The 56967-nt window shown below is 70.8% G+C and carries 51 protein-coding genes (2 of these 51 running past the window's edge); 29 read left to right on the plus strand and 22 right to left on the minus strand.

The features are described 5' to 3' along the window. Positions 1 to 154: the 3' portion of a hypothetical protein gene (locus tag ACSQ2D_RS00975; RefSeq protein ID WP_435984152.1), read on the plus strand. It extends 947 nt beyond the left edge of the window; the window shows 154 of its 1101 coding nt (coding positions 948-1101); its start codon lies beyond the left edge, outside the window; the stop codon is at positions 152 to 154. Positions 155 to 246: 92 nt separating this feature from the next. Here the strand turns inward: ACSQ2D_RS00975 and ACSQ2D_RS00980 are convergent, their stop codons facing one another. Then, positions 247 to 1038: a hypothetical protein gene (locus tag ACSQ2D_RS00980; protein WP_435984153.1), complete on the minus strand. Its 792-nt coding sequence runs from the start codon at positions 1036 to 1038 to the stop codon at positions 247 to 249. 314 nt (positions 1039 to 1352) lie between these two features. Here ACSQ2D_RS00980 and ACSQ2D_RS00985 point away from each other — a divergent pair, with 314 nt between their 5' ends. The 3 genes from ACSQ2D_RS00985 (at position 1353) to ACSQ2D_RS00995 (ending at position 6618) form a co-directional block, all read left to right on the plus strand. Beyond that, positions 1353 to 2372, plus strand: a complete 1020-nt coding sequence (locus tag ACSQ2D_RS00985) for a transposase (protein ID WP_435984154.1) — start codon at positions 1353 to 1355, stop codon at positions 2370 to 2372. A 48-nt stretch (positions 2373 to 2420) separates the two neighbouring features. After that, entirely contained in the window at positions 2421 to 4631 is a 2211-nt protein-coding gene (locus ACSQ2D_RS00990; protein WP_435984155.1) for a cytochrome c oxidase assembly protein, read from the plus strand. 376 nt (positions 4632 to 5007) lie between these two features. After that, entirely contained in the window at positions 5008 to 6618 is a 1611-nt protein-coding gene (locus ACSQ2D_RS00995) for a hypothetical protein (protein WP_435984156.1), read from the plus strand. A gap of 10 nt (positions 6619 to 6628) precedes the next feature. On the opposite strand, the gene ACSQ2D_RS01000 is transcribed toward ACSQ2D_RS00995, so the two are convergent. Together ACSQ2D_RS01000 and ACSQ2D_RS01005 are read right to left on the minus strand one after the other, a co-directional pair. Beyond that, positions 6629 to 7018 (minus strand): SRPBCC family protein, encoded by a 390-nt coding sequence (locus ACSQ2D_RS01000; protein WP_435984157.1) that lies wholly within the window; start codon positions 7016 to 7018, stop codon positions 6629 to 6631. 33 nt (positions 7019 to 7051) lie between these two features. Continuing rightward, complete coding sequence (locus ACSQ2D_RS01005; protein ID WP_435984158.1) at positions 7052 to 7477, minus strand: cupin domain-containing protein; 426 nt, start codon at positions 7475 to 7477, stop codon at positions 7052 to 7054. Between the two features lie 95 nt (positions 7478 to 7572). On the opposite strand from ACSQ2D_RS01005, the gene ACSQ2D_RS01010 reads away from it, so the two are divergent. From ACSQ2D_RS01010 to ACSQ2D_RS01055, 10 genes are all read left to right on the plus strand, one after another. Further along, on the plus strand, positions 7573 to 8937 hold the full coding sequence (locus ACSQ2D_RS01010) for an FAD-dependent oxidoreductase (RefSeq protein WP_435984159.1): 1365 nt from the start codon (positions 7573 to 7575) through the stop codon (positions 8935 to 8937). Between the two features lie 248 nt (positions 8938 to 9185). Further along, positions 9186 to 10397 (plus strand): ROK family protein, encoded by a 1212-nt coding sequence (locus tag ACSQ2D_RS01015; protein ID WP_435984160.1) that lies wholly within the window; start codon positions 9186 to 9188, stop codon positions 10395 to 10397. Then, positions 10394 to 11362, plus strand: coding sequence for a carbohydrate ABC transporter permease (locus ACSQ2D_RS01020; protein WP_435984161.1), 969 nt, complete (start codon positions 10394 to 10396; stop codon positions 11360 to 11362). Before ACSQ2D_RS01015 ends, ACSQ2D_RS01020 begins: the two co-directional genes overlap by 4 nt. Further along, a complete protein-coding gene (locus ACSQ2D_RS01025) occupies positions 11355 to 12287 on the plus strand; it encodes a carbohydrate ABC transporter permease (protein WP_435984162.1) in 933 nt (310 codons plus the stop codon). Before ACSQ2D_RS01020 ends, ACSQ2D_RS01025 begins: the two co-directional genes overlap by 8 nt. Before the next feature lie 46 nt (positions 12288 to 12333). After that, complete coding sequence (locus ACSQ2D_RS01030) at positions 12334 to 13596, plus strand: ABC transporter substrate-binding protein (RefSeq protein WP_435984163.1); 1263 nt, start codon at positions 12334 to 12336, stop codon at positions 13594 to 13596. Positions 13597 to 13693: 97 nt separating this feature from the next. Then, a complete protein-coding gene (locus tag ACSQ2D_RS01035; protein WP_435984164.1) occupies positions 13694 to 16000 on the plus strand; it encodes a TIM-barrel domain-containing protein in 2307 nt (768 codons plus the stop codon). Beyond that, positions 15997 to 18318, plus strand: coding sequence for a TIM-barrel domain-containing protein (locus ACSQ2D_RS01040; RefSeq protein WP_435984165.1), 2322 nt, complete (start codon positions 15997 to 15999; stop codon positions 18316 to 18318). Before ACSQ2D_RS01035 ends, ACSQ2D_RS01040 begins: the two co-directional genes overlap by 4 nt. A gap of 155 nt (positions 18319 to 18473) precedes the next feature. Further along, positions 18474 to 19442 carry a cation diffusion facilitator family transporter gene (locus ACSQ2D_RS01045; RefSeq protein ID WP_435984166.1) on the plus strand — a complete coding sequence of 323 codons (969 nt, stop codon included), beginning with the start codon at positions 18474 to 18476 and terminating at the stop codon, positions 19440 to 19442. Positions 19443 to 19549: 107 nt separating this feature from the next. Then, the gene (locus ACSQ2D_RS01050) at positions 19550 to 19858 is read left to right on the plus strand and encodes a PadR family transcriptional regulator (RefSeq protein WP_435984167.1); all 309 of its coding nucleotides are present in this window, start codon (positions 19550 to 19552) and stop codon (positions 19856 to 19858) included. Next, entirely contained in the window at positions 19855 to 20235 is a 381-nt protein-coding gene (locus ACSQ2D_RS01055) for a hypothetical protein (RefSeq protein ID WP_435984168.1), read from the plus strand. The genes ACSQ2D_RS01050 and ACSQ2D_RS01055 overlap by 4 nt, the downstream gene beginning before the upstream one ends. A gap of 65 nt (positions 20236 to 20300) precedes the next feature. Here the strand turns inward: ACSQ2D_RS01055 and ACSQ2D_RS01060 are convergent, their stop codons facing one another. Then, the gene (locus ACSQ2D_RS01060) at positions 20301 to 21932 is read right to left on the minus strand and encodes a DUF222 domain-containing protein (RefSeq protein WP_435984169.1); all 1632 of its coding nucleotides are present in this window, start codon (positions 21930 to 21932) and stop codon (positions 20301 to 20303) included. A gap of 187 nt (positions 21933 to 22119) precedes the next feature. On the opposite strand from ACSQ2D_RS01060, the gene ACSQ2D_RS01065 reads away from it, so the two are divergent. Further along, positions 22120 to 25704 carry a hypothetical protein gene (locus ACSQ2D_RS01065; protein ID WP_435984170.1) on the plus strand — a complete coding sequence of 1195 codons (3585 nt, stop codon included), beginning with the start codon at positions 22120 to 22122 and terminating at the stop codon, positions 25702 to 25704. 13 nt (positions 25705 to 25717) lie between these two features. Here ACSQ2D_RS01065 and ACSQ2D_RS01070 read toward each other — a convergent pair whose 3' ends face one another. After that, positions 25718 to 26749 (minus strand): LacI family DNA-binding transcriptional regulator, encoded by a 1032-nt coding sequence (locus tag ACSQ2D_RS01070; RefSeq protein WP_435984171.1) that lies wholly within the window; start codon positions 26747 to 26749, stop codon positions 25718 to 25720. Positions 26750 to 26989: 240 nt separating this feature from the next. On the opposite strand from ACSQ2D_RS01070, the gene ACSQ2D_RS01075 reads away from it, so the two are divergent. The 6 genes from ACSQ2D_RS01075 (at position 26990) to ACSQ2D_RS01100 (ending at position 33310) form a co-directional block, all read left to right on the plus strand. Next, positions 26990 to 28285: an ABC transporter substrate-binding protein gene (locus tag ACSQ2D_RS01075; RefSeq protein WP_435984172.1), complete on the plus strand. Its 1296-nt coding sequence runs from the start codon at positions 26990 to 26992 to the stop codon at positions 28283 to 28285. 9 nt (positions 28286 to 28294) lie between these two features. Continuing rightward, on the plus strand, positions 28295 to 29233 hold the full coding sequence (locus ACSQ2D_RS01080; RefSeq protein ID WP_028785260.1) for a carbohydrate ABC transporter permease: 939 nt from the start codon (positions 28295 to 28297) through the stop codon (positions 29231 to 29233). Continuing rightward, complete coding sequence (locus ACSQ2D_RS01085; RefSeq protein WP_435984173.1) at positions 29230 to 30174, plus strand: carbohydrate ABC transporter permease; 945 nt, start codon at positions 29230 to 29232, stop codon at positions 30172 to 30174. Before ACSQ2D_RS01080 ends, ACSQ2D_RS01085 begins: the two co-directional genes overlap by 4 nt. 27 nt (positions 30175 to 30201) lie before the next feature. After that, complete coding sequence (locus ACSQ2D_RS01090) at positions 30202 to 31179, plus strand: glycosyl hydrolase family 32 (protein WP_435984174.1); 978 nt, start codon at positions 30202 to 30204, stop codon at positions 31177 to 31179. A gap of 155 nt (positions 31180 to 31334) precedes the next feature. Beyond that, the gene (locus tag ACSQ2D_RS01095) at positions 31335 to 31637 is read left to right on the plus strand and encodes a nucleotide pyrophosphohydrolase (protein WP_435984175.1); all 303 of its coding nucleotides are present in this window, start codon (positions 31335 to 31337) and stop codon (positions 31635 to 31637) included. 263 nt (positions 31638 to 31900) lie between these two features. Beyond that, positions 31901 to 33310 (plus strand): DNA cytosine methyltransferase, encoded by a 1410-nt coding sequence (locus ACSQ2D_RS01100; protein ID WP_435984176.1) that lies wholly within the window; start codon positions 31901 to 31903, stop codon positions 33308 to 33310. On the opposite strand, the gene ACSQ2D_RS01105 is transcribed toward ACSQ2D_RS01100, so the two are convergent. The 10 genes from ACSQ2D_RS01105 to ACSQ2D_RS01150 all read right to left on the minus strand — a co-directional run bounded on the left by ACSQ2D_RS01105 (position 33297) and on the right by ACSQ2D_RS01150 (position 43360). After that, positions 33297 to 33920, minus strand: a complete 624-nt coding sequence (locus ACSQ2D_RS01105) for a protein NO VEIN domain-containing protein (protein ID WP_435984177.1) — start codon at positions 33918 to 33920, stop codon at positions 33297 to 33299. The genes ACSQ2D_RS01100 and ACSQ2D_RS01105 overlap by 14 nt on opposite strands. Positions 33921 to 34079: 159 nt before the next feature. Continuing rightward, positions 34080 to 34835, minus strand: coding sequence for a hypothetical protein (locus ACSQ2D_RS01110; protein ID WP_435984178.1), 756 nt, complete (start codon positions 34833 to 34835; stop codon positions 34080 to 34082). A 60-nt stretch (positions 34836 to 34895) separates the two neighbouring features. Then, positions 34896 to 35333, minus strand: a complete 438-nt coding sequence (locus tag ACSQ2D_RS01115; protein WP_435984179.1) for a very short patch repair endonuclease — start codon at positions 35331 to 35333, stop codon at positions 34896 to 34898. Between the two features lie 467 nt (positions 35334 to 35800). After that, complete coding sequence (locus tag ACSQ2D_RS01120; RefSeq protein WP_435984180.1) at positions 35801 to 36277, minus strand: HEPN domain-containing protein; 477 nt, start codon at positions 36275 to 36277, stop codon at positions 35801 to 35803. Continuing rightward, positions 36277 to 37407 (minus strand): DUF262 domain-containing protein, encoded by a 1131-nt coding sequence (locus ACSQ2D_RS01125; protein ID WP_435984181.1) that lies wholly within the window; start codon positions 37405 to 37407, stop codon positions 36277 to 36279. Before ACSQ2D_RS01125 ends, ACSQ2D_RS01120 begins: the two co-directional genes overlap by 1 nt. 776 nt (positions 37408 to 38183) lie before the next feature. Then, the gene (locus tag ACSQ2D_RS01130) at positions 38184 to 38747 is read right to left on the minus strand and encodes a hypothetical protein (protein WP_435984182.1); all 564 of its coding nucleotides are present in this window, start codon (positions 38745 to 38747) and stop codon (positions 38184 to 38186) included. 116 nt (positions 38748 to 38863) lie between these two features. Continuing rightward, positions 38864 to 40762, minus strand: coding sequence for a glycoside hydrolase family 15 protein (locus tag ACSQ2D_RS01135; protein ID WP_435984183.1), 1899 nt, complete (start codon positions 40760 to 40762; stop codon positions 38864 to 38866). Positions 40763 to 41124: 362 nt separating this feature from the next. Continuing rightward, a complete protein-coding gene (locus ACSQ2D_RS01140; protein WP_435984184.1) occupies positions 41125 to 41643 on the minus strand; it encodes a glycine cleavage system protein R in 519 nt (172 codons plus the stop codon). Positions 41644 to 41826: 183 nt separating this feature from the next. Further along, positions 41827 to 42783: an oxygenase MpaB family protein gene (locus ACSQ2D_RS01145; protein ID WP_435984185.1), complete on the minus strand. Its 957-nt coding sequence runs from the start codon at positions 42781 to 42783 to the stop codon at positions 41827 to 41829. Positions 42784 to 42964: 181 nt separating this feature from the next. Continuing rightward, entirely contained in the window at positions 42965 to 43360 is a 396-nt protein-coding gene (locus ACSQ2D_RS01150; RefSeq protein ID WP_435987800.1) for a PPOX class F420-dependent oxidoreductase, read from the minus strand. A 49-nt stretch (positions 43361 to 43409) separates the two neighbouring features. Here ACSQ2D_RS01150 and ACSQ2D_RS01155 point away from each other — a divergent pair, with 49 nt between their 5' ends. Beyond that, a complete protein-coding gene (locus ACSQ2D_RS01155) occupies positions 43410 to 43934 on the plus strand; it encodes a 2'-5' RNA ligase family protein (RefSeq protein ID WP_435984186.1) in 525 nt (174 codons plus the stop codon). A 23-nt stretch (positions 43935 to 43957) separates the two neighbouring features. On the opposite strand, the gene ACSQ2D_RS01160 is transcribed toward ACSQ2D_RS01155, so the two are convergent. After that, a complete protein-coding gene (locus ACSQ2D_RS01160; RefSeq protein ID WP_435984187.1) occupies positions 43958 to 44860 on the minus strand; it encodes a right-handed parallel beta-helix repeat-containing protein in 903 nt (300 codons plus the stop codon). Between the two features lie 213 nt (positions 44861 to 45073). On the opposite strand from ACSQ2D_RS01160, the gene ACSQ2D_RS01165 reads away from it, so the two are divergent. Continuing rightward, positions 45074 to 46222 carry a hypothetical protein gene (locus tag ACSQ2D_RS01165; protein WP_435984188.1) on the plus strand — a complete coding sequence of 383 codons (1149 nt, stop codon included), beginning with the start codon at positions 45074 to 45076 and terminating at the stop codon, positions 46220 to 46222. Between the two features lie 335 nt (positions 46223 to 46557). Continuing rightward, positions 46558 to 47190, plus strand: a complete 633-nt coding sequence (locus ACSQ2D_RS01170; protein ID WP_435984189.1) for an SRPBCC family protein — start codon at positions 46558 to 46560, stop codon at positions 47188 to 47190. A gap of 32 nt (positions 47191 to 47222) precedes the next feature. On the opposite strand, the gene ACSQ2D_RS01175 is transcribed toward ACSQ2D_RS01170, so the two are convergent. Beyond that, positions 47223 to 47864 carry an Hcp family type VI secretion system effector gene (locus tag ACSQ2D_RS01175; protein WP_435984190.1) on the minus strand — a complete coding sequence of 214 codons (642 nt, stop codon included), beginning with the start codon at positions 47862 to 47864 and terminating at the stop codon, positions 47223 to 47225. A gap of 134 nt (positions 47865 to 47998) precedes the next feature. Continuing rightward, entirely contained in the window at positions 47999 to 48235 is a 237-nt protein-coding gene (locus ACSQ2D_RS01180; protein ID WP_435984191.1) for a hypothetical protein, read from the minus strand. Between the two features lie 162 nt (positions 48236 to 48397). Here ACSQ2D_RS01180 and ACSQ2D_RS01185 point away from each other — a divergent pair, with 162 nt between their 5' ends. After that, on the plus strand, positions 48398 to 49108 hold the full coding sequence (locus ACSQ2D_RS01185) for a hypothetical protein (protein ID WP_435984192.1): 711 nt from the start codon (positions 48398 to 48400) through the stop codon (positions 49106 to 49108). Between the two features lie 137 nt (positions 49109 to 49245). Here the strand turns inward: ACSQ2D_RS01185 and rocD are convergent, their stop codons facing one another. Continuing rightward, on the minus strand, positions 49246 to 50466 hold the full coding sequence (rocD, locus tag ACSQ2D_RS01190) for an ornithine--oxo-acid transaminase (RefSeq protein WP_435984193.1): 1221 nt from the start codon (positions 50464 to 50466) through the stop codon (positions 49246 to 49248). 186 nt (positions 50467 to 50652) lie between these two features. Here rocD and ACSQ2D_RS01195 point away from each other — a divergent pair, with 186 nt between their 5' ends. Together ACSQ2D_RS01195 and ACSQ2D_RS01200 are read left to right on the plus strand one after the other, a co-directional pair. After that, entirely contained in the window at positions 50653 to 52071 is a 1419-nt protein-coding gene (locus ACSQ2D_RS01195; protein WP_435984194.1) for a cyclic 2,3-diphosphoglycerate synthase, read from the plus strand. Next, on the plus strand, positions 52068 to 52553 hold the full coding sequence (locus tag ACSQ2D_RS01200) for a hypothetical protein (RefSeq protein WP_435984195.1): 486 nt from the start codon (positions 52068 to 52070) through the stop codon (positions 52551 to 52553). The genes ACSQ2D_RS01195 and ACSQ2D_RS01200 overlap by 4 nt, the downstream gene beginning before the upstream one ends. Before the next feature lie 196 nt (positions 52554 to 52749). Here the strand turns inward: ACSQ2D_RS01200 and ACSQ2D_RS01205 are convergent, their stop codons facing one another. Then, on the minus strand, positions 52750 to 53241 hold the full coding sequence (locus ACSQ2D_RS01205) for a hypothetical protein (RefSeq protein ID WP_435984196.1): 492 nt from the start codon (positions 53239 to 53241) through the stop codon (positions 52750 to 52752). Between the two features lie 129 nt (positions 53242 to 53370). Between ACSQ2D_RS01205 and ACSQ2D_RS01210 the strand changes: the two genes are divergently transcribed. Then, positions 53371 to 54222, plus strand: a complete 852-nt coding sequence (locus ACSQ2D_RS01210) for a DUF4389 domain-containing protein (RefSeq protein ID WP_435984197.1) — start codon at positions 53371 to 53373, stop codon at positions 54220 to 54222. 27 nt (positions 54223 to 54249) lie between these two features. On the opposite strand, the gene ACSQ2D_RS01215 is transcribed toward ACSQ2D_RS01210, so the two are convergent. Beyond that, on the minus strand, positions 54250 to 54438 hold the full coding sequence (locus ACSQ2D_RS01215) for a hypothetical protein (protein WP_435984198.1): 189 nt from the start codon (positions 54436 to 54438) through the stop codon (positions 54250 to 54252). Positions 54439 to 54812: 374 nt separating this feature from the next. On the opposite strand from ACSQ2D_RS01215, the gene ACSQ2D_RS01220 reads away from it, so the two are divergent. Continuing rightward, a complete protein-coding gene (locus ACSQ2D_RS01220) occupies positions 54813 to 56594 on the plus strand; it encodes an alkaline phosphatase D family protein (protein WP_435984199.1) in 1782 nt (593 codons plus the stop codon). A gap of 87 nt (positions 56595 to 56681) precedes the next feature. Here ACSQ2D_RS01220 and ACSQ2D_RS01225 read toward each other — a convergent pair whose 3' ends face one another. Further along, positions 56682 to 56967 carry the final stretch of a lysophospholipase gene (locus tag ACSQ2D_RS01225; RefSeq protein WP_435984200.1) on the minus strand. Its footprint extends 641 nt past the window's final position, so 286 of the gene's 927 nt are visible here — the last part of the coding sequence; the start codon falls outside the window, past its right edge — the gene reads right to left on this strand; it ends in the stop codon at positions 56682 to 56684.

The raw sequence follows: 56967 nt of genomic DNA on the forward strand, positions 1-56967 counted from the left end.
CGGTTCGGCGGCCCGGCCGATGCAGTTCGACGGGCCGGCGCACGACCTCGTGGCCGTGGCTCCCGACGCCGACGTCATGGACATCGTGCGCGTGTGCGTGGACGCGCTCGGCGACGAGCAGCTCGACGACCTCCTGGAGACCGGCCACGCCTGACGCCGGCCTCGTCGGCCCGGCACCACGTCGAGGGGCAGCAGGTCGTGGCCTCTCGACGGGTGAGAGGCGCCTTGGCCTCTCGACGGGTGGGGTCAGGCGGGGAGGGTGCAGGCGGCCGACTGGCCCTTGGGGGCCACGGCCAGGTAGCCGGGCAGGGTCGCCAGACCCTTCTGCCACAGCGCCCGCCACGCGGCCTCGGCCGCGGCCGGGGTCATCCCGCCGGCCTTGAAGTGCGACTGGTCCTTGAGGTGGGTCTCCCACGGGGCGACGGCGACGCGGGCCTGCGCCAGCACGCCGTCCACGGTCTTCATCGAGGCCGCGCAGCTGCGGACCGCCTCGGCCTGCGCACCTGTGGCCCCGGCTTCGACGGCACACGCGTCCTTCGAGGCGGCCAGGGCCTTGTCGGCGGCGCGGAAGGCGACGATGTTGTCGGCGGCCTTCTCCGTCGTCGCGGGCCATGCCGCCTTCGCCTGGGCCAGTGTCAGCTTCCCGGCCTGGAGGTCGTTCATGATCTTGAGGTGGCGGTCCCACTGGGAGAGCGAGCGGTAGGCGTCGGCGCGCGCGGCTGACTGCAGACCCCACTTGGCGCGGCACGACGCGACGGCCTGGACCATCGGGTCGGGCTCCGGCGTCTCGGTCGCCGTCCCCGTCGCGGTCTCCGAGGGTGTGGGCGTCGAGGTGGGTGTCGAGGTGGCGGATGTCGTCGGGTCCGGTGTCGTCGTCAGCGGTGCCGCGACGCCCGGGATCGCGCTCGGGGAGCCGCTCGGCTCGGCCGAGGTGAACAGTCCCTTCCCGAACCACACGGCCGCGCCCAGCACGGCGACGGCGACCACCCTGATGAGGACGGGCAGGATCCCCCGTCGACCCCGCTCCTGCTCCTTCATCTGCCGTCGTGTCTGCGGCTGCTGCCCCATCCCATCCCCCACTCGCCAGCCGGTCGCGCGGATGCCCCGGCCCCCACCGGCACTTGCGACCTCGGTTGCACGATAACCCGCTACCCGTGCGTACCTGACCCGAAACCCCTTGTCATCTGGTCGAATAGGGCGGAATGGGTCGTTGTCCGGCGTCACCGGAGGCCTGCCCGACTGGTGGCCACGGGGTGATGCTGCATCCCTGATCAGCGCTATCCTCCGAGCGAATCCTGTTGTGTCATGGGTCATCCGGTGCTTCTCGGGGGAGTGGAGCGGGGGTGGTGGTCGTGACCGAGCTTCCGCCCGGCAAGGGTCCGGATGCACCCGGTCAGAGTGTCCAGAGTTCGAAACGTCACTACGACAGTGGATTTCGGGCATATGCCGTCGAACGGGCCAAAGCGCCCGACGCGCGGCTCTCCGTCGTGTCGGCAGAGCTCGGGGTCAGCGCCAGCAGCCTCCGACGATGGGTCAAGGCGTACGACAGCGCGTCGGCCCTCGCCGCGGACGCGCCGCCGGTGCCGGACCCCGCGCCGGCGCTGGCGCAAGCCCGGGCTCCAGCCGTCTCGACCCCCGTGCCGGTCGAGGCCGGGTGGTCCGGGCCCGCTCGACACGAGGACTCGCACGTCATCGCCATGATCGACGCGATCCTCGAGATGTTCCCCGGCCCGGGCGCGCTGCCCGCGGACCACGAGCTCGACGTCGCGGGCCCAGGCGAGCAGCGTGCTGCCGCGGCTCCGGGCGACCGCATCCCGCTGCACCCGGGCGACGACATCTTCCCGGCGCTGTCCAAGCTGCTGCCCGTCTACCGCTTCCCGATCATCCTGGCCGCCCTGCTCGGCGCGATCGTCGTGTCGAGGTTCGTGCCCACCGACTACGCCCTGCGGCCCACGGTCGTGGCCGTCCACGTGCTGGCGCTCGTCGTCTCCTTCGGCGCCGTCCTCGTCATCGACTGGCACGGACTGCTCTGGCTCGCCGGACGTCGCCGCCTCACCGAGTCGACCCGGCTCGCGGCCGGCGCGGGCCCGCTCATCTGGGGCGGGCTGGCGGGGCTCATCGCGTCCGGGGCGCTGCTCCACCCCGACCTCGGCTCGCCGCTGACGGTCACCAAGCTCGTCCTCGTGCTCGCCGTCGCCTGGAACGGCGCCGCCATGTCTGCCCTCCGTCGGCGCATGGCGCAGCTGCCGGCATACGTCACGCCCGGCAACCTGCCCCGCCGCGACTGGCGCCTCATGATGACGGCCACCGTCGTGTCCCAGATCGGGTGGTGGGGCGCCATCCTCATCGGCTTCGTCAACTCGTCGACATGAACGGGCACTCCAGCAGGCAGGGGAAGACATGAGATCGAGCGGGCGGACATGAGCAGCCCGGTGCGACCCGACGCGTCGCGAGCCGCGTCGAGGGCTGCCGCGGACGACCTCCGGCCGGTGCCGCGGCAGCCTGCCGTGCGGCGCTCCGTGCCCCCGGGCCTCGCTCCGGTGGTGGCCGTGGTCGCCGGTCTGGTCGCGTGCGTCGTGGCGGCGAGCTCGACGGGGGCCATGGACCCGCTCGTCTTCGTCGAGGACGCGGGTCCTCTCGTCCGGTGGTCGGTGCCGCTCGTCCGGGTCGTGCACGACGTCGCGGCGGCCGTCACGGTCGCCTCCCTCGTGTTCGCCGCCTCGCTCGTGCCCGCGCCCGCCCGGTCGGGGCCGAGGATCCGGGCCGTCGCGGCGCCCGCACCCATGCGCCTCGCCGTCGGTGCCGGCTTCGTCTGGGTCGTCACCGCGCTGGCCGGGGTGGTGCTCACCTTCGCGGACGCCGCCGGCCTGCCGCTGTCGAGCCCGGCCCTGGTGCAGCAGCTCGGAGCGCTGGTGTGGCAGATCGACGCGACGAGGATCGGGCTCATCAGCGGCGCGTGCGCCTTCGTCGTCGCGACCGGGGCGGCGGTGGCACGTAGCCGGGTCGCGGCCGTCTGGCTCGGGACCCTCGCCGCGGTCGGCATCCTGGTGCTCGGACTCGCGAGCCACACGGGCGCCTCCGACGACCACGAGACGTCGGTCAACGCCATGGGCCTGCACCTGCTCGGGGCGACGACCTGGGTCGGTGGGCTCGTCGTGCTCGTCATGCTCCACCGCTGGCTCGGGGAGGCGCTGGGGGTGACGGCCCGGCGCTACTCGACGGTGGCGCTCGCCGCCTTCGTCGCCGTCGGGCTCTCCGGGGTGCTCGCGGCGACGACGCGCCTCGCTGCGTGGTCCGAGCTCGGCACGCCCTACGGACTGCTCCTCGTCGTGAAGTCCGTCGCCTTCGTCGCGCTGGGCGTGGCCGGCTGGTGGCACCGCCGGACGACGCTCGCCGACCTCGACGCAGGGGTCGGGCACCGGGCGTTCCTGCGGCTCGCACTCGGGGAGGTGGCGGTCATGGGTGCGACCTTCGGCGTCGCCGCGGCACTCTCGCGCAGCGCGCCGCCGGTGCCCGAGGAGCTGCCCGACCCGACGCCCGCGCTCGCCGTGACCGGCTTCCCGGCGCCGCCCGACCCCGCCGCCGTGGCGTGGTGGGCGACCTGGCGCACCGACTGGCTCTGGCTCGCGGTGGCCGTCGTCGTCCTGGGGTTGTATGCCGTCGGCATCGTCGCCGCGCGCGTGGCCTCCGCGCGTGCTCTCGTCGAGTCGCACAGCGACGACAGTCGCGCGGGAGTGCGCGACGACAGTCGCGCGGAAGTGCGGGATGTCAGCCGGGCGGCACTGCGGGACAGTCGCGCGGGGCGTCGTCGCGCGCAGGCCGTGCTGGGTTGGTCGCGCTGGCGCACCGCCGCGTGGGTGCTCGGGTGCCTCCTGCTCGTGTGGACGACGAGTGGCCCGCTCGGGACCTACGGCCGCGTCTCGTTCTCATGGCACACGGCGCTCCTGCTCACGCTCGCGCTCGTCGTCCCGCTGCCGCTCGTGGCCGGGTCACCGCTGACGCTCGCCGAGCGGGCGCTCTCGCCGCGCGACGACGGCACCCTCGGGCCGCGCGAGGTCGTCGTCGGCGTCGGGCGGTCCCGTGCCGTCACGGTGCTGACGCGTCCGGTCGTGGCGACGGTCGTGCTCGTCGCCGGCCTCGTCGTGCTGCACACGGCCCGCCCGCTCGAGCTCGTGCTCACCACCCATCCTGGACACCTCGTGATGGTGGGGTCGGCGCTCACCGTCGGGGTCCTCTGGGCAGCGGCGATGACGGCAGGGACGGTGCGGACGCCGGACACGGAGAGGACGGCAGGCACGGTCCCGCCCGACCGGCAGCCGGACGCCCGGGGTGGCAGCCCGTCACGCACGGTCCTCGGGTGCCTCGGCGCGCTCGTGCTGGGCGCGTTCGCCGCGGCGGCCTGGCTGGCCCGAAGCCCGTCCGTCCTCGCCGCCGAGCAGCTCGGCGGCCTCGAGCTGCCGTGGCTGCGTGACCTCGCCGCCGACCAGGTGCGTGCCGGTGCCGTCGTGCTCTTCGTCGTCGTGCCGGTGTGCGTCCTCCTTGCCGTCGTCGGCATGTCGAGGTCGCAGCCGAGGTCGCAGCCGAGGTCGCAGCCGAGGTCGCAGCGGAGGCCGGACGGGAGGGGGCGCTGAGAGCGGGTGGGGGCGGACGGCATACGCCCTCGTCGCGAGCCGACCACGGCAGGGATTCCGGCGCTACGCTGCGACGACGGGTGCGCGGACTTCTGGACCATCCCTCCACCGCGGGCCCGTCGATGCGCGATGATGCCCGGCGGGGAGGGCCATGAGGGGTGGCCGAGGGGTGGCCGAGGGGGGCCGTGCTGTGACCATTTGCTTCAACCCGCCGCCGGGGTGGCCGACGCCGCCTGCGACGTGGGTGCCGCCTGACGAGTGGCTGCCCGACCCCGAATGGCCCGAGCCTCCGGCCGACTGGAGCTTCTGGTCGGTGACCGCGCAGCCGCCCCGGTCGGAGAGGTCCCGGCGTGCCGGGCGCGGGCGCCTGAGCAAGGTGTCCTTCCCCATCGCCACCGTGGCCGCGCAGTCGACGGTGTCCCTCGCCGCCCTCTTCCCCGAGCGGGGTCGACAGGCTTCCGCGACCTATGGGGGCTACGGCAGCTCGTCGGGCGGCGCCGCGGCTCCAGCGATGAAGGCTGGGCGGGAGTACTACGAACCACGAGGCTGGGGCGGCTCGGCGTCCGGTGGCGTCGCTGACCCGGTCAACGGGTCGGTGCTCAACGGCTCCGCGTCGGCCGTGCCCGGACGCCTTCTCGTGCAGGCCGACCCGGCCACCGACGCCGCCGAGGCCGGCCCTGGCGACGAGCCCGAGGTGACGCCGGGCATCCGGCTGTCACCGATCCTGCGGCTCGTGGCGCACCCGTCCGGTCTGCGCGTGCAGTTCCGGGTCGGCGGTCCGGTGGCCGCGGCGCTCGCCGACGTCATGACGCCGGCGATCGAGGCCGCCACCCCGGGCCTCGGCTCACCACAAGGGGGCTCGTCCGGGCGTTCGGCTCAGGCCTCCGGCCGAGAGGGGCGGGGAGGGCGGCAGGGCCGGCTCAGCCTGCTGCGGCGCGGTCGGCGCGACGCCGGTGGCCTGCCGGTCGATGGGTCGGCAGGCCGAGCGCCGGGAGGTCACGGCGCGCTCTCGATCCGCGAGCTCGCCGGCCGGGCCCTCACGGCCCGCCGCGAGGCCGACCGTGACGAGGCCCTCGCCGTCGACCGCGACCTGTGCTCCCTGCACCGTCAGCCGTTCAGCGCGATCCGCCCGCCGGCGGTGACGCCGCTCGTCCCCGTGACCGCCTCCGAGGTGGCGGCCATCCGGCAGCAGGCCCTCGCCGCGACCGGCGCCACGGCCAAGGGCCTCTCGCGCGCCGAGAGCACGGAGCTCAAGGCGCTCGCCACCGAGCGGGCAGCCGCGTTCGTCAGCGCCAGCAACGTCGCGCGTCGGGTGCTGCACGATCGGCAGGAGGCGCTCGCATCGGGTGCGTGGCAGCTCCTCGAGTCGCACGACCCGGCTGCCGTCGTCGCCGTCGTCGACGAGGCGCTGCGGCTGTCAGGCAGCGACGTCACGTGCCTCGACGCCGGTCTCGACCCGGTGACGCAGCGGGCCTACGTCACCGTCCTCGTGCGCTTCGCGACCATCGGCATCGTCGCCGAGGAGGGCCGCGAGGTCACCGCGTCGGGCCGCACGTCGTGGCGTGCGCGCACGGCCTGGGAGCGCAACGGGGTGTATGCCGCCGGGCTGGCTGCCGTCGTCCTCGCCGCCGCGAAGCAGGTCGACAGCATCGCCCCGGCGACTGACGACGTCAACGTCGTCGTCGTCCGCCCGACCCGCAACGGCCGTGGCGTCGAGCCGGTCTACGTCGGGCGGCTCGACCGGGAGGACGCGTCGCTGCGCCATCCCGAGGCCGACCCGCTGCCGCTCGTCATCAGCTCCGCCGTGCCACACGGCATACGGATCCACGGTCCGGAGCGCGAGGTCACCGCGCTCGAGCACGCGGCCGACGTCGACGGAGCGCTGCGCGAGATCGTCGACGCGTGCCGCGCCGCGGACGCGCAGGCCGCCCGGCTCCGGCACGGGGGTCGGGTGCAGGCCGGCGGGTCCGTCCCTCCCGCAGGCTAGATCGCGCCGGCTAGAGGTCGCGCCGGACGAGGCGCCGCAGCGCGAGGGCCGCGACGGGTCGGTAGCCGACGACGGCGAAGGCCGGCCCGTCGATGACGAGCTCGGTCGTGCAGCCGCCAGGCGCCGGCCGGACGACGTGGTCGAGGGTGGCGTGCACGGGGCCGAGGCGCACGTGCCAGCTCCACTCCATCGCCTCCGCGTCGACCGACAGCACCTCGAAGGGAACGCGCACCCCGAGCGGGCCGACGACGAGCCCGTTGAGCCCGGGCGCGATGCGCGGCGTCGCGGCGATGACCTCCTGGATCTGGGGCGACCAGCTCGACCAGAGGTCGAGGTGCTCGTAGCGGGCCCAGGCGACGGCCGGGTCGGCGCCACCGCTCGCCGTGATCGTCGCGCGCACCGCTCAGCTCCCTTGTCGCTCAAGCACGGTCGATCACGCGCTGTCTGCGGTCGGGGCCGGCGCGGGCCCGTCGACGTTGACCGTCGGCGTGCCGGAGCCGCAGCGCACGATGACGGCCCGCGACGTGCCGTCGCCCGGGTTGGACTCGCGGTGCACGGCTCCGGCCGGCACGCGGAGGAAGTCGCCGGGGCCGGCCTCGACGACGACCTCGCCGCCCGGACCGGACTCGAGCCGCATCCGGCCCGAGACGACGTAGAGCGTCGTGTCGTGCTCGCCGTGGTGGTGCCACCCGGACACGGCGCCGGCCTCGGTGTCGACGGTGCCCGACCACATCGACTCGGTGTGCAGGGCGACCTGCCGGCTCATCCCCGGCGTCGGGTCGGCCGGGCTGAGGGCGTCACCCGCGACGTGGCTGCACGGCTCGGCGGCGGCGGTCGGAAGGTCGGTGTGCTCCGTCATGCCCCCATCAAACCCCCACGGCTCTAGCCTTGTCGTGTCCTTGTTCGTGTCGTGGTTCGTGTCCCGTTCGTGTCGTCGGCGAGGTGAGGTGGCGCGTGGCAGCCGGTCGTGCTGGTCAGGTCGTCGTCGTGGGCGGCAGCATGGCGGGACTGTTCGCGGCCCGGGCGCTCGCCGAGCACGCCGAGTCGGTCGTCGTGCTCGAGCGGGAGCACCTGCCCGAGGCCGTCGGGCCGCGCGGCCGCGTGCCCCAGGGACGGCACCTGCACCTGCTGCTCTCGGCAGGCCTCGACCTGCTGCGTGACTGGTTCCCCGGGATCGAGGACGAGCTGGAGAGCCACGGGGCCGTACGCGTCGACGGCACCGGGGCGTGGGTGCACCAGGGCGGTGCCTACCGCGCCCGCGGCGACTGGGGCCGGCCGGCCGTCTCGCAGACGAGGCCCCTGCTCGAGCACGTCGTGCGCTCACGGGTCGCTGCGCTGCCCGGGGTGAGCGTCGAGGACGGCGTGACCGTCGAGGGCGTCGTCCGGTCCGGGCGTCGCGTGACGGGGGTCGTCGTGGACGGGCAGGAGCGGCCGGTCGACCTCCTCGTCGACTGCTCCGGGCGCAGCTCGCGCCTCGCGCACGACCTGGCGGCATCGCACGTGCTCGACCCGCCCGTGACCCGCGTCGGCATCGACATCGGCTACGCGTCCTTCACGATGCGCCGGTCGCCCGACGACTTCGAGGGCCACTTCGTCGTGTGCATCGAGAACCCGGGTTCCTTCCGTGGAGGTGCGGTGCTGCCCGTCGAGGGGGACCGGTGGCAGGTGACGCTCGCGGGCGTCCACGGTGACGCGCCGCCGGCGACCGACGAGGGCATCGCGGCGTTCGCGGCGAGCCTCCCGACCCCGGCCGTCGCCCAGCTCATCGGCCGGTGCGAGCGGCTCTCCGAGGTGTCGACCTACCGCTTCCCGTCGAGCCAGCGCCGGCACTACGAGAAGGTGCGTGACCTCCTCCCCGGGCTCGTCGTGCTCGGTGACGCGGCGAGCAGCTTCGACCCGATCTACGGCCAGGGCATGACCTCCTCGGCGCTCCAGGCGGCGGCGCTGGGTGAGGTCGCGTCGCGGGTCGGTGTCGCGGCCGATGATCTGCCAAAACGGTTCCATCGCAAGGCCGCTCGCATCATCGACGCGCCGTGGCGCATCGCGGTCGGCGGCGACTTCGGCCACCCTGCGACCGAGGGTCCGCGGCCGCTCGGCACGGCCGAGCTCAACGGCTACCTCCAGCGCGTCGTCCGCGCCTCGCACGCCTCGGTCCCCGTCGCGCGGGCCTTCAACCGGGTGCTCCAGCTCGCCGAGCCACCGACGTCCCTCGTCCACCCGGCGCTCGTCGCGCGTGTGCTGCGCGAGTCGGGCCGCTCACCCGTCGCGACCGGCGCGGCGATCCGCCACCCCCGGGTCGGCCCCGCGCAGACCGGCTGACCGTGCGGGAGTGACCACTCGACGGCGCGGGGGTCGTGAGCGGGGGTGGTGAGCGGGGGTCGTGAGCGGGAGCGGGAGCGCGCGGGGCCCGTGCGGGAGTGACCACTCGACGGGGTGCCCGTCGGGTGGTCATGTCGGTTCGGGTCAGGCTCTTGACGACCCGCATCGACAGGTCTATGTTTCGACCTAAATTAAGTCCTGAACTTAGTCCCCGACCGAGCCAGGACACCCCCTCAGAAGGTGAGTCGATGACGACCAACGGACACGCAGCCGGGCGCGGCGACCTCGTGCGCGCCAGCGTGCTCGGCCTCCTCGGCACCCGGGGCCCGTCGTCCCGCGCCGACATCGCCCGCATCCTCGGCGTCAGCCCCGCGACGGTCACCCAGACGACGAAGGAGCTGCTCGCCCGCCGCCTCGTCACCGAGCTCGAGTCGGTCCCGAGCGCGGGCGGTCGCCCGGCTCGCCTGCTCGGCCTCGACCGCGCGGCCGGCTACGCCATCGGCGCCAAGGTGACGGCCGACCACATCGCCATCGTCGGCGTCGACCTCGACGGCACGGTGCGCTCGTCGGAGTCGGTCCCCTTCGACCCGGCGCCCCGCGACGCCCTCGACGTGCTCTGCTCCGCCCTCGCCGACGCGGTCGCCCGCCAGGAGGGCAACCTCCTCGGGGTCGGCGTCGGCATCCCCGGTGCCGTCGACTCCCAGGCCTCGGGGATCGTCGACGCCCCGACCATCGGCTGGCAGCGTGCAGCCGTCGGCCAGCGCCTGCGCGACCGGCTCGGCGTCCCCGTCCTCGTCGACAACGACGTCAACACCCTCGCCGCCGCCGAGAGCGTCTACGGCATCGGCCGCCGGCACGACTCCTACATCGTCGTCACCATCGGTCGCGGGGTCGGCTGCGGCATCGTCCAGCACGGTCTCGTCGTCCGGGGCGCGCACGGCGGAGCCGGCGAGATCGGCCACGTCCCCGTCACCGAGGACGGCCCGACGTGCGGCTGCGGCAACGTCGGCTGCCTCGAGGCCTACGTCGGCGAACCGGGCCTGGTCGACGAGGCGCGCCGCTGCGGGGCCATCGCCGCCGACGGCTCGCTCGCCGACCTCTCCCGTGCCGCGGCCGACGGCGACGAGCAGGCCCTCGCCGTCTACGAGCAGGCGGGCCGGCTCCTCGGCCGCGCCCTCGCCGGCGTCGTGCACACCCTCGACCCCGAGTGCGTCGTCCTCATGGGCGAGGGCATGGGCGACTGGCAGCACTGGGAGGCCGGCTTCGAGTCCTCCTTCCGCCGCCACCTCATGCCGACCCGCCGTGACGTCCGCTGCGTCAGCGAGCCCTGGACCGAGGACCAGTGGGCCGTCGGGGCCGCCTCGCTCGTGCTCGCGACGCCCTTCGACGCCGTTGCCGGCGGCGAGCAGGGCGAGCTCGTCCGGGCCCGTCTCCAGTCCGCGAACGAGGTCGTCTCGTGACCGCCACGACCGGGTCGGCGACGCCACCGTCCACCCACCCGACGCCGCAGACGGCCGGCAGCACACGGCATACGCCCGCTCCCGGGCTGCGGGCCCGCGCGTGGCGCAACCGCGGCTGGGTCCTCTTCTTCCTCGCGCCGAGCGCGGTCCCGCTCATCCTCTTCACGGCCGTCCCGATGATCAGCTCGATCTGGGTGAGCCTGCACGAGTGGAACCTCATCTCGGCCATGAGGTGGGTCGGGCTCGACAACTACACCGACCTGCTCAGCGACGAGCAGACGCGCGAGGTCTTCACCCACACCCTCATCTACTGCGCGGGCTACCTGCCGCTCGTCTACGTCGGCGGTCTCGGCCTCGCGCTCGCCCTCAACCAGCGGATGCCGGCGCGGTCCTTCTTCCGCGCCGCCTACTTCCTCCCCGTCGTGACGAGCTGGGTCGTCGTGGCCCTCGTGTGGAAGTGGCTGCTCAACCCGAGCAACGGCCTCGTCAACACGATCCTCGGCGCGGTCGGCCTGCCCGAGCCGGGCTGGTGGACCGACCCGAACTGGGCCCTGCCCGCCGTCATCCTCAGCTCGGCGTGGAAGGACCTCGGCTTCGTCATGGTCATCATGCTGGCCGGGCTCCAGGCGATCCCGGGCGACGTCATCGAGGCCGCGACGGTCGACGGCGCCGGTCCGTGGCAGCGCTTCTGGCGGATCACCCTGCCGCTGCTGTCGCCCTCGACGTTCTTCGTCGTCGTCATCTCGCTCATCAACGGCTTCCAGGTCTTCGACCAGGTCTACGTCATGACGGGTGGGGGGCCGCAGGGCTCGAGCCAGGTCGTCGTCGGCCAGGTCTACGACCTCACCTTCCGCTACGGCCGGGCCGGCGAGGCCAGCGCGCTCTCGTGGATCCTCTTCGCCGTCATCCTCCTCATCACGGCCGTGCAGATCCGCGGCCAGAAGCGCTGGGTGCACCATGCCTGACCAGCTGACCCTCCAGCCGCCGACGTCGTCGGGCTCGTCGGGCTCGTCGGGGGCACCGAGCTCGCCGAGCACGTATGCCGCCGGGCCCCCGCCGGTCTCGCCCGCCCGGCGCCGCTTCGGCTGGCTCACGGCCCTGCGGTATGCCGCCGTGCTCGCCGGCGCGGTCGTCATGCTCTTCCCGTTCCTCTGGACCGTCGTCACCAGCATCACGCCGGAGGGGTCGCTCGCCGACGGGCCGAAGCTCTGGGTCGACGACCCCACGACCGCCGCCTACGACACGCTCCTCGCGACGCTGCCGATGTGGCGGATCCTGCTCAACTCGTTCTGGATCGCCGTCGTGTCGACCCTGCTCCAGCTCGTCACCGGCACCATGGCGGCCTACGGCTTCGCGCGCCTCGGCTTCAAGGGCAAGAACGTCGTCTTCGCGCTCTACCTCGCGACGCTCATGGTGCCGATGCAGGTGCTCGTCGTGCCGCTCTTCATCGAGATGAAGGCGCTGGGCCTCCAGGACACCTACATGGCGCTGCTCGCGCCGTCGATCGCGTCGGCGTTCGGGGTGTTCCTGCTCAAGCAGGCCGTCGAGGGCGTCCCCCGCGAGCTCGACGAGGCCGCCACCATCGACGGCGCCGGCCACCTGCGCATCTTCGCGACGATCATCGTGCCGCTCATCCGGCCCGCCCTCGCGACCGTCGCCGTCTTTGCGTTCATGGGCAGCTGGAACAGCTTCCTCTGGCCGCTCGTCGTCATCCGCTCGCCCGAGTTCATGACCCTGCCGCTCGGACTGTCCACGCTCCACGGCCAGTTCACGACCGAGTGGGACGTCGTCATGGCCGGGTCGGTCTTCTCGATCGTGCCCATCGCGATCGTCTACCTGCTGGCCCAGCGCCACATCATCGCCGGCGTCGCGCACTCCGGCCTCAAGTGACCCGCACCACGCTTCTCCATCAACCCGGCATCCGAAAGGCACACCCATGAAGATCACCGCCAGGCGCAGCGCCGCGCCTGTCATCGCCGGCCTCGTGCTGGCGCTCGGCGCCTGCGCCCAGGGCTCCGCGACGACCGGGACGGCGCCGGCCACGGCCGGCGGCCCGGTGACGGTCCGCTACATGAACTTCTCGGCCAACGGCGGCCACGAGAAGGACCTCGACACGATCAAGGCCGCCTTCGAGAAGGCGAACCCGACGATCAAGGTCCAGATCGAGACGACGCCCTACGACGCGTACTTCACCAAGCTGCAGACCGCGGTCGCGGGCGGCACGGCCGGTGACTCCTTCGAGCTGAACTACGAGAACTTCGTGACGTACACGAAGAGCGGCGCCCTCGCCGAGCTGACCGGTGTCGACGGCGCGGCCTACAAGCCGTCGCTGCTCGAGGCGTTCCAGAGCGACGGCAAGCAGTACGGCCTGCCCGAGTCGTTCAGCAACGTCGTCCTCTTCTTCAACAAGGACCTCTTCAAGGCCAAGGGCGTCGCCGAGCCGACCGCCGACTGGACGTGGACCGACGAGCAGGCCGCCGCGGCCAAGCTCACCGACAAGGCCAAGGGCGTCTGGGGCGACTACCAGCCGATCAGCTTCTTCGAGTTCTACAAGACGCTGGCCCAGTCCGGCGGCGAGTTCCTCAACGCCGACAAGACGGCGTCGACGTTCAACTCCGACGCCGGCAAGCAGGCCGCGACCTTCCTCGTCGCCAAGGCCGGCAAGACGATGCCGACCGAGGCCGACGGTGCGGGCACGCCCGACTTCGACTCCAAGCTCTTCAAGAGCGGCAAGCTCGCCATGTGGCACACCGGCATCTGGATGTTCTCCGGCAACGCCGACGCTCCCTTCGCGTGGGACGTCGCCGTCGAGCCGGGCAACACGGCCAAGGCGTCGGCGATGTTCACCAACGGTGCTGTCGTCTCGGCGACGAGCAAGAACAAGGAGGCGGCCCAGAAGTGGGTCAGCTACCTCACGAGCTCGGACGTCATGACCGATCTGCGCCTCAAGACGAGCTGGGAGCTGCCGCCCGTCGCCGACGAGGCCAAGCTCGCGACCTACCTCGAGGCGGGCAAGCCGGAGAACCGTCAGGCCGTCTTCGACTCGCTCGACGCCACGGTCCTGCCACCCGTCATCGAGCGCCAGCAGGAGCTCCAGGACGCCGTCACGAAGGAGCTGACCGCGGCCGCGGCCGGCCGCAAGACGGTCGACCAGGCCCTCGCCGACGCGCAGAAGGCCGTCGACGCGCTCCTCACGTAGGACCCGTCCGACAGCGACGCGGTCACTCGAGCTGTGAGCCCCACACCCTCGAGTGGCCGCGTCGCCGCACCCGTACCCACCTCCACCCGAGAGACCCATGAGCACCCTCATCACGCACCGTCCGCACGGCATCGAGCACCCGTATGCCGTCTCGCCCGACCAGCGCGTCCCCGTCCGGCCGCACGTGGGCCGGACCACGACCCTCGGGGTGCAGTGCGCGCCCGACGTGACCTCGGTGGTCTGCGAGTGGCGCGCCCGCGACGCCGGGGAGGCTGGTGAGGCCGACGTCGTCCGGCTCGAGCTGTCGCCGGTGACGGCCAGCGCGGCCGACGCCGCGGCCCTCGCCGGGGGAGAGGGCCACCTCGCCGAGGCGCAGGCCGCGTCGATCGGCGGCGAGGGGGCGTGGGCCGTCGAGTCGCCCGCGCTGGACTCGGAGGACGGGTACGCCTACCGCTTCGTCGCCACGACTGATGAGGGTCAGGTGGAGGAGACGGACTGGTTCGAGGTCGCCCCGGTGCGCTGGGTCGCCGAGCTGCCCGGGGGCTTCGACGGGTCGGTCGCCGTGGAGGGCGACCGGCTCGTCGAGGGGTCCGTCGAGTGGCTCGTGTCGGTCGACGGCATCCACCGCGCGCGGCTCGCGCTGCGGCTGAACGAGGGCGACCACGTCGTCGGCTTCGGTGAGCGCTTCGACCACCTCGACCAGTCCGGGCGCCGGCTCGACGCCGTCGTCTTCGAGCAGTACAAGTCGCAGGGCGTGCACGGGCGCACCTACCTGCCGATGCCCTTCGCCCACGTCGTCGGGGGCGACGGCGACGCTCCCGGTTGGGGCTTCCACGTGCGCACGTCGCGGCGGACCTGGTTCGACTGCGGCGTCACGGCGCCCGACCGGCTGGTCGTCGAGGTCGCGCTCGGCGGCACGACGTCGGAGTCCGTCGACGTCGCCGTCACCGAGGGCACCCCGACCGAGGTGCTGCGCGCCTTCCTCGACGAGGTCGGTCGCGCCGAGGAGCTGCCGTCGTGGGTCTTCCGGCTCTGGGCCTCGGGCAACGAGTGGAACACCCAGGCCCTCGTCACCGAGCGGATGGACAGCCACCGCGAGCTCGACATCCCCGTCGGCGTCATCGTCATCGAGGCGTGGAGCGACGAGGAGGGCATCATGCTCTTCCGTGACGCAACCTACGACCCGCGCCCGGACGGGTCGCCCTTCGCCCTCTCCGACTTCACCTTCCCGGCCGACGGCGCGTGGCCCGACCCCAAGGCGATGGTCGACGACCTGCACGCCCGCGGCATCAAGGTCATCCTCTGGCAGATCCCACTCCTCAAGACGGCGCTCTCGGAGGATGGACTGCACGAGCAGGTCCTCGCGGAGGGCGAGGCCATGGTCCGCGAGGGTCACGCGGTCCGCGAGGCCGACGGGACGGCATACCTCAACCGCGGCTGGTGGTTCCCGAAGTCGCTCATGCCCGACCTGTCGACCCAGCGCACCCGCGACTGGTGGACCGCGAAGCGGGACTACCTCGTGCGCGACCTCGGCATCGACGGCTTCAAGACCGACGGCGGTGAGCACGCGTGGGGCCACGACCTCGGCTACGCCGACGGCCGCGCCGGCGACGAGGGCAACAACCTCTACCCGGTGCACTACGCCCGGGCCTTCGGTGACCTGCTGCGCAAGCACGGCAAGCCACCGATCACATTCTCCCGCAGTGGTTTCAGCGGCTCGCAGGCGCACGGCGTCTTCTGGGCCGGCGACGAGGACTCGACGTGGGAGGCCTTCCGGCACTCCGTGACCGCGGGTCTGACGGCCGCGTCGTGCGGCATCGTCTACTGGGGGTGGGACCTCGCCGGCTTCTCCGGTCCGGTGCCCGACGCCGAGCTCTACCTCCGGGCGGCGGGCGCGTCGGCGTTCATGCCGGTCATGCAGTACCACTCGGAGTTCAACCACCACCAGCTCCCGCTGCGTGACCGCACGCCGTGGCACGTCGCCGAGCAGACCGGCGACGACCGGGTCGTTCCCGTCTTCCGCGAGCTCGCCTGGCTGCGTGAGCGACTCGTCGACTACCTCGCCGCGTCGGCCGCCACGACGGTCGCGACGGACGTGCCACTCATGCGCCCGCTCTTCTTCGACCACCCCGGCTCCGCGGAGGTCTGGGAGCACCCGCAGCAGTGGATGCTCGGGGCCGACCTGCTCGTCAGTCCGGTGACGGAGCCCGGCGTGACGACGTGGCCGGTGTGGCTGCCGGAGGGCGAGTGGGTCGACGTCTGGACCGGCGATCCCGTCGCGGGCGGACAGGTCGTGGAGCGCGACGTCCCGATCGACGTCGTGCCGGTGTGGTGCCGTGCGGAGGCCTGGCCGTCGCTGGCGGCTGTGTTCGACAAGAGCTTCGATGACAGGGTGGATGCATGAGGACCGACCACTTCATCCGATTCGAGCGCGTCGACTCCGTCGAGGAGACGTCCCGCGGGCTGCTCGCGCGACTGCACGGGGAGGCGCTGCGCATCGACGCGGTGCGACCCGACGTCGTGCGCGTCCAGCTGAGCCGCGGCGGCGTCTTCGACGAGAAGCCGACGTATGCCGTGTGCGTCGACCCGCTGGAGGGTGACGTCACGTGGCGGGCGGAGCAGACGGAGTCGGAGGCGGGCTCCGCGTGGCGGCTCGTCACCGACGACCTCGTCGTGACGCTCTGGCTCGACCCGTTCCGCGTCGACGTGCACCGCACCGACGGGTCGGTCGTCATCGAGTCCACGCCGGACTCGGAGGGCCGCTACTGGACCTACGCCACGCTCAACGACGCGTGGACGACGCGCCGCCGGATCGGGCGCGACGACGCGATCTACGGTCTCGGCGAGAAGGGCGGCCACCACAACCGGCGCGGCCGCGACTTCACGATGTGGAACACCGACGTCCTCAACGAGCACGCGACGGCCGAGTTCCGGGCGGGCCTGTCCGCGGACGACCCGCGCGCCGACATGACGAGCGCCGAGTTCGACCCGTATTACGTGACGATCCCGTTCTTCTACCAGCGCGACGCCGCCTCCGGTGCCGTGGCCGGCTCGTTCGTCGACAACGGCTACCGCGGTGAGTACGAGTTCAGTCGCGAGGACGAGTACCGCGTCACCTTCCACGGCGGTCAGTGGACGGAGTACGTCTTCGCCGGACCGTCGATGGCGAGCATCCTCGAGCGCTACACGTGGCTCACCGGCCGTGCGTCGCTGCCTCCGATCTGGGCGCTCGGCTACCACCACTGCCGCTGGCACGCGTACAAGCAGCAGGACGTCGAGGTCATCGCCAGGCGCTACCGCGACGACGAGTTCCCTTGTGACGGCATCTGGCTCGACATCGACTACATGGACGGCTACCGCGTCTTCACGTGGGACTCGGAGCGCTTCCCGGACCCGGCGGGGATGCTCAAGGGCCTGGCCAACCAGGGCTACCGGGCCATCACCATCGTCGACCCGGGCGTCAAGCACGACCCCGGCTACGCCGTCTACGACGACGGGCTCGAGCAGGACGTCTTCTGCCGCACCGAGGGTGGCGACACCTACATCGGCCAGGTCTGGCCGGGCAACACGGTCTTCCCGGACTTCGCGACCCCGGAGGCCCGGTCGTGGTGGGGCGCGCTTAACGCCAGGCACGTCGAGTCGGGGCTGGCGGGGATCTGGAACGACATGAACGAGCCCGCGACGGGCGAGATCGCCCCGCAGGCGATGCTCTTCGACAAGGGGCGCGCCAAGCACGAGCGCTTCCACAACCAGTACGCGCTGCTCATGGCGATGGGCACGATCGAGGGCCTGCGGGCCGCTCAGCCGGACGCGCGTACCTTCATCCTGTCGCGCGCCGGCTTCGCGGGCATCCAGCGCTACGCCGCGAACTGGATGGGTGACAACCAGGCCCGCTGGGACCACCTGTGGGTGAGCATGCCGATGGCGTGCGGCTTCGGCCTCTCGGGACAGCCCTTCGTCGGCGCCGACATCGGCGGCTTCCAGGGCGACACGAACCCCGAGCTCTTCCTGCGCTGGATGCAGATGGGCGCGCTGACTCCCTTCTGCCGCAACCACTCCGAGACGAACAACATCGACCAGTACCCGTGGTCGTTCGGTCCCGAGATCCACGACCTCGCCCGCGAGGCCGTCCGGTTGCGCTATCGGCTCATGCCCTACATCTACTCGGCGTTCGTGCGGGCGACGGAGACGGGTGAGCCGGTGCAGCGCCCGCTCGTCCTCGACCACCAGTACGATCCGAACGTCGTCGACCTCGACGACCAGTACCTCTTCGGCCGCGACCTGCTCGTCGCGCCGGTGACGGAGCAGGGCCAGACGTCGCGCACCGTCTACCTCCCCGAGGGCGACTGGTACGACTGGCACACCGGCGAGCTGCACCCCGGCGGCCAGCGGATCACCGTCGAGACGCCGCTCGAGCGCCTGCCGCTCTACGCCCGCGCCGGGGCCGCGATCCCCATGTGGGCCGAGGCGCCCGTGTCGACCGACGGCTACCGGCCCGAGTCGGTCGAGCTGCACGTCTTCGACCCGGTCGTCGACGGGCGCTGGGAGTCGGTGCTCGTCGAGGACGACGGCCTCACGGTGGCCGACGGCGAGGCCGAGCGCCTCACGACGACCGTCGTCGTCGAGCGGGCCGCGGGCGAGGTGACCGTCGCGCACGAGACGTCGGGCCCCGGGTATGCCGGTCACGCGCGCACTCGCTTCGACGTCGTGCGCCACAGCTGAGCCGAGCGGGGCGGTGCCGTTCGCCGGGATCGAGGCGAACGGCATACGCCCCCACCGGGTATGCCGCGGGGGACCCGAGCGCCCACAGAGCGCCCACGGAGCGCCCAGCTGGGCGCCCCTTGAGCGGGTGACCCCCGAGCGGAAGACTGGCGAGCATGGCTGACACGGCGGAGCGCGAGCAGGGCCAGAAGAGCGAGAGCCTGCTCACCGTCATCATCGCGCTGGCGATGAACGCCCTGATCGCCGTGGCGAAGTCGGTCGTCGCGATCATCACCGGGTCGGCGTCGATGGTGGCGGAGGCCGCGCACTCGTGGGCCGACGCGGGCAACGAGATCTTCCTGCTCATCGCGGAGCGGCGGGCGGGGCAGCCGCGGGACTCGACGCACCCCTTCGGCTACGGGCGCGAGGCGTACGTCTGGTCGATGTTCGCGGCGTTCGGGCTCTTCGGCGCCGGCGCCGTCGTGTCGGTGTGGCACGGCATCTCGGTGCTCGGCCACGAGGAGCCGGAGACGTCGTACACGTGGGCGTATGCCGTGCTCGCCATCGCCTTCGTGCTCGAGAGCGTCTCGTTCGTCCAGGCGACGCGGCAGACCCGGTCGGAGGCGCGGGCCCGCGGACTGCGGCCGCTCAAGTTCATCGCCAACACGTCGAACCCGACGCTGCGCGCGGTCTTCGCCGAGGACGCAGCGGCTCTCATCGGCCTCGTCATCGCGGGGCTCGGCATCTTCCTGCACCAGGTCACCGGCAACGCCGTCTGGGATGCGATCGGCTCGATCCTCGTCGGGCTGCTGCTCGGCGTCGTCGCGATCTTCCTCATCGGGCGCAACCGCGACTACCTCGTCGGGCAGGCCGTGCGGCCGGAGCTGTGGGAGCGCGCGTTCGACGCGCTGAGCGGCAGCCCCGGGGTCGAGCGCGTGACCTTCCTGCACCTCGAGTTTATCGGTCCGGGGCGCGTCTTCCTCGTCGCGGCCGTCGACCTCACCGGCAACGACACGGAGTCGGAGGTGGCCGACCGGCTCGCGGCGCTCGGGCACGAGGTCGAGAAGCACGACCTCGTCGAGCTCGCGATGATCACGCTGTCGCGCACGGACGCACCGAGCCTCGAGCGGCCGACGGTCTCCTGACGTCGGCAGTGCAGGAGTCGCGGCCGGGTGACGGTGTCGTGACTGCGGGTGCAAGGGGCTTGTCGCCACGGCGTACCCCTAGGTAGAGTACGACTATGCCTCCGCGCATGACCATCGCCACTCGGTTGGTCCTCGGCGTCCTGATGAGCGACCTCGGGGCGGAGTGGTACGGCTCGCAGATCGGCAAGGTCGCGGGCCTGCCGAGCGGGACGGTCCACCCGATCCTGGCGCGCCTCGAGCGCGTGGGTTGGCTGGAGTCCTCCTGGGAGGACATCGATCCCAGCAGGGAGGGACGGCCGGCGCGCAGGTACTACCGCCTGACGGAGTCCGGCGGCAGGCAGGCGCAGCAGGCCCTGACGGCTGCGCGTCGACCGCAGTCCGGTTTTGCCGTGATGCCCAAGGAGGGGTTGTCATGAGAAGGAAGCAGCAGCGGGGATCGATCCGGTTTGCCGTGGCGGCGATGGAACGCGCGACCAACGGCCTCCCCTCCGAGGCGCGCAACCGCTACCACGACGAGCTCGTCGCCGAGATGCACGACCTCGGACGCATCGCCGCGTGGCGCTACGCGGTCGGGGTCGCCGCCTCGGCGTCGTCGATGCACGCGGCCCTCACCGACGGCGGCCCGCAGCCTGAGCCTGCGCCCCGCCGCGTGCTGGGGTGCCGCACCAACACGCACCACGTGTGGAGGACGACCCACACCACGGACGGCCAGCTCTACCGTGCCTGCGCTCGCTGCGGCAAGGAGTACGTGAACACCGGCACCGCTGGCGTCATCGGCGGCGGCGGCGCCTGAGCCTTCGGAGCGCTGCGGACGTGCCGGCGACCCCGCCACGGTCGGCGGGGTGTGGGGCGCGGCCGTCAGGTGTGCCAGGTGACGCCGGTGGCGGTGACCGTCGCCGTGAGGTCGCGCTCGTGGACCTCGGTGTGGTGCCGCTGGCAGAGCAGGGCGGCGTTGCTGACGCACGTGCGGCCGCCGTGTCGCCAGTGGACGACGTGGTGGGCGTCGCACCAGGTCGCGGGGACCGTGCACCCGTCGAAGCTGCAGCCCTGGTCGCGCGCGATGAGGGCGAGGCGCTGACCGCGGGTGAAGAGGCGTTGACTGCGCCCCACGTCGAGCGGCTCGCTCTCGCGACCGAGCACCATGGGGATGATCTCGGCGTCGCAGGCCATCCGGCGCACCACACCCGGCGACAGCACGTCGCCCGTCAGGGTCGTGCCGCAACGGGACGAGCTGCGGCGGCGGAACGACTCGGGGACGTCCGGCTCGAGGTCGGACACGAGGCTCTCGAGGTCGATGAGGACGACGACCTTGGCCTTGTCTGTGGTCGGGACGCCGTCGGCCGAGGCGACCCCGCGCTGCACCATCGTCAGCAGGCCGTCCATCCGGCGTCGCGCGGGAGTGCGGTCGTCGGGGGTGACCGTGTGGCCGTGCTCGTCCTTCTCGGGGCAGGGGATCGAGAGCGGGTCGATCGCAGACCTGAGGACGGCGGCGCCCTCCGGGTCGAGCACGCCACGCAGACCGACCATGCCCGTCGCGTTGGGCGGGGTGAACCAGAGCCCACGCGCCTCGCGCCGCCCCCGGTCGAGGCGGTCCTCGTCGCGCGGCGGGCGGACCTGCTCGGAGTGGTGCCGGACGAGTCGGGCGAGCTCCTCGGGTCGCAGCTGGGGCGCCTGGTCGGTGAGGTCGGCCAGTGCGGTCGTGAGGTCGTCGGGGTCGGCCACGGGGCTCGTGCGCTGGTCGAAGTCGACGATCTGCGCGGCGTTGCCGACCGTGACCTGCTGGGTGGCCACGAGCAGACGCAGTCGCGCCCACCGTGCCTCGGCCAGGGCGGTGCCGACGGTGACGAACGCCCTGGCCTGACCGGCAGTCAGGCTCGGGTCGTGGCTGCGCAGCCAGTCGGTGCGCGACAAGCCATCGGGTGCCTCGATGCCGCGCGACACGAGCTCGGAGACGATGGTGACGAGGGTGACCTCGTGCGTGCGCCGCTGACGTGCAACTCGCTCGGCCGCGGCGGTGAGCTCGGCCTCGGCATGGCGGGTCAGCCCCAGCCCGGCCGCGGCCTCGACGACGATGGCCTCGTCGACGCCCGCCGAGGCGACACCCCCCGCGTCGACGCCCGCCGAGGCGCCCGCGCGAGCCGAGGTCGCCTCGACCCACGCGGGGTCGTCGACCATCTGCTCGTAGTCGCCTGCGTCGAGCCACCTCGGGTGCCGCAGGTCCAGCTGCTCGAGTGAGTCCCCGTCGGCTGCCGCCAGGCCCGACCACGGGCCGGCCGCTCGGCGCTCAGGACGAGCAGCAGGTGCCACGCGTCGCGCTCGACGCCCGGCCCGCGCAGACCGCGCGTCGGGCTCGGACGGAGGAGACGGCATACGCCCCGCGAAGCGCTCCCAGAACCCGCCCTCGGCTGCGCCGCCCGTGGCGCGCTGTCGCGCCTCGAGGTCGGTGAGCCGGCTCCTCAGGAGCTCGAGCATCGTGGGTTCGCCTGCCATGAAACGACTCTAGACGCGACCACCGACAGTGCCGCGACCCTCGCTGTCGCGCTCGTGGCGTGTGCCGGGGGCCGCGTTTCCGTCCCACGCCACGGTTCGTCGGTGAATCGTCCCGTGCAGGGCGCGCCTGCCCCTATCCTGAGCCCGCCGCACCACGGTGGGCGGCTCGACACAGGGGATCCAACGCATGCCCACTCTGCGCGCCGTCGCGGCTGCCTTCGCGGCGTCCTTGACGCTGACCACCATCGTCGCCTCGCCCTCGTCGGCGATGACGTATGCCGTCCCGAACGCGGGCGCGCCCGCTCGCGCGGCGACGGCGTCCTCGACGGCACCTGCCTCGGGAGACGTGTCCCAGGTCCGTCGCGAGCGCGCCGGCTCGGTGGATCGCACGACGGCGACCCGTGCGGCGGCCCTGACCGGCTCGACCGCCACCGCGCCGCAGCGCACCCCGCGAACGACGTCCTCGGACTCGACGTCCGCTGACGACGCCACGGCTGCCCCGGCACCGACCGAGGGAGCCCGCACGGCCACGGCCACCGGCGCGGTCTCGGCGGCATCGCTCCCCGGCGGCATGCACGCGCTGCCGGCGCACCGCCTCCTCGACACCCGCACCGGCCTCGGCGCCACCAAGGCAGCGGTGGCCGCGGGGACGAGCGTCTCGTTCCAGGTGAACGGACGCGAGGGCGTCCCCGCGACCGGGGTCGGCGCCGTGGCGCTGACGCTCACGGTCGTGTCCCCGACCGGCCCGGGGTTCGTGACGGCATACGCCGCTGGTTCGCCGGTGCCGACGGCGTCCTCGCTCAACTACGCGACGGGTGACCTCGCGACCAACCTCGTCGTCACCCGGCTGTCCGCCGACGGTCGCGCGGAGCTGCGCGTCGGCGGCTCCGGGTCGGCGCAGCTGCTCGCTGAGGTCGTCGGCTGGGTCGAGGCCGGCGACGCGACCGAGCCGGGCGCATACTCCCCGCTCGCACCGAAGCGGCTCCTCGACACCCGCGACGGGACGGGCGCCGCCAAGGGCATCCTGACGGGCGGCACCACGGTGACGCTGCCCGTGGCCGGCCGTGGTGGCGTGCCCTCCGCCGGTGCCGGCGCCGTGGTCCTCAACGTCACCGCGGTCGGGGGCACGGCCTCCGGCTTCCTCACGGTCGGGCCGACGCTGAGCGGCACGGTGACGACGTCGAGCCTCAACTACGCCACGGGCCAGGTGCGCGCCAACCTCGTGCTCGTGCCCCTCTCGGACACCGGCTCGGTCGACCTGCGGGTCACGAGCAACGGGTCGGTCCACGCCATCGCCGACGTCGTCGGCTGGGTGCGTGCGGGCACTCCCGCGACCGACGGCGCCATGTCCGCGGTCGCCCCGGCTCGCCTGCTCGACACGCGGACGGACGGCGGCGGCCCCGTCGGGAACGAAGGGTGGGCCGAGATCCAGGTCACCGGCTACGCCGGGGTGCCGTATGCCGGTGTGCACGCAGTCCTGCTCAACGTCACCGCGACGCGGGCCACGGCGCAGGGGCGCGTCAGCGTGCTCCCGGGGGCGAGCAACCTGCCGACCGGATCGCAGATGCAGTTCACCAAGAGCCGCAACGACGCCAACCTCGTGCTCGCTCCGGTGTCGCCCGACGGCTGGGTCGACCTCCTCGTGCAGTCCTCGGGCACGGTCGACCTCGTCGCCGACGTCGTCGGCTACGTGACCGGTCAGCCCGTCGACACGATGGAGCCGTCGTCCGTCACGTCGCTCGTCACGACCAAGCCGACGAAGAACTCGGTGACGCTGACCTGGCAGAACCCGACGGACGCCGACCTCACCGGCGTCACGATCCGTCGCGTCGTCGACGGCGCGACGACGGGCGACCCGTTCGAGGGCACCGTCGTCGCCGAGACCACCGGCACGACGTTCACGGACCAGAACCTGACGCCCGGCACGACCTACGGCTACTCCGTCTGGGCGCACGACTCCTTCCCGAACATCTCCGCCCCGGTCGAGATCACGGCCACCACCACGCCCCTCGTGTGGTCGGCGCCCGTGCGTGTGGCGCCCTACCTCGGCGCCCCTCGGACGGTTGCGTGCGTGACGACCACATGGTGCATGGCCGGCGACAGCTCCGGTCAGGTCCTCACGTGGAACGGCACCGCCTGGAGCGCCCCGAAGCGGGTCGTCACGCCCGCTGACACCGACACGGACGGCGGCATCTCGTCGCTGTCATGCGTGTCGTCGTCGTTCTGCATGGCGGTCGCGGACCACGGCGGGGTCGTCACCTACCGCAGCGGCGTGTGGAGCGCCCTCACCCGGATCAAGAGCTCGACCGGTGCTGAGCTCGTCGCTGCCTCGGTCGACTGCACGTCCGCCACCTTCTGCATGGCCGTGGGCATGGACGAGAGCTGGAAGAGCTGGACGGCACGCTACAACGGCACGTCCTGGACGACCGCCACCACGATCACGGCCTCCGTCGGCCAGGTCGACTGCGTCTCGACGAGCTTCTGCATGGCCGTCGGGCAGGACATGTATGCCGCCGGGTGGGCGGCGCGCTGGAACGGCAGCACGTGGACGTCGACGAAGATCCAGCCGAGCGGCGCGTCGACGTACGACGTGTCGTGCACGAGCGCCACCTTCTGCATGGCCACCTCGAGCGGCGGCCTGTCGGTCCGCTGGGACGGGTCGTCGTGGAAGGTCCTGCCGACCTTCGACTCCACCAATGGTTTCCAGGGCTACGACGTCTCGTGCACCTCGACGGCGTTCTGCATCACCGCCGACTATCAGCGCGGCTACTCGCGGTGGAACGGCACGACCTGGAGCAGGGTCACCGCCTTCGGCTCGCCCCGAGGATTCTCGCTGTCCTGCGTCTCCACGACGTGCATCGGCGTGGAGTCCCAAGGGCGCTACACCCGCTTCAACGGCTCGTCGTGGTCGGCTCTGGCCAGCTTCGACGCGACCCGTGGGGGCATCGTCGACCTCGCGTGCGGCGCGGCGACGAGCTGCCTCGCCACGGACGAGCGCGGCAAGGCCTACCGCTGGAACGGCACGGCGTGGGCGGCGCCGGTCACCATCTCGTACGTCGCCTCGAGCGCGAGCTGCGCCAGCTCGACGTGGTGCCTCACGAACGTCTCCTCGGCGCGCACGTGGCGCACCCTGAGCGGGTCCACCTGGTCGGCCAACGGGACCGCTCCTGCCGATCTCGGCGACCCCGACTGCCTGGTGGCGGGGTGGTGCGTCGCGTTCGACCCGTTCGGCCACGTCAGCACCTTCAACGGCACCTCGTGGAGCGCCTACAAGACGGTCTTCACCTTCAACGGCGGGGCGCCGACCGCGGTCGACTGCCTGAGCAAGACCTTCTGCATCGCCGTCCACGGCGGCAACGGCTACTGGTCGCGGTGGAACGGGTCGACGTGGTCGGCGCCGAAGGATCTGGCGAGCGGCACCGAGCGCAGCGCCGTCGTGTCGTGCGCGTCGACGACGATGTGCCTCGCCGTCGACGAGGGTGGCACGAGCCTGCGGTTCGACGGGACGACGTGGCGCCGCCTCGCCGCCCCCACGGACTTCCAGCTGGAGGGCACCTACGACGTGGCCTGCCCGGCGACGAGCTTCTGCTCGGCACTGCTCACCGGCGGCTCGGTCGCGACGTTCAACGGGACGGCGTGGAACGCGGCCACCCAGGAGACGGGCCTCTACGACGTCTGGGACAAGCCCGCCGACCGTGTCTACGAGCTCGAGTGCCCGTCGACGTACGCGTGCGTCGTGGCCGGCCGCGTCAAGGTCGTGACCTCGCACTGACGCCGGCGGGGCGTCAGGTGAGGTTGCGGATCGAGCCGCGCACCTGGACGGGCATCTCGACGAGGTGCTCCCCACCCGGCTCGTCGGGGCCGAGGACGAGCTCCATCGCCTTGCGGCCCATCTCCTCGTAGGGCAGCTTCGCGGTCGTCAGCGCGGGCCGGAGGTAGGAGGCGATCTCGTCGTCGTCGAAGGAGGCGATCGACACGTCGTCGGGGACGCGCAGGCCGTGCTCGCCCAACGCCTGGTAGGCGCCGAACGCCACGCGGTCGTTGAGGCAGAGCAGCGCGGTCACCGGGGCGCCCGACTCGAGCACCTGCTTGGTCCCGGAGTAGCCGTTCCACGGCTCCCAGGAGCCGACGTCGACGACGGCGACAGGTGTCGCGCCCGCCTCGGCCAGCGCCTCGTCGATGCCGGCGAAGCGCGCGCCGATGGTCACCGAGGAGCGTCTGTCGGCCGGGGCGCTCGGGGCGCTGCCGATGATGCCGATGCCCTCGCCGTGCCCCTGCTCGAGGAGCAGGCGCATCATGGCCCGACCGGCCTCGTGCTCGGCGGGCAGCACGGAGGCGTAGGTGTCGTCGCCGGCGCTGGTCGCGCTGTTGGCCGTGACGACGCGCATCGACTCGGGCAGCGGTGGCAGGTCGAGGAGGCGAGCGGCCATCGACCCGAACACGATGCCGTCGACCTGGCGGTCGACCATGAACTCGAGGGCCTTGGCCAGCTGCTTGGGGTGGTTGCCGGTCTCGGCGATGAGGACGGCGTGGTCACGCTCGTCGGCGACGTCGAGCAGGCCCCGGATCATCGCGGAGGCGAAGCGGGTGATCGTCACCTCGTCGGAGATGAAGCCGATGGTGCCGGTCGTGCCAAGGCGCAGGGAGCGGGCGGCCGGGTTGGGCCGGTAGTTCAGCTCGCGCGCCGCCTCGTGGATGCGGGCCACCGCGTCGGCCGACAGGCGTGAGCCGGGCCGGTCGTTGAGCACGAGGCTGACGGCCGTCTTGGACATCCCGGCCAGAGCGGCGACGTCGGCGAGCGTCGGTCGCTTGGTCACCTGCCACCCCTGTCGGTTCGTCGCATCGTCACATGGTCACATCGTCCGCCGGATCGCGTATGCCGGGTGCTCCCTCCCAGGGCACCCGCGGACAGCGTACCCCACGGTAGGGGCGCCGAGACGGCATACCTGCTGGTGAAAAGGTTTTAGCAACCTCTTGTGGAAGGTTGGACACAGCCGCTACCTTCGGGGCTGAAAGGTTTTAGCACTGACGCTGACCTTCCCACCACGGAGGAACCGATGAAGCTCACCCCCACCACCAAGCGCGTCGCCGTCGGCCTGCTCGCCGCGGCGCTGCCCCTCTCCATGGCCGCCTGCACCAAGGGCGGCAGCTCCAGCACCGGCGGCGCCGGGGGCGAGCTGACGATGTGGACGCACAACGCCGGCAACAAGGCCGAGCTCGCGGCCATCACGGCGATCGTCAACGACTACAACGCGAGCCAGAGCAAGTACAAGGTCAAGATCCAGGCCTTCCCGCAGGACAGCTACAACCAGTCCGTCGTCGCGGCAGCCGCCTCCAAGAAGCTCCCGTGCATCCTCGACATCGACGGCCCCAACGTGCCGAACTGGGCGTGGGCCGGCTACCTCGCCCCGCTCGAGGGCCTCGACGACACGCTCTCGAAGTACCTGCCGACCGTGCTCGGGAAGTACGACAACAAGACGTACTCCTACGGCTACTACGACGTCGCGCTCGTCATGGTCACGCGCAAGACGATCCTCGACAAGTACGGCATCCGCGTCCCGACCACCGACTCCCCGTGGACGAAGGACGAGTTCAGCGCGGCGCTCAAGAAGATCAAGGCGTCCGGCGACTTCCAGAGCCCGCTCGACATCGCGACGAGCTTCACCGGCGAGTGGTGGCCCTACGCGTACTCCCCGATGCTCCAGAGCTTCGGCGGGGACCTCATCAACCGCGACGGCTACAAGACCGCCGAGGGAGCGCTCAACGGCCCCAAGGCCGTCGAGTGGGCGACGTGGTTCCGCAGCCTCGTCACCGAGGGGCTCGTGCCGCTCAAGTCCGGCGCCGACCCGGCCAAGGACTTCATCAACGGCAAGTCCGCGCTCCTCTACAACGGCACGTGGACGGCCGTCGACACCCGCAAGGCCTTCGGCAAGGACACCCTCTTCCTCCCGCCGCCGGACCTCGGCACCGGCCCGAAGATCGGTGGCGGCTCGTGGCAGTGGGGCGTCTCGACGAACTGCTCCGACCAGGCCGGCGCGCTCGACTACATGAAGTTCGCGGCGCAGGACAAGTACGTGGCTTCGGTGGCTCGGGACACGAACAACATCCCGGCGACGGACGCCGCGGCGGCCCAGGTCAAGGGCTACGAGAAGGGCGGGGAGAACGAGATCTTCCTCGACTACGCGAAGAAGTTCGCCGTGCTGCGTCCCGTGACCCCGGGCTACCCCTTCATCGCGACGGAGTTCACGAAGACCGCGCAGGACATCCTCAACGGCGCCGACCCCAAGCAGGCGCTCGACCAGGCCGTCAAGAACATCGACGCCAACCAGAAGTCCAACGGCTACTTCCAGTGAGTGACTGACATGTCCACCATCACCGCTGCCGAGAACGCGTCGGCGACCACGCTTCGGGAGCGCAAGCCGGCCAAGGGCTCTCGCTCATCGACCACGACGGCACTGCTCATGCTGCTGCCGGCGGCGGTCCTGCTCATCACCTTCCTGCTCATCCCGATCGGGCTGACGTTCGGGCTGGCGTTCACCAACGCCCGGCTCATCTCGCCCCGGCCGGCCGAGTTCATCGGCACCGACAACTTCGTCCGCCTCTTCCAGGACGAGACGTTCTGGAAGTCGCTGCGCAACACGATCGTCTTCGCCGTGGTCATCGTGCCGCTGCAGTCGGCGTGCGCGCTCGGGCTGGCGCTGCTCGTCAACGTCAAGATGCGCGGGGTCAACTTCTTCCGGACCGTCTACTTCCTGCCGGTCGTCACCTCGATGGTCGTCGTGTCGATGCTGTGGCTGTTCATGTACCAGAAGAACGGGCTCATCAACGAGGTGCTGCTCAAGTTCGGGATCGTCGGGCCGGACTGGCTCGGCGACCCGAAGACGGCGCTGCTCGCGATCATCCTCATGTCGGCGTGGCAGGCGATGGGCTTCCACATGGTCATCTGGCTCTCCGGGCTGCAGACCATACCCGCCGACCTCTACGAGGCGGCCGACCTCGACGGGGCCGACACGTGGCAGAAGTTCCGCTACGTCACGTGGCCGGGGCTGCGCGCGACCCGCACGTTCATCCTCATCACGATCACGATCTCGGCGTTCGCGCTCTTCACCCAGGTCAACATCATGACCCAGGGCGGACCGCTCGACTCGACGTCGACGCTCGTGCTCATGGCGGTGCGCACCGGCTTCCAGCAGCAGCAGACCGGCTACGCGTCGGCCATCTCGCTCGCCTTCTTCGTGCTCGTGCTCGCCGTCACGCTGCTCAACCGCTACGTCACCCGAGACAAGGACGTCGTCCGATGAGCGCCACCGTCACCACCGGCAGCGAGGGCCTGGCCCACGTCGCCGAGACCGCCGTCCCCGAGCATCACCGCGGTGGCGACCGGCCGCACCCGGCCCGGCACGCCCTCGGCCTCCTGCTGCGGATCGTGCTGTGCCTCGTCTTCGGTCTGCCGCTGGTCTTCATGGTCGTGTCGAGCTTCAAGCCCGACCTGCAGATCTTCGACGACCTCGGCAGCTTCAAGGCCTTCCTGCCGACCGGGGACATCTCGACGGAGAACTACACCGGCGTCTTCGGGCGAGTGCCCTTCGCGCAGTTCATGATGAACTCGGTCGTCATCACGGTCGTCACCGTGGTGCTCGGGATCGTCGTCAACTCGATGGCGGCCTTCGCCCTCTCGCGCATCGGCTTCCGTGGAGCGGGAGCGGTGCTCGGGATCATCCTCGCGACACTCATCGTGCCCTTCGAGACGCTCGCGCTGCCGCTGCTGTGGTGGTCGAACCAGCTGCCCTTCCTCGGGCCCGACGGCATCTCGCAGGGTTGGCTCGACACCTACCAGGTGCAGATCATCCCGTTCATCGCGAACGCCTTCTCGATCTTCCTCTTCTACCAGTACTTCGACAGCATCCCGAAGGAGCTGGACGAGGCGGCGAAGGTCGACGGCGCCGGGTGGTTCCGCATCTACCGGAGCATCGTCATGCCGCTGTCGGGGCCGGCGATCGCGACGGTCGCGATCCTCACCTTCCTGCCGATGTGGAACCAGTACCTCTGGCCGCTCATGGCGGTGCAGACCGAGGAGCTGCGGCCGGTCATGGTCGGCATCGACTACTTCAAGCAGCTCAACACCTCGTGGGGTCAGATCATGGCGTACGCCACGATGATCACCGCGCCGGTGCTCGTCCTGTTCGTGGCTTTCCAGCGCTCGTTCATCAACTCCATCGCCTCATCCGGCGTGAAAGGCTGAATCGTGTTTCGTCTCCCCGAGGCGTGGGTGTGGGACTTCTGGCTCGTCGACGACGGCTCGGACTATCACCTGTTCTTCCTCTACGCGTCGCGTGCGCTGCGCGACCCGCACGCCCGCCACTACCGGGCATCGATCGGGCACGCGGTGTCGTCTGATCTCGTGCACTGGGAGCGCGTGGTCGATGCGCTCGTGCGGTCGGACGCGCCTGCCTTCGACGAGCTCGCGACGTGGACCGGGTCGGTCGTGCGGCACCCGGACGGGCGGTGGTTCATGTTCTACACCGGGGCTCGGCTCAACGAGCACGGCGCGAACGTGCAGTCGATCGGGTATGCCGTGTCGTCCGACCTCTACACCTGGGACAAGGCGCCGGGGCCGGTGCTCGAGGCGGACGGTCGCTGGTACGAGAAGTACGCGCCCCCGCCCGAGGGGAACTGGCACGACGAGGCGTTCCGCGACCCGTGGGTGGTGGCTGACCCGGACGGTGATGGCTGGCACATGCTGATCACGGCTCGCTCGGCGGTCGGGCCTGCTCACGATCCCTCGGACCGAGTGGACCGCGGGGTCGTGGGGCACGCGTGGTCGGCGGATCTGGAGAGCTGGGAGCTGCGGGAGCCGCTGTCTTCGCCGGGGGCCGGGTTCGGGCAGCTCGAGGTCTTTCAGACGCACGTCGTGGATGGTCGACAGGTGCTGCTGTTCAACTGCGCGGTCGGAGACATGCCCGAGGCGGCGCGCGCGGCCGGCATCACGGGTGGAGTCTGGATCGCGTCGGCCGAGTCGGTGCTGGGGCCGTATGACCTGGCCGGCGCTCAGGAGATCGACGACCCGACCCTCTACGTCGGCAAGTTCATCGACGACCGCGAGACGGGCGAGACCAAGTTCCTGGCTTTCCGTAATGAGACCGGAGGCCAGTTCATCGGCGAGATCACGGACCCGCATGTCGTCACGTGGGACGGCGACCGACTGTGCCTGAACCCCTCTGCAGAGGCGTCAATGGTGCACGCCTGATCGCTTCTCGGCTCGGGACCTCGTGATCCTCGGGTCCCGGCATCGACTGGCTAGGCTGCCCGTGTCTTCCAACTGAAGCACCAGGCTCGCGAAGGCTTGGTTGAGAGCGGATCGGGGCCTCAGGTCCCCCTCCATTGGCGCTAGAGGGGTTGTCCATGCCTGGAAACGAAGTGCTAGCGGAACTCCGTGAGTTCGTGGCCGACCGCGACTGGGGACAGTTCCACACCCCAGACAACCTCGCGAAGAGCATCTCGATCGAGGCCGGCGAGCTTCTGGAGTGTTTCCAGTGGGAGAGCGTTGCTGACACGAGTCGAGTGGTCGAGGAACTCGCGGACGTTCTGACCTACTGCTACCTGCTGGCAGACGTTTTAGGGGTCGACCCCGACGACATCGTAGGCAGAAGCTCAAGATCAGCCGGGCCAAGTACCCCATTGATAGCTCCCGTGGCACGTCAGTGAACCGGAGAGCCCGGCCCACTAGCCAGTAGCGCTGTCCCTAAGCTGTAGATCGCCCAATGGGGAATGCATCTTTAGTACCGATCTCTGCTTGATCAGGTGCGCCTGATTGGTTTGTGCCGTCTTGGAATCCACGTAGACGCAAGACCCGCCACCCATGCTGACCTACGCAGACACCGTCTCGACCGCCCGACTGCCTATGAGACCGGCGCGGCGCAAAGGTGTCGCCGTCGTCTGCTGTCCCCAGCGTGGTCTAAGCTTTCCGCATGAGTTCCCACGCGTTTCGGTTCGTCGACCTCTTCGCCGGTGTGGGCGGCTTCCATGCCGCCCTTTCCGCCTACGGTGGCGAGTGCGTCTACGCCGTCGAGATCGACAAGGCTGCCGCCGCGGTCTACAAGCGCAACTGGGGCCTCGATCCCTACGGCGACATCACGGAAGACGCGAACGACGATGTGATGAACGTTCCGCCTCACGACGTACTGGTCGCCGGCTTCCCGTGCCAGCCCTTCTCCAAGTCTGGCGCTCAGAAGGGGATGGACGAGGCGCGCGGCACGCTCTACTGGCACATCTTGAAGATCATTGAGGAGCGCAAGCCGAAGATCGTCCTGCTGGAGAACGTCCGCAATCTCGCCGGCCCTCGGCACATGCACGAGTGGCAGGTCATCATCGAGACACTGCGCGAGCAGGGTTACCGCGTGTCCGAGACTCCCGCCATCTTCTCGCCTCACCTCCTGTCCCCTAAGCGCGGAGGTCGTCCTCAGGTCCGAGAGCGCGTGTTCATCACGGCGACCCACAATCCGTCAGGGCTGGGCGACGGACTGCCCGTGCCCCCTGTTGCGCTGCCGAGCGACCGCATCGACGGCTGGGAGCCCAAGGAGGAGTGGCACCTAGAGGATCTGCTGGACGACTCGCACAACATCCCCGGCTGCGAACTAAGCGCCAGTGAGCGGCTCTGGATCACGGCATGGAATGAGTGGGTCGAGACGTGGTACGAGCAGACCGACAGGAGGCGACCGCCGGGCGTCCCGATCTGGGCGGACTCCTGGACCGACTTTGACCACGTCGTTTCCCACTTCGGCCTCGTCCCGGACTATAAGGATCTACTTGAGTGGGACCCTTCTCTTCCCCAGTGGAAGGCCGGTCACCTCGCCAAGAACTATGCCCTCTATGCAGTTAACCGGGACTGGATCGACGACTGGACGGCGAAGTACGGGGTGTACACCGACGCCTTCCCAGCTTCGCGGCGAAAGTTGGAGTGGCAGGCCCAGGACACGCCCCGGCTGTGGGACACCGTGATGCACTTCCGGCCATCGGGGATTCGGGCGAAGGCGCCAACGTACCTGCCCGCGCTTGTGGCGATTACGCAAACCAGCATCGTTGGGCCGCGTGAGCGGAGGCTGTCGCCGAGGGAGACGGCACGCCTGCAGGGACTTCCCGACTGGTACGACTTCGGCGATCAGCGCCCGGCTGCGACCTACAAGCAGATGGGCAACGGCGTGAACGTCGCTGCCGTGTGGCACATCCTGCGCGAGCACGTCAAGCGCGACGAAGACGTCCTGAAGCGGACGGCTGCTGGTCGGCGCATTGCTGAGGCGGTGCTGGCTGCTCCCCTGTCGCCAGACGAGACTCTGGCGAACATGAAGCCGCGAGAGGACCGTCCGGCTAGTCGTAGTTGAGGTGCGGCCACATCTCTTTCGACTCCGGCACATGCCACTCGTAGTCAATAGGCACGAGCTCGGTATCTTCGGGGTCCCAGTAGTAGACCTCTTTGTTGCCGCTGACCGGGTCTATGTCGCCATTTGAGTCAAAGACCATTCCGGACCAGATTCCGATGTAGCAAAGGCCTAGGTGCGTCCTGGCCCAAGCGACTTCGTTTCTCGTGACGAGGACTGTCGCGCCCTGCCCGGTCGTGCCCTTAGCTTCGAGGTAGAGCACAGCTCCGTGCTTCTCTGCAACGGCATCGAACGGGTTGCCAATGCGCGTGTCGGTCACATGGAAGCCTTGGTCGCGATAGTGGTCCATAAGCCAGTCCTGGGCAGCGTCCTCGATCTTCTTGCGTCGCTCCGGATCGATCACACGACCCTGGCCCGTCTCTTTCGGTTCTCCTTTCCTCGGAGTCGCGGCCGAGTCCTCGGAGGCAGCAGACGGCAACAGGATGCGCAGCGCCTCGACCAGCGCGGCCATTCCGGCGCGAGCAACTGTGGAGCCGCCCCCTGACGCCGAGGCCCGCGAGTCGTAGGAGGTGTACCAGGGCAGGCCAGCCTTCCTGATGACCTTTTCGGTCATGACAGGCATGGGGTCGTGCGCTGAAGGCGTGTGTGCGACGCGGCTTGACCGAAGACCTCGACGGGCAGACTCGACCCCACGTATATGCGCTTGCGTGGGAGGCCAAGCAGGTCAGTGATTTCGTTGAGGTAATCCTGCTTCTTCTTGGCGGCCACCCCGTCACCACGGGTGACGGGGGTCGTAGTCGACTTCAAGTTCCGGCCGACGAATCTCCCAGCCAAAGACAATGCCGTTTCCGCCGGTTGGACTACGGAAAGCCTCAAAGCGAGCCTCCGCCCTGGGGCCGCGGGTGTAGCCGCGCAGCCCGAGGATTGCGTCGGTGAACTCAACCAGCGGGCGAGCGTGCTGGGATCCGCCGTTTTGGCGGATCGCCGACTCGGTCTCAGCAATCACGCCGAGATGCTCGGGATGCAGCGCCTTTAACCGAGCGATGGAGTCCTTATCGTAGTTGAAGGCGTAGCCGATCGCGGCCACGCGGCGGGTGAATCCGTAGGCGCGGAGTCGCGCGGCGTCATGCAGCAGACCCCTATCCTTCAGGTACGGAGAGAGCATCTTTCCCGCGCCGAAGTCGTTCCTCTTGCCGTTGTTGCCGAAGAACTCGATCTTCTTGACCTCGATGCCCCACTCCTCCTGGGGGTCAATCAAGGTGTCAGTTGAGAAGACGTGATCGCACTTTGCAAACTTCACCTTGGGATACTTCACGCCGATCCTTGAGGTAGGCGGTGTGAGCAGTTCGTCCGGGTGCAGTTGTGACCACATCGCGTCTATCGCATCCACCGCTTTCGTCTCGGGGAGCGTCTTGAAGGACGTGTGGTAGACCTCCCCGGTCCTTGGATTGGCGCGGACGACATCGGTTTCGAGGTCGATGTACTCCATCGCCTCGGCGTACCGCTCGACAATCTGCTGCAACTCCACGGCAGGACCCTAGTGGCGCGAGTGCCCATGCGGGTGGATAGGCGACTGCCACCCGCGTGGCTAGCCCTGTGCCTTGGGCGCGTTAGCCCCTCCGAGCACCCGCATCGCAGCCCCGTGGGGATGCTCCCGAATCTCACACTCCCACAGGCGCACCACCAGCCACCCAGCCTCCTCTGCCAGAGCAGTGGATTTAGCGTCGCGCTCCCTCACCGCCTCGAACTTAGTTAGCCACAGCGCCGCGTTAGGGCCAGATGGGGAGCGGTTGGGAAAGTGGACAGGGCAGCCGTGCCAGTAGTCACCATCGACGAACACCGCGACCTGTCGGCTCGGAAGTACCAGGTCGGGCGTGCACCCCTTCGCTATGCGCCGGTGCAGGCGGAAGCGTGCACCCGCAGCGTGAAGGGCGCGACGCAGGATGAGCTCCGGCTCGGTGTCCTTCGACTTGCGCCCGCGCAGGTGGCTCCCCGTGGGGGTGGAAACCCAGCCGGCGCTGCTCACGCGTCAAGTCTGCACGCAGATCGCAATCGGGGCACGTGAAGGACGTGCTCAATCTGCCGCTGCGCCCACGAATCGCGGACTAGCCAGACTCGCTCCGGTCGGCGCTCCCGCCCCGGCTAGCGGCCTAGATGGGCCGGAGTCCATCGAGCCGTTGGACGCTCCGTGAACCACTCCGGCTGACCTTGCGAACAGGAGCGCCACAACCAGACCGCCCGTCAGGTGGCCTCACGAACTGTGCGGCGCCTGAGTGGCCCGCAAAGCCTCTGTGGCGGGCGCCTTCCCGACGCGTCAGTCTGCGAAGCCTCCACGCCCGTCAAGGGTCCGCTACACCGTTCCGCGCCCCATGACTGCCTCCCTCCGGCACGTGACGGCCGCCTCTATGGGACGACGCCCACCGCTGCACGACACCGATCGAGTTGTGTTGCTACCCCAAGTCGAGCTTTCTGGTGTGACGACCAGTGGGCGTTTCAAGCGGGATCTAGAACATCCGATAGCGCATCCAGAACCACCGACACCTGGTCAAAGTACTGTCTGACCGTCGCCATCGTGATGCCCACGTCAGTGCCGTGCGAGACGCCGTTACGCACGGTCGCTACGCTGTCAAAAGCTGCCAACTCATCGGCGTAATCTCTCAGCAGATCATCCCACCACTTGGGGTCGAACGACTGAAGTAGTTGGCGAAGCTTCTCCTGATCGATGTTGCGAACGCGCTTAAGTTGCGCCCCCACATATCTTTGGATGCGCGCCTGAGATTTGGTTCGAGAGTAGTGCGCAATCAGTTCCTTGACTGACTGCTCAGCGTAACCGCTCACAAGAACGCAAAGATATCTCGCGAAATGAGAAGTTAACTCCGGGCCGATGGCGGCACCATTCAGAGAATCGAAAACCGCTCGCAGCCGCTGCCTGCGCCTTGCGACCTCATTTCGGCCTGAATGATTGGCCATCAAGTCACATCGGCAAATGCCTCGGTCGCCAACCGCAGCCGGACAGCAACTGCGTCCTCGGCCGCCGTCGAACTTGTCGTTGCGGCCTGAAAGTCCTTGTTCCCGATCAATTCTTCATATGCTCCCCGCATTTCGTCATCATCATCAACGCTGCCATGCTCATCCAACCTGCGCATGGTGCCCACCATCACAGCGTCTAGCACAGCGGCATTCAAAGACCGAACCGGACGGAAGGCCCGTTCACCTATAGAGTCGTTGATGACTGCAGTCGTGTCCGTAAAGAGGTCGCTCAATGCCTCGACATCAGTTCGGTCTTGGTTGGCTTGCAGGTAGTGATTTAGATAGGACTTCACGGGCCGGCCGTAGTCCTCAGGCTTCTCGAAGAGGGCCAAGACTCGCAAGATGAGTTCGTGGTCCTTGAAGCGCGAAGACGGCGGTCCATACAATGCGCGCCAGTCGACGTCGTCGTTCAGTTCGGCGATCGTCCTCAGGAATGGCCCATTGAAAAGTGCAACCCGGATTTCTTGCGGTTGAAGAGGGCTCCCCCCAGTGTTTAGTCGCTCGAAAATGGAGTAAACGGCATCCTGCGAGCCGGCAGGGTGATCCTGCCGCAGCACCGTTGCGTGAATGATGCTGTCGTCCAGGCGTCGCCGATCCTCGTCGTCGAGTTCAGCATAGGTCTTATCGTAAAACTGCTCTTGAACTTGCTTCAGCCTATACTCGCGTCCGGCATGAACCCCTCTATAGAAGGACTGAAGCGTCCTCAGTCGCTGCTGCCCGTCCAAAACGAGTAGCCTATTCGTCTTTTCTCGAACCAAGAAGACGCCGGGAACTGGCAGACCAAGGAGAAGCGACTCCACAAACTTGTCCATCTGCGGCCGGGTCCAGACAAAGCGCCGCTGAAATCCCTGGACTTCCTCACTGTCATCAAAGACGGGGTCGAACGATGGAATGACAACATCCTTTTGGTCGAGACGCTTAACCAGTCCGTCAACTGGATAGTCGGCCCCGTACGAGGTTATGTCATAGGTCGCGCTGATCACTTCTTTATCTGGGTCCACGTCGAACACGTCCTCGTCGGTCGTGATCTCTTGCGCAGGCTCATCTAGCCACGAGGCGTCTGCTTCCATGTTCGCTCCCTCTCTGGGTCGGCAAGGGCATCTTGCCACCAAGGCCGCCCCGCGGGCGGCTACCATCCCAGGTCGGCGTCCGGGACCGCACGGGAGCGGTTGACGATTAGCGGTTGCGTGCCTCGGTGCTGCCGCTTGCGACGAAAAAACGTTGAGCAGCCGGCCCCCCGCGATCTCGGGGAAGGTCGCCGCCTGAGGTGTCATCGTCCCGAGCCGGACCAGGTCGTCGAGATGGTTCGGCTTGACGACGAACGGCGGATCTCGACCTGCCTGTGGGCTCGGCTGTGTCCGGGATGACGCCGTGGAGGCGAGATCGGTCTGCCAGAGTCGCGTACAGGTAGAGACGGCTAAGGTCGACGCGCCGGCCGCTGCTCTGCAGCGTAGTCTCGACATGGTCGCGCGAGTCCGCGGCCGTGCGTACTGCGGGGCGTAGTTCGGCGATGCCGCTGCGAGCCATGACGACCCGAGAGGGGACGGTACGAGAGGGGAGGGCCCGAGAGCGGAAGCCCCGGAGGGCCCGGGGATCCAGATCTCCCCGGTCCAAAGGTCGCGCACCCGGGATGGAGCACCACCACAGCCAACGTCATAGCGGGCGGGACGGGCGCTCGCACGTCCTCACGTGTACGGTTGCCAGTCTTCGGCTGGTTGTCGCCAGCCTAGGCCAGTCGACTCGGCCCACCGTCCTCTTCCGACATGGCTGAAGGGTCGGCGCTAAGCACCCTGAGCTCGCTCACGTGCGGCCGCTCGACCTGCAAGTTCCAGAGCAGAATGGCTTGTCAGTCGCAGTTGGGGCAGGGGCCGGAGACGGGCATCTCCATGAAGCAGGTCGGGCAGACCGCGCCGCGTCGGGCCTCCGTCGCCGCCGTCGCGCGCGGCGTGCTGGCGCGGACGACCCGGGCCTTGGCGGTCAGCGTGGGCACCGCGTCGGCGGGCACGTCGGCTCCCCAGTGTCGGTAGCACTCGAGCCGTGCGGCGGCCGCGCTGTTCTCGCGCTCGAGCGGGTCCGTGATCGGAGCCTCGCCAGCAACCCGCAGCGCCTCGTCGTAGCCGGCGCCGACCTGACCGTCGTCCTTGCGGACGACCAGTGACGCGAGCGGAGGCTCGTTGCGCACGTGGTTGACCTTCACCAGGTCGGCGAGCAGGGCGCCGATCCAGTTGCGCATCTGCGACTTGGTCCGCAGCGACGAGCGGCGCTGGACCTCCTCGGCGAGCTCGGAGTAGGTGATGACGGCGTTGTAGCGACCCGCCGTCTCCACGAGCACCTCGTAGGCGTGCTTGGCCCAGTACTGCTGGGCGAACTTGGGAGTCACGAACGTCTCGTGGTCGGTCATGTCAGCCATTCGGTGAGCCCTCGTGTTTCGTCGTCGAGACTCCAGTCTCCACCCTTCGCGACCCCGACCCCGACCTGGTCTCGCGGGAAAGCCGGCCAACCTCACGCCGTGGGCCGGCGCAGACGTCACATGTCCGGGTCCGGCGTGGTCTCCGCCGCGATCACGTGCATGACCGCGTTGATGAGCGCCAGGTGGGTGAACGCCTGCGGGAAGTTCCCGAGGTGACGCCCCGTGTGGGTGTCGATCTCCTCGGCATACAGCTCGAGCGGCCCTGCGAACGACAGCAGCTTTGCGCACAGCTCGTGGGCCCGCTTGTGCTCGCCGATCTCCGACAGCGCCGACACGAGCCAGAACGAGCAGATCGTGAAGGTCCCCTCCTCGCCGGAGAAGCCGTCGTCCGTCTCGTCGACGCGATAGCGCAGCACGAGCCCGTCGACGGTCAGCTCGTCCGCGATCGCGAGCACCGTCGCCCGGATGACCGGGTGGTCCGGAGGCAGGAAGCGCACGAGCGGCGCCAGCAGCAGCGACGCGTCGAGCGCCGACGACCCGTAGTACTGCGTCAGCACCCCGCGCTCGTCGACCCCGTGCTCGAGGATGTCGGCCATGATCTCCTCGGCCGCCAGCTCCCACTCCGCGGCCTGCGAGTCCTCGCCGATCATGGACGCGAGCTTGGCGCCGCGGTCGACCGCGACCCAGCACATGATCTTCGACGACGTGAAGTGCTTGAGCTCGCCGCGGACCTCCCAGATGCCGGCGTCGGGCTCGCGCCAGTGCTTGAGCGCCGTCCGCACCTGCTTGCCGAGGATCGGCCAGATGCGTCCATCGAGGTGGTCGGCGACCTTCGAGTGGAGATAGACCGAGTCGAGCAGCGCGCCCCAGACGTCGTGCTGCACCTGCGAGTGCGCGGCGTTGCCGATGCGCACGGGGCGCGACGCGGCATACCCCGGCAGGTGGTCCAGCTCGAACTCCGGCAGCTCACGCTCCCCGCCGATGCCGTACATGATCTGCAGGTCCTCGTCGCGCTCGGCCATGTCGGCGATGAACGAGAAGAAGTCCACGGCCTCCCAGTCGAACCCGAGCGAGTACATCCCCCACAGGGCGAACGTCGCGTCACGGATCCACGTGTAGCGGTAGTCGTAGTTCCGCTCCCCACCGATGGTCTCCGGCAGCGAGGTCGTCGACGCGGCGGCGATCGCACCCGTCGGCGCATACGTCAGTCCCTTGAGCGTCAGGGCACTCCGCTGGAGGTAGCTGCGCCACGGGTGGTCGGGGAAGCGGCCGCGGGCGAGCCAGTGCTGCCAGTGGTGGGCCGTCCACACGAGCCGCTGGTACGCCTGCCCGAAGTCGGTCGGCGGCGGCTTGTCACCCCACGAGAGCGCGATGTAGCGGACGTCGCCCTCCCTGAGCAGCGTTCTCGCAGCAGCCTGCCCGCCCTCGAAGCCGAGCCGCAGGTCCGTCGTGAGCGTCAGCACCACGTCCGACCCCTCGGCAGTGGCGCGGCCCTGGTGGTAGCCGAGGTCGGTGTAGTCCCACGTCACGGGCTTGCGCCCGTAGTCGAGCACCGGCTCGCACTCGATCACCGTCTGCACCTCGCCCGACACGCAGCGGATCGTCCGCAGGAGCGTGTGCTCCGCGTCGTAGTCCATCGGCGTGCGCCGGTGCTTGGGTGACACGTCCTCGTCGTGGCGCCACGGCCCGATGAGCAGCACGTCGCGCACGATGATCCAGCCCGTCGGCGTGCCCCAGCTCGTCTCGAGCACCATCGTGCCCGGCAGATAGCGCCGCGCCGTCGGCACGCTGACGTCGGACGGCCCGAGCCGGAAGCGCCCCGAGTGCCGCCCGAGCACCGCGCCGAAGACGCTCGGCGAGTCCAGGCGCGGCAGGCACATCCAGTCGACGTCGCCGCCCGGCGCCACGAGGGCCGTCACCTCACCGTCGGACAGGAACCCGTAGTCCGCGATGGGGACGGCCCTGGCATGCGCGATGGGAGGAGCCGGTGCCGCGACGTCGCCTGATCCGTCCATGTCCTCAGACTGCTCGCGGTCCCCGGCGCGCACAAGGGCGGCCCCTCCGAGCACGTATGCCGTCCGGCGCGGTCGGGAGACCGTGCCGCGGCGCGCGTCCGCTTCCGCAAGAGCCCGACAAGAGTCCCGCAAGGTCTCTCGAATTCGGACATTTCGTCACGCGTGCGGGTCTCCACTGGAGGGAGTCGTCCACCGACGACACAGACTTTGGCGGTTGGCCCGTTGTGGTACGTGAACCGTCACGGGGCCCGAGCTCGCATCGCGAGGCGGGCCCCATCGTCATCCCGGCCGCGCCCGCGACCGTGGTGCGCCCCGTGCAGCAGTGACGCAGGGCGCCGCCGCCCAGGAGCGACCGAGCCCCGTCAGGCGACGGCGATGTCGACGAGCAGCTCGGTGGCCAGTCGCTCCAGGTCGGCCCGCAGCGCCGCGGCGTCGGACCCGCCCGGCACCCGCACGACGACGTGCGCCTCGAAGAGCAGCCCGCCGGCCATCGGCGCCTCGCGGGTCCCGGTCGTCATCGTCTCGATCGACAGCTCGTGCCGGCTCAGCACCGACGACACCTCGCGCACGATGCCCGGGCTGTCGTTGCCGAGCAGGTCGATCGTCAGCCGCTTCGCGTCGGCGTCGTCAGCGACCACCGCGGGGTCGGCACCCGGATGGGCTGCCACCTCGAGCAGCCCGTCGAGCTCGCCCAGCGCCGCGGTCAGCTCGTCCACCCGACCAGCGGGCACCCCGACGACGACGATGCCGGCGAACTTGCCGGCCAGCTCGGCGAGCTGGCTGTCCTCCCAGTTGCCGTCGTGCGCGGTGACGACGTCCGCGAGGGCACTGACGAGGCCGGCGCGGTCGTCGCCGATGACGGTGAGCACGAGTCTGGGCACATCCGCAGCCTACTGACCGGGGCCCGCTCGCGCGGCAGCCCGCGCGAGGTGGGGAGACCCGATGACGCAGCCCACGGCATACGCCATCGGGGTGGACGTCAGCGAGCCGTCGCCATGGGGATAGGCGCCGGGCCGGGTGCACCCGCTTCTTGAGTGCAACCCGGCCCGGTCAAAGGTGGCCGCTCAGCTGGCGGCCTGGGCCCCGACGAGTTCATCCGGCTCGTCGGGGGTCTGGGGGGAGCCCGACGGGGTGTCGGGAGGGGTGTCGGACGGGCGTCGCTCGGCGAGCCCGGCCATGCCCCAGCGCACCGCCGCCGTGCCGAGGTGCCCGAGCGGCCGCGCCACGAGCGTCGAGACGACGCCGGGCAGCGGGATGCCGAGCATCTCGCGCGCCCACCCGGGCAGCAGGGACACGCCGCCGGAGGCGAGGGTCCCGTAGCCCGGACGGGCGTAGAAGGGCAGGGGCGGGTCGAGCAGGAGGAAGCGCGCGGCCTCGCGGGCGGCGGGCGACGTCTCGAGCTCGGGACGGTAGGAGGCGAGGACGGCCCGCAGCTCGGCGACCGAGGTCGGCGGGTCGATGACGCCGAGGCGCCCGGCCGGGATGCCGGCCTGCGCGACGTAGACGTCGGCCTCGTCGTCGGTCAGGGGCGTGTCGCCGAAGGTCTGGTAGCCGCGCAGGAACGAGTCGATCTCGGCCGCGTGCACCCACATGAGCAGGTGCGGGTCGTCGGCGCGGTAGGGGCGGCCGAGGTGGTCCTTGCCGCGCACCCGCTCGTGGATCGAGCGGACCATCGCGATCGCCTCCTCGGCGTGCTCGATCGTGCCGAAGGTCGTCGTCGCGAGGTAGTGGCTCGTGCGCTGGAGGCGGCCCCACGGGTCGCTCTTGTAGCCGCTGTGGCCCGCGACCCCGGCCATTGCCATCGGGTGGAGCATCTGCAGGAGCAGCGACGTGACGCCTGCCGGGAACATCGAGGCGTCCGCGTGCACCCGCCACACCGGGTCCTCGGGCGTGAACCACCGCTCGCCCTGGGCACCCCAGATCCGCTGCGCGCGGTCCGGCGCGTCGTCGCCGGCGACCTTGCTGCGCAGCATGACTCCCAGCTGGCGCTGGACCAGCCGGGCTCCTGCGGTGGGACTCATGCTCGACAACATAACCGCAGGTCAGCGGCGCGCGGAAACGGTCTGTACAGGGTTTGGGACGGCTCGGTCGAACGTGTGTCCACCCCGACCGTGCAGGCGCGTCAGGACGCGTGCGGTTGCCTGCTGTTGTCTGGCGTCCTCACCGTGGCGCAGACCACAGCCGTCGTGCGCGTGGCGGGGCTCAGTCGAGCGTGATGCGGATGCCGGCGCGCGGGCCACGCGGCCGCACCCTGTCGGTGACAGCGGCCAGAGCGTCACCGAGCCGGGCCATGACGTACTTGCGGCCCATGGCGCGCTTGACCGCGGCGACGCCCTCCGCGCTGCGGTCGACGACGGCCGTGCCGGCATACGTCGGCGCCCCCTCGGGCACCCGCCCGCGCATGTCGCACGGGCGCAGCTCGACGCGGGAGGTGTGCGCGAGCCGCTTGAGCTTGCCGCTCGGGTCGACGGTGATGACGACGAGCTCGCCCCCGTCGCGCGCGACCCACACGGGCGAGCTCACCGGGACCCCCGTCCGGCGGAACGTCGTCAGCGACACGTAGCGGTTGGCGTTGACGACGTCGAGGTCGTCGGGCATGGGGCTCACGGGCCCAGCGTAGGCGGCACGCTCGTGCGCACAATGGGCCATGGCGCTCGCGCTCTGCCTCCTGCTCGACCGCACGTCCGACCGTCTCGTCCGCGAGCTGTGGCAGCGGCTCGAGGAGGCCGGCGTGCCGACGCTGCTCACCCACACCCACGGCCACCACGTGCCCCACCTGTCGTATGCCGTCCTGCTGGCCTGGGAGCAGGAGGCGGCCCGTGCCGCCGTGGCCGGGCTGGGCGACGGCGGGCCTGCCGAGGTGTCGGTGCAGGGCACGGTGGTCTTCCCACGCGGACGCGTCGCGCTCGCCGGGTCGGCCTCGGTCGCTCTGGCCACGCGTCAGGCGCGGGCGGTCGAGGCCCTGCGGGCGACCGGTGCGACGATCCACCGCCACTACGAGCCCGGCCACTGGATGCCGCACGTGTCGGCCACGACCGGGGTGCCGGGGTCGCGCCTGCAGACCGTCGTCGACGCGGTGTCCGACCGGCTGCCGCTGACGCTGCGGTGCGACCGGGCCGCGCTCATCGACACGACCGACGGGACCACGTGGGACCTGCCGGTCGTGCCGTGAGCGGTGGGTGCCGGCGGCGCCGGTCAGGGAGTCGAGCAGACGACGCCGACGCACTGGGCGAGGTCGCCGTTGCCGACCGCCTTGTTGCCGCCGCCGTCGGTCACGTCGTCGGTGGCGCGGATGCCCAGCTGTGCGTTCCAGGTCGCGAGGTTCTGCGCCAGGGTGCTCGTCCCCGCCGCGTCGATGCCGTCGCCGCCGTTGAGCGTCACGGTGTTCTGGCTGACCTGCGTGCCCGTGGTGTCCGCGGCCACGTTGATGCCGTCGGCCCGACCGCTGCTCACCGTGTTCTGGCTGAGCGTGATCCCCGTCGTGCCGCTGAAGACGGCGAGGCCGGCGTTCTCGGTGCCCGTGACGACGTTGCGCGTGACACTGACGGTGCCCGCGAAGTCGGCGACGTAGATGCCGAAGACGTTGTCGGTGGCGACGTTCTGGCTGATGAGGCTGTCGTCCGAGCCGCCGACGCGGATGGCATCGCCCCCGTTGGCCCACAGCGTGTTCCGCATGACGAGCAGGTGGTCCCCGTTGGCCACCTCGACGCCACGGACGTTGTGGTGGGCCGAGATCTTGGACACCGTCGTGTAGTGCGTGGTGTCGACCACGACTCCGTGCTCGAAGCCCGACACCGTTCCGTTGGTGATGGTCACGCCGGTGCGCTCGGCCGCCCGGACCCCTGCGCCGGTGCTCGGCCCCGCGCCGGGTCCGGTGATGCTGTGGCCCTTGAGGTCGAGCACGACGTTGTCGGCCCCGATGACGAGCGCGTCACCCGTGCCGGCGCAGACGAGGTCGGTGGTCAGTGCCGTGCTGGCCGTGATGACGGAGCCGCAGGTGACCGGTGGCGCGGCCTGCGCGGCCCCGGTCGCGAGCGTCGCTCCGAGCCCGGCGACGGCCGCGACCCCGAGTGCGCGGCGAAAGGTGGACGTGGACATGGCTGTTCCTCCCCGCGGGCCACGGCCTGAGACCAGTCCCCAGCGGCAACCGCGTCCGCCCACCGAGTCTGCTCGCGACGCGCCCGACCTCGCTGGGGTTCGCCGTTTCCGGGCATCCGCAGAGGGTGTTCTGAGTACGAATGCCCAGTATCGACCGGGCCGCCCGCGTCTCTTCTCCCCGACCAACCAACCTTCGGGGAAAGACACACGACCATGCGCATCAGCTTCACGCCCGCCGAGAACGGCTTCGCCTTCAGCAACGGGTTCACCAACCACGTCATCAGGATCCCGGCCGTCGGGGTCGACATCACGACCCGCGGCCGCTGCGGCGGCATGGCCGCCGCGGCCATGGACCACTGGCACGCCGGCCTCGCCATGTCGACGAACGGCACCCTGCCGCAGGACGGCTCGCTCGTCGGCGACTACATCTACTCCCGCCTCATGGACACCTTCGTCGACAACGGCCTGAAGTTCGTCCAGTACGCGACGAGCCTCGACCACCCGACGTGGCTGCGCGGCAAGGGCGTCGCCCGGATGACCCGCGAGGACGAGCTGCCCAGGCTCAAGGCGCGGCTCGACTCCGGCCAGCCGGTCCTCCTCGGCCTGACCCAGGCCCGTTCCCTGACCGAGCTCGGCAACGACCACCAGGTCGTCGCGTACGGCTGGGAGCAGGACAGCCGCTACACCTACGTCCTCGTCTACGACAACAACAACCCGGGCCGTGAGGTCCGGCTCCGGCTCACGACCGTCGACGACCCGGCCGAGCGCGCCATCACCGGCAGCAACGGCAAGACGTGGCGCGGGCTCTTCGTCGAGAGCTACACCCGCAAGGTGCCGAGCTACCTCGCCGACGGCCGCGTCATCCACGACTCGACCGACCCGCGCATCATGGTGATCCGCGGCGGCGGCCAGTTCTGGGTGCCGTCGCCCGCGGAGTTCGACGCGTGCGGCCTGCGGTGGGACTCGGTCGTCTCGGCGAAGCCCGGGTCGATGGCGCACGTCGCGACCCACCCCGGCAACGGCACGCTCGTCCGCGAGCGCGGCACCGACCCGATCCACGTCGTCTACGGCGGCAGGGCCTTCTGGATCCCGTCGCCCGAGGTCTTCGAGGGTCTCGGCCTCGACTGGGGGAAGGTCCGCGAGATCCCGCAGGGGTCGCTCGCCGGCCTGCGCCAGATGCCGCTGGACCGGACCCTGCTGCGCGAGCGGTCGGCCGACCCGGTGTGGCTCGTCGACGGCGGACGCCTCCGTCACGTCACGAGCCAGGCCGTCATGGACCGGCTCGGCCTCGAGTGGGGATGCGTCCGCGTCGTCCCCGACGGTGCGCTCGCCGGCCTCGCGACGGGGTCGCCGATCACCTGAGAACGGTGACACGGCGGCACTGTGGACTAGTCACTTCTGGTCCGTTTGTGCCATCTTGCGTCATTTCCACGAACTGCGCCGGCACCGGCGTGTCACTCTGTCGCGGTCGCCCTGGGGCGGGACACTCGTTCCCAGGAAGACCAAGACTTCGACGGTTGGCCCGTTGTGGTACGTGAACCGTCACTGGTAGCCCGGACTCGCGAACGCGAGCCGGGCTCCAACACTTTCCGGGCCGTCTCGCGTCGTCGACAGTCTCGGCGGATGTCTCGGTCGCTGCCTCGATGGTGACGCGGATCTCGCCGCCCGCCAACGGATTCCGGACTACCGTGAAGAGCATGAGGCGCCTTGTCGCACCCGTGGTCGTCGGCGCCGCGGTCCTGTCCGTGGTGACGCTGCGATGGTCGGCGCTGCACTGGGGTGCGACGACCGAGGAGACGCGCGAGCACCTCCCGGGCGACGAGATCCTCCCGGTCGCCGGGCTCGTCGCCACCCGTGCCATCACCATCGAGGCCCCACCCGAGGCCGTCTGGCCGTGGGTCGTGCAGCTCGGCGCCGACCGGGGTGGCTTCTACAGCTACGACCGTCTCGAGAACCTCGCCGGCTGCCGGTTGCGCAGTGCCGACACCGTCGTCGACGAGTGGCAGCACCTTGCCGTCGGTGACCTCGTGCGCCTCCACCCGCAGGTCGCGCTCGCCGTCGCCTCGGTCGACGCCGGACGCTCGCTCGTGCTGCACGCCGCGCCCGCGATGCCGGGTGACCCGGAGGGCGCGCCGTACGACTTCACGTGGTCGTTCGTCCTGCGCCGGCACCCGCACCGGGCGACGCGCCTCATCAGCCGAGAACGCTTCGCGAACACGCACCGCTGGTCACCGCTCCTCGTCGAGCCGGTCTCGGCAGCGAGCTCGCTCATGAGCCAGAAGATGCTCCGCGGCATCCGCGACCGCGCCGAGCGCGCGACCGTGACGTAGGCCGCGCGCCCGACGCAGGACGACGGCGGGGCTCAGGTCCCCGTGCCGGTGCGCACGTTCCACGTCGCCGAGATGGTCTCGTCCGCCCCGCCGGTCGCGCTCTGGAGGTAGATCGAGTAGCGGATGCTCCCGTAGGCGAGAGCGAACTCGTCGACGGTCGAACCGTCCTCGCCGGCCTTGACGTCGTAGGAGGCGACCGCCACGTCGCGCAGCTCGACCTCGAGGTAGGTCCTCGGGCTGTCGCCGCGTGACACGCCCTGGAGCAGGGCGCCGGCGCTGCGTCGGCCGTTCACGGTGCGCAGGAACAGTCGCGGGCTCTGCGACCCGCCCTCCGCGGAGAGGGACACCGTGTCGACCCTGGGCTTGCTCGAGGACCAGCCGGACGAGGTCAGCATGGCGCCGTTGGTGGCACCCGTCGACCAGTCGTTCACCGGGATCCATCCCGGGTGGTCTGCGTCGACGCTGTCCCCCGGGATGCCGTCGAGCCTGAGGAAGAAGGCGCCCGAGGTCACGCCCGCCAGGGCGGCGATCGTGTCCATCGTGGGCAGGGTCGCTGCGGAGGCTGCCTCGCTGCTGCCGAGCGCGATGGCGCCGGTCAGACCGCCGAGGCCCAGGGCCCCGGTCTTGAGGGCACCCCGGCGGGTGGTGGTGAATGCATCGTTGCCGTCGACCATGACTACCTCGCACTGATCAGGTGGCCCGGGACGGCCACGGGATTCGATCGTGGCGCGAAATGCACTGCCCCGCAGACGAACTCGACAACATGTCGAGGGTTGCCGGCGGGGATGTCATGGCATGTCGACTGATGTCAGGACAGCGCCTCCGCGGCGACCACCCGCCGTCCCCGGGTGAAGTAGGCGATCGGGCCCACGAAGTTGATGGCGATGATCGCCGCCCACTTCCCCTTGCTCCCCACGATCTCGCTCGCCGGTCGCCGGGCCAGGTCGGCCCACGCCGTCGCGGCCAGCGACAGCTGCACGCAGCCCGCGACGAGGATCGCCCGCTGCTGCCCGCTCGTCAGGTCAGACCACTTCTTCCGTGCCATGACGCCTCCTCAGGTCTCGAGGGCATTCGCCCTCCCTCCGGCCTAGCAGGTCCCCACGCGCCTGACTACGTGATGTGACGGACGAGACGCCTTGTGGCACAGCCGGTCCGCTGCATCGGTGTCACGCTGGAAGCGGCAGGGGGGAATCGGTTGGGAGTCACCATGAAACGCGCCTTCGTCGCCGCAGCCGTCCTGGCCGCGCCGCTCGTCCTCGGACCGCTCACCACCGGGTCCGCCGGGGCCGCACAGCCCCGGATCTACCACACCATCGGCTCCACCTCGGCGTCCGCGGTCATCGCCTCGACGCAGGGCTGCGAGCTGACCGAGGTCTTCGTCTCCTCGAGCACGGCCATGTATGCCGCCCAGCCCGGTCCCGTGGGCAAGCAGGGTCTGACGTCGGTCTTCGTCCGCGTCACCGACACCTGCACGAGTGGCACCGGGACCGGCACCGGCGGGGTCACGGCGGCCGCCGGAGGTGGTGGCGGCACCGTCATCTTCGAGGCGGACGCGCAGAACGGGGCGCCGCTCGTCGTCGACCCGCGCCTCACCCGTGCCTCCGTCACGACGAGCCTCGCCGGCACCGACGGTGACGGCGTCCCCGTCACGGTCCGTCTCGCCGCGACGTGGACCGGCACCGGCCCGCTCGAGCACACGACGGTCTCGAACCACGACCACTTCGGTGACGGCAACGTCAACGCGACCGACAACAACCTCCGGCGCGACGCCTCGGCGCGTGTCTCCGTCCAGGTGGCCGGGCGCTCTGCCACGGGCACGGCGACCGACGCGGTCATCGAGCAGTCGCGCTCGCGCTGCATCGAGGTGCCGCGCCCCGGCGTCGAGGGCTTCTACCCCTGCTTCGGCTTCCCCGGCTGAGCCGGGCCGGCCAGACCGGCAGGTCACGAGCGACGCGCGGGCGGGGACGGCATACGGCCCCCCGCCCGCGTGCACCGTGCCCCCCGTGCCGCTCGGTGCCGCTCGGTGCCGCTCGGTGCCGCTCGGTGCCGCTTCGCTCAGCGCAGGATGGCGCGGAAGGCGTCGAGGAGGATCTCGAGCTCCATCTCGCCGATGACGAGCGGGGGAGCGATGCGCACCGTCGAGCCGTGCGTGTCCTTGACGAGGACGCCGTGCTCGAGCAGGCGGTGCGACGCCTCGCGCCCGGTCATGAGGCTCGGGTCGATGTCGACGCCGGCCCAGAGGCCGCGACAGCGCACCGCGTCGACGCCGTGCCCGAGCAGCTCGCGCAGCCCGTCGTCGAGGAGCGCACCGAGCTGCCGAGCCCGCTGCTGGAACTCGCCGGTCGCGAGCAGCCCGACGACCGCCTGCCCGACGGCCGCACCGAGCGGGTTGCCGCCGAACGTCGAGCCGTGGCTGCCGGGCGTGAAGACGCCGAGCACGTCACGGTCCGCGACGACCGCCGACACGGGGACGATGCCGCCGCCGAGGGCCTTGCCGAGCACGTAGATGTCGGGCACGACGCCCTCGACGTCGCACGCGAAGGTCGTGCCCGTGCGGCCGAGCCCCGACTGGATCTCGTCGGCCACCATGAGCACGTTCCGCTCCCGCGTCAGCCGGCGCACGTCGCGCAGCCACCCCTCGGGCGGGAGGATGACGCCGCCCTCGCCCTGGATCGGCTCGAGGAGCACGGCCACGGTCTCGTCGGTCACCGCGGCTTCGAGCGCCTCGAGGTCGCCGAAGGGCACCAGGTCGAAGCCGGGCGTGTACGGGCCGTAGTGGTCGTGCGCGAGCGGGTCGTCGGAGAAGCTGATGATCGTCGTCGTGCGGCCGTGGAAGTTGCCGGCCATGACGACGATCCGGGCCCGGCCGTCCGGCACGCCCTTGACCTCGTAGCCCCACCGTCGCGCCGTCTTGATCGCCGTCTCGACGGCCTCGGCGCCGGTGTTCATCGGCAGCACGAGCTCCTTGCCGGCGAGCGTCGCGAGGTCCCGGCAGAAGGGCCCGAGCCGGTCGCTGTGGAAGGCGCGGCTCGTCAGCGTCAGTCGGTCGAGCTGTGACCGCGCCGCGGCCACGAGCGTCGGGTGCAGGTGCCCGAAGTTGAGGGCCGAGTAGCCGGCCAGCGCGTCGAGGTAGCGGCGACCGTCGACGTCGGTCACCCACGCGCCCTCGGCGGAGGCGAGGACGACGGGCAACGGGCTGTAGTTGTTGGCGATCCAGCTCTGCGCCAGGGAGACGTGCTCGTGTGTTGCCTCGGTTCGTGCCGCCGTGTCGCTCACCCCTCGATCGTGGCACCGGGCTGCGTCGGCGGCACCCGAATGTGACTCGAAACCGGGGTGATCCCGCTCTCGGACCGTCGCCGCCCCGACACCCCGGTGGGACACTCGAAGAGGCGGGTCCCGCAGCCAGGACTACCCGCGGTGGGGTGTGTCGGTCACGTCGGTGACCCAGCCGTGGAGATGGCCATGAGCACCCCCAGCACCGACACTTCCCGTGCCTCCCGGACCCGCGTCGTCATCCTCGGCGCCGCCGGTCGCGACTTCCACGACTTCAACGTCGTCTTCCGCGACGACCCGGCCTACGAGGTCGTCGCCTTCACCGCGACGCAGATCCCCGACATCGACGGACGGCGCTACCCGCCCGAGCTCGCGGGACCCTTCTATCCGCAAGGCATTCCGATCGTGGCCGAGTCCGAGCTGACCGACCTCGTCGAGCGGGAGCACGTCGACGTCGTCGTCTTCGCCTACTCCGACGTGCGGCACGAGCAGGTCATGCACCTCGCCTCGCGCTGCATCGCGGCGGGCGCCGACTTCCGCCTCCACAGCGCGCGGCGCACGATGCTGCGCAGCACGAAGCCCGTCGTCGCCGTGACCGCCGTGCGCACGGGCGTCGGCAAGAGCCAGACGACGCGCTACCTCGCGCGGATGCTCATCGACCTCGGCCTCCGCGTCGTCGCGGTCCGCCACCCGATGCCCTACGGCGACCTGGCCGCCCAGGCCTGCCAGCGCTTCGCGACCTATGCCGACCTCGACCGCCACGACTGCACCATCGAGGAGCGGGAGGAGTACGAGCCGCACCTCGACGCGGGTGTCGTCGTCTATGCGGGCGTCGACTACGAGCGGATCCTCCGCGAGGCCGAGCAGGAGGCGGACGTCATCCTCTGGGACGGCGGCAACAACGACCTGCCGTTCTACGTCCCGGACCTCCACGTCGTGCTCGCCGACCCGCTGCGCCCGGGCGACGAGGCGGCCTACCACCCGGGCGAGGCGAACGTCCGGATGGCCGACGTCGTCGTCATCGCCAAGTGCGACTCGGCGCGGACGGCCGACATTGAGGCCGTCGAGGCGTCGGTGCGCTCGCTCAACCCGAGGGCCACGGTGCTGCGCGCCGACAGCCCGGTCACCGTCGACGACCCGGCCGCCGTGCACGGACGCCGCGTCATCGTCGTCGAGGACGGCCCGACCCTGACGCACGGGTCGATGACCTACGGCGCCGGGGTCGTGGGCGCCCGCGCGGCCGGTGCGGCCCTGCTCGTCGACCCGATGCCGTATGCCGTGGGCTCGATCGCCGAGACCTACGCGAGGTACCCGAACGCGCGGGGTGTCCTGCCGGCCATGGGCTACGGGGCCGAGCAGGTGCGCGACCTCGAGGCGACGATCCGGGCGGCGGTCGACGCGGGGGAGTGCGAGGCGGTCGTCAGCGGCACGCCGATCGACCTCACGCGCGTGCTGTCGGTCCCGGCGCCCCTCGTCCGGGCGCGCTACGAGCTGCGCGAGGTCGTGCCCGGTGGCCTGGCCGCCGCGGTGCGGGCCACCCTCCCGCTCGACGTCCTTGCCGTCCTCGGCACCCATGTGGGTGCCTCGTTCACCGGGAGCGCGTCATGAGCACGCCGACCGAACACCTGCCCTCCGACTCGCGCGACCACCACACGGGCCACCAGCTCGACCCGAGTGACCCCGCACCGGTGCGGGGTCGCCGCGCGGCCTACGCCGGCTCGCTCCTCACCAGCCTCGTCATGCTCCTGCTCATCAACGTCTGGCCGGGCTGGGAGGTCGTGCCGTTCCTCACCCCCCGCACGGTCCTCGTCCTCGGCGCCGTCAACGCCTCGATCGTCGCCCGGGCGATCGCCGACCTCGTCAACGTCGTCGTCGACCTGCCACGCCCGCGGGCCTTCGGCGACATCATCTCCATCGGCTTCGGGCTCATCGCCATCACCCAGGTCTGGCGGGTCTTCCCACTCGATGTCATCGGCACCGGCTGGGAGGTCGTCGCCCGTGTGCTGCTCGTCATCGGCTTCGTCGGCAGCCTCATCGGGATCGTCGAGGCCATCGTCAGACTCGTCACCGGCCGCTTCCCCAGGATGTGATCACCATGACCGCCACCACGCCCATGCTCCCCGACCCCCGCACTCCGCCGCCGGGCCGGACGGATGGGTACCACCCGGCCGGGCGGCACATCGCCGCCCTGGTCATCGGGTGCCTGCTCCTCCTGCCCGGGCTCGGCCTGCTCCTCGGCGGAGCCGGCCTCGGCATCACGTATGCCGTCGGGCGGGACGACGCCGGCTACCTCTCCCTGACGCTGCCCGCCCTCTCGAGCCCGACGCCGGCCATCACGGCCGAGGACGTCGTCGTCGAGACCGGGCCCGACGTGCCCTCCTGGGTGCTCGACCGTCTCGACCTCGACCTTCGGCTCACCGCACGTCCGCTCGCCTCCGGGCCGGACGTCTTCCTCGGCGTCGCGCCCGCGAGCAGCCTCACGGCATACCTCGAGGGTGTCTCCCACGACCAGGTCGTCGGCATCACGAGCGCGCGCGACGGGACCCTGCGGGCCGCCGTCCTGCGCTCGACCCCGGGCGCGGCGACCGTGGCCGCCCCGACGGCGCAGACCTTCTGGACCACGTCGGCCACCGGCGCCGGCCAGCAGGAGCTGGCCTGGCGCGTGACCGGCGGGCAGTGGGCCGTCGTCATCATGAACGCCGACGGCAGCGCCGGCGTCGCCGTGAGCTCGACGATCGGCGTCCGGGCGGGCTTCCTCCTGCCCCTCGCCCTCGTCATGCTCGGCATCGGTCTCGTCATGACCGGGATCGCCATCGCGCTCATCATCCGCGGCGCGAGCGGCACCCGCCCGCCGACCCCGGCGACCCAGCCTCCCGCCCCGTGCCGGTGGCGCCCGTGGGGGGCGACGTGGCGACCGCTGGACCCGGGGCGGCCACGGCCCCCGCCTCGTGGCCGAGCCACCCTCGGGCCGTCAGTCCTGTCGCCCTTGACGCGCGTCTCGACGAGCCGCTGTCCCGCTGGCTCTGGCTGGTCAAGTGGTTCCTCGCGATCCCGCACTTCATCGTGCTCGGCTTCCTGTGGCTCGCGTTCTCCGTCGTCAGCGTCATCGCGTTCTTCGCGATCCTCTTCACGGGGCGCTACCCGCGCGGGCTCTTCGAGTTCAACGTCGGGGTGCTGCGCTGGTCGTGGCGCGTCTCGTACTACGCCAGCAGCGGCGGCCTCGGCACCGACCGCTACCCGCCGTTCAGCCTCGAGCTCGAGCCGGACTACCCGGCGCGGCTCGACATCGCCTACCCGGAGCGGCTCTCGCGCGGCCTCGTCCTCGTCAAGTGGTGGCTGCTCGCGATCCCGCACTACCTCATCGTCGGTCTGCTCGTCGGTGGCGGCACGTGGGCGTGGAGCTGGGCCAGGGACGTCAACGGCAACGTGCGCCTCGACATCCTCAGCGGAGGCCTGCTCGGCCTGCTCGTCCTCGTCGCCGGTCTCTCGCTCCTCTTCGCCGGCCACTACCCGCGGGCCCTCTTCGACCTCGTCATCGGGCTCAACCGCTGGGTCTACCGCGTCATCGCCTACGCCGCGCTCATGACCGACGTCTACCCGCCCTTCCAGCTCGACGAGGGTGGTGCGGAGGTGCCGCCGGGACCGCCGCCCCCGCCGACGCTCCCCCCGCCGACGGTCCCGCCACCGGCTGATGACGTCGTGCCGACCGACGACGTCGTCCCGGCCGACCAGTCGGACCCCCGTCAGCCGACCGCCTGAGCTGGTCGCCGGGCTCGCGCCGTCCGGTCAGGGTCGGCGGCGCGGCCGCGACAGCGCCAGCCCGAGACCCGCGACGGCGACGATCGGCCCGATGACCGCCCACAGCGTGTTGCCCGACATCGCGCTCCCGCCGACGTAGCCGAGGCCCTGCAGCGTCCACAGCGCCCCGACGAGCAGCACGAGGACGCCGATGACGACACGGACGGGGCGGGTCATGACCGGACTCGCAGGCAGGTGCTCATGCCCCCGACGCTACGTCCCCGGGCCCTCCCCGTCACCCTGCGTCAACCCGCGCTCGCCGGGACCCCCGAGGCCGTATGCCGTCTACCGCGCCCTGCGTCACTGCTCCGCCACACGGAGCACTGACGTAGCGGGCAGGCCATCCGCCCCTCGCCCCCTATGTCACTGCTCCGCCACACGGAGCACTGACGTAGCGCGCAGGCCATCCGCCCCTCGTCCCCTACGTCACTGCTCCGCCAGACGGAGCACTGACGTAGGAGAGGCCGCGACCACCATCGGTCACGCGGTCGCCCGATGCCGGTCGACGCGTACGCCCCTGTCGGTCACCGGGCGGGCATAGCCTCCGGACCATGACAACGCCGTCCCTCGACCGGCGCACCCTCCTCAAGGGTGTGGCCGCGGCCACCGCCGCCCTCGCCGTCCCCCGCGTCTTCGACCCCGCCGCCGCTGCGGCGCCCGCGAGCCGGGGCATCTTCGGCTACGGGGTCGCCAGCGGCGACCCCACCGCCGACTCCGTCATCATCTGGACCCGCGCCACGCCACCGGCCCGGCCGGGCGAGCCCACCGCCACTCCGGGCAGCGGTCTCGGCCGCCCGATCCCCGTGCGCTGGCAGGTCTCCCGTGACCAGCGCTTCACCCGCGTCGCCGCGCACGGCACCGTCATGACCTCGCCCGACAGCGACCACACGGTCAAGGTCGACGTGACGGGCCTCGACCCCTACACGCGCTACTACTACCGCTTCCAGTCGCTCGGCGAGTTCAGCGACGTCGGTCGCACCCAGACCGCCGGCGACATCGCGGGCGAGACCCACGCGCTGCGGATGGCGCTCGTCAGCTGCAGCAACTACACGGGCGGCTTCTTCACCGCCTACCGCGCCATCGCCGCCCGCGACGACCTCGACTTCGTGCTCCACGTCGGCGACTACATCTACGAGTACGGCAACGGCGACGACCGCTACGGCCCCGCCGCGCTCGTCGGCGTCCGCGACAGCCAGCCGCCCACCGAGACCATCGACCTCACCGGCTACCGGCTGCGCCACGCGCTGCACAAGGCCGACCCCGACGCGCAGGCCGCCCACCAGAAGCTCCCGTGGATCACGATCTTCGACGACCACGAGGTCGCCAACAACGCGTGGGCCGGCGGCGCCCAGAACCACCAGGCCGACGAGGGCGCCTACCTCGAGCGTCGTGCCCAGGCCATGCAGGCCTACCTCGAGTGGATGCCGTTCCGGATGCCCGACCAGTCCGTGCCGCACCGGGGCACGCGCTTCTTCAAGCGGTTCACGTTCGGCGCCCTCGGCGACCTGTCGATCCTCGAGACCCGGCAGAACCGCAGCGCCCAGGTGACCGTGCCCGGAGTGCCCTTCGACGGCTTCGTCCCGATCGGCAACCCCGCGATCGACGGCGCCCTCGCCTCGCCGGCGCGTCACCTGCCCGAGCCGGAGCAGCTGACGTGGCTCAAGGACGGCCTCGCCGAGCAGGGCCGCCAGTGGCACCTGCTCGGCAACCAGGTCATGGTCGCGCCGGTGCTCTACCCCGGCGCCGCGCTCGGCGCCCCGGGCTACACCTTCGTCAACGCCGACCAGTGGGACGGCTACACCGCCGACCGCACGAGCCTGCTCACCCACCTCGCGGCGCAGCCTGCATCCGCCGGCGACGCGGTCGTGCTCACCGGCGACATCCACGCGTCGTTCTCGTGCGACCTGCCCGTCACGTCGTCACCCGGCCAGACGGCATACGCCTCCGCCGGGGTCGAGTTCGTCTGCCCGTCGGTGACGAGCGACGGCTTCTTCGAGGTGCTCGGCGGTACGCCGCAGCTCGCCGGCCAGCCGCCCGAGGTCGTCGTCGCCGTGACGCGGCAGGCCATCGGCGCGGCGCAGCAGCTCAACCCGTGGCTGCGCTACATCGACGGCGTCAGCCACGGCTACGTCGTCATCGACGTGACGCCCGAGCGGGTGCAGGCCGACTACCACCACACCCCGGTGCCGACGAGCGCCCAGCCCGACCCGCGCGTCGTGCCGACGATCGTGCCGACCTACACGCGCAGCCTCCAGACGCTCGCGGGCACGCGCCGCCTCTCCTCCGCGAGCGGGCCGGTCGGCCCGCGCTCGGACCTGCCGCGCGGCGCCTGACGCCTGCCGATCGGGTCCCCCCCGACGTACAGAAGTGCCCACTCGACGTTCGTGGTCGAGTGGGCACTTCCGTGTCCGGCGGTGGGGTCAGCCCTGCGCGGGCAGGTGCGCGTCGATCCACTCGACGATCTCGACCTCGACCTCGTCGCGGTTCGTCTCGTTGAGGATCTCGTGGCGGGCCTGGGGCCACAGCGTCACCGTGACGTCCTGGACGCCGAGGCGGCGCAGCTGGTCGGCGACCTTCTGCACGCCCTTGCCGTTCGCGCCGACCGGGTCCTGGTCGCCCGAGGCGAGGTGGACCGGCAGGTCCTTGGGGATGCGTGAGGCCACGCGGTCGGTGTTGACCGCCTCGAGCCCACGCAGCAGGTCGGCG

The sequence above is a fragment of the Terrabacter sp. LjRoot27 genome (assembly GCF_964254175.1).
In the GTDB taxonomy this organism is placed as follows: domain Bacteria; phylum Actinomycetota; class Actinomycetes; order Actinomycetales; family Dermatophilaceae; genus Terrabacter.

Coding starts and splice junctions, on each gene's coding strand:
- ACSQ2D_RS00980 (WP_435984153.1), bottom strand. CDS start 1,038: ATGAAGGAGCAGGAGCGGGGTCGACGGGGGATCCTGCCCGTCCTCATC.
- ACSQ2D_RS00990 (WP_435984155.1), top strand. CDS start 2,421: ATGAGCAGCCCGGTGCGACCCGACGCGTCGCGAGCCGCGTCGAGGGCT.
- ACSQ2D_RS01005 (WP_435984158.1), bottom strand. CDS start 7,477: ATGACGGAGCACACCGACCTTCCGACCGCCGCCGCCGAGCCGTGCAGC.
- ACSQ2D_RS01015 (WP_435984160.1), top strand. CDS start 9,186: ATGACGACCAACGGACACGCAGCCGGGCGCGGCGACCTCGTGCGCGCC.
- ACSQ2D_RS01025 (WP_435984162.1), top strand. CDS start 11,355: ATGCCTGACCAGCTGACCCTCCAGCCGCCGACGTCGTCGGGCTCGTCG.
- ACSQ2D_RS01030 (WP_435984163.1), top strand. CDS start 12,334: ATGAAGATCACCGCCAGGCGCAGCGCCGCGCCTGTCATCGCCGGCCTC.
- ACSQ2D_RS01035 (WP_435984164.1), top strand. CDS start 13,694: ATGAGCACCCTCATCACGCACCGTCCGCACGGCATCGAGCACCCGTAT.
- ACSQ2D_RS01040 (WP_435984165.1), top strand. CDS start 15,997: ATGAGGACCGACCACTTCATCCGATTCGAGCGCGTCGACTCCGTCGAG.
- ACSQ2D_RS01045 (WP_435984166.1), top strand. CDS start 18,474: ATGGCTGACACGGCGGAGCGCGAGCAGGGCCAGAAGAGCGAGAGCCTG.
- ACSQ2D_RS01050 (WP_435984167.1), top strand. CDS start 19,550: ATGACCATCGCCACTCGGTTGGTCCTCGGCGTCCTGATGAGCGACCTC.
- ACSQ2D_RS01055 (WP_435984168.1), top strand. CDS start 19,855: ATGAGAAGGAAGCAGCAGCGGGGATCGATCCGGTTTGCCGTGGCGGCG.
- ACSQ2D_RS01060 (WP_435984169.1), bottom strand. CDS start 21,932: ATGGCAGGCGAACCCACGATGCTCGAGCTCCTGAGGAGCCGGCTCACC.
- ACSQ2D_RS01065 (WP_435984170.1), top strand. CDS start 22,120: ATGCCCACTCTGCGCGCCGTCGCGGCTGCCTTCGCGGCGTCCTTGACG.
- ACSQ2D_RS01075 (WP_435984172.1), top strand. CDS start 26,990: ATGAAGCTCACCCCCACCACCAAGCGCGTCGCCGTCGGCCTGCTCGCC.
- ACSQ2D_RS01080 (WP_028785260.1), top strand. CDS start 28,295: ATGTCCACCATCACCGCTGCCGAGAACGCGTCGGCGACCACGCTTCGG.
- ACSQ2D_RS01085 (WP_435984173.1), top strand. CDS start 29,230: ATGAGCGCCACCGTCACCACCGGCAGCGAGGGCCTGGCCCACGTCGCC.
- ACSQ2D_RS01095 (WP_435984175.1), top strand. CDS start 31,335: ATGCCTGGAAACGAAGTGCTAGCGGAACTCCGTGAGTTCGTGGCCGAC.
- ACSQ2D_RS01100 (WP_435984176.1), top strand. CDS start 31,901: ATGAGTTCCCACGCGTTTCGGTTCGTCGACCTCTTCGCCGGTGTGGGC.
- ACSQ2D_RS01105 (WP_435984177.1), bottom strand. CDS start 33,920: ATGACCGAAAAGGTCATCAGGAAGGCTGGCCTGCCCTGGTACACCTCC.
- ACSQ2D_RS01120 (WP_435984180.1), bottom strand. CDS start 36,277: ATGGCCAATCATTCAGGCCGAAATGAGGTCGCAAGGCGCAGGCAGCGG.
- ACSQ2D_RS01125 (WP_435984181.1), bottom strand. CDS start 37,407: ATGGAAGCAGACGCCTCGTGGCTAGATGAGCCTGCGCAAGAGATCACG.
- ACSQ2D_RS01130 (WP_435984182.1), bottom strand. CDS start 38,747: ATGGCTGACATGACCGACCACGAGACGTTCGTGACTCCCAAGTTCGCC.
- ACSQ2D_RS01135 (WP_435984183.1), bottom strand. CDS start 40,762: ATGGACGGATCAGGCGACGTCGCGGCACCGGCTCCTCCCATCGCGCAT.
- ACSQ2D_RS01145 (WP_435984185.1), bottom strand. CDS start 42,783: ATGAGTCCCACCGCAGGAGCCCGGCTGGTCCAGCGCCAGCTGGGAGTC.
- ACSQ2D_RS01150 (WP_435987800.1), bottom strand. CDS start 43,360: ATGCCCGACGACCTCGACGTCGTCAACGCCAACCGCTACGTGTCGCTG.
- ACSQ2D_RS01155 (WP_435984186.1), top strand. CDS start 43,410: ATGGCGCTCGCGCTCTGCCTCCTGCTCGACCGCACGTCCGACCGTCTC.
- ACSQ2D_RS01160 (WP_435984187.1), bottom strand. CDS start 44,860: ATGTCCACGTCCACCTTTCGCCGCGCACTCGGGGTCGCGGCCGTCGCC.
- ACSQ2D_RS01165 (WP_435984188.1), top strand. CDS start 45,074: ATGCGCATCAGCTTCACGCCCGCCGAGAACGGCTTCGCCTTCAGCAAC.
- ACSQ2D_RS01170 (WP_435984189.1), top strand. CDS start 46,558: ATGAGGCGCCTTGTCGCACCCGTGGTCGTCGGCGCCGCGGTCCTGTCC.
- ACSQ2D_RS01175 (WP_435984190.1), bottom strand. CDS start 47,864: ATGGTCGACGGCAACGATGCATTCACCACCACCCGCCGGGGTGCCCTC.
- ACSQ2D_RS01180 (WP_435984191.1), bottom strand. CDS start 48,235: ATGGCACGGAAGAAGTGGTCTGACCTGACGAGCGGGCAGCAGCGGGCG.
- ACSQ2D_RS01185 (WP_435984192.1), top strand. CDS start 48,398: ATGAAACGCGCCTTCGTCGCCGCAGCCGTCCTGGCCGCGCCGCTCGTC.
- ACSQ2D_RS01195 (WP_435984194.1), top strand. CDS start 50,653: ATGAGCACCCCCAGCACCGACACTTCCCGTGCCTCCCGGACCCGCGTC.
- ACSQ2D_RS01200 (WP_435984195.1), top strand. CDS start 52,068: ATGAGCACGCCGACCGAACACCTGCCCTCCGACTCGCGCGACCACCAC.
- ACSQ2D_RS01205 (WP_435984196.1), bottom strand. CDS start 53,241: ATGACGAGGGCGAGGGGCAGGAGGAAGCCCGCCCGGACGCCGATCGTC.
- ACSQ2D_RS01215 (WP_435984198.1), bottom strand. CDS start 54,438: ATGACCCGCCCCGTCCGTGTCGTCATCGGCGTCCTCGTGCTGCTCGTC.
- ACSQ2D_RS01220 (WP_435984199.1), top strand. CDS start 54,813: ATGACAACGCCGTCCCTCGACCGGCGCACCCTCCTCAAGGGTGTGGCC.